At 62.8% G+C, this 56,605-nt stretch carries 56 protein-coding genes and 1 pseudogene (1 of these 57 cut by a window edge); 37 read left to right on the forward strand and 20 right to left on the reverse strand.

Annotation, left to right across the window (positions count from 1 at the left end):
* Nucleotides 1-563 (reverse strand): annotated as a pseudogene (locus J7I86_RS16765) (hypothetical protein); the annotation flags it as partial.
* Nucleotides 564-655: 92 nt separating this feature from the next.
* Entirely contained in the window at nt 656-1,288 is a 633-nt protein-coding gene (locus J7I86_RS16770; RefSeq protein ID WP_214821616.1) for a TetR/AcrR family transcriptional regulator, read from the reverse strand.
* Nucleotides 1,289-1,428: 140 nt separating this feature from the next.
* On the opposite strand from J7I86_RS16770, the gene J7I86_RS16775 reads away from it, so the two are divergent.
* From J7I86_RS16775 to J7I86_RS16805, 7 genes are read left to right on the forward strand one after another with little or no spacing between them, the layout of a single operon-like run.
* Complete coding sequence (locus tag J7I86_RS16775) at nt 1,429-3,039, forward strand: carboxyl transferase domain-containing protein (protein WP_214821617.1); 1,611 nt, start codon at nt 1,429-1,431, stop codon at nt 3,037-3,039.
* A gap of 2 nt (nt 3,040-3,041) precedes the next feature.
* Nucleotides 3,042-5,198 carry a biotin carboxylase N-terminal domain-containing protein gene (locus J7I86_RS16780; protein WP_214821618.1) on the forward strand — a complete coding sequence of 719 codons (2,157 nt, stop codon included), beginning with the start codon at nt 3,042-3,044 and terminating at the stop codon, nt 5,196-5,198.
* Nucleotides 5,195-6,358, forward strand: coding sequence for an acyl-CoA dehydrogenase family protein (locus tag J7I86_RS16785; protein ID WP_214821619.1), 1,164 nt, complete (start codon nt 5,195-5,197; stop codon nt 6,356-6,358). The genes J7I86_RS16780 and J7I86_RS16785 overlap by 4 nt, the downstream gene beginning before the upstream one ends.
* A 20-nt stretch (nt 6,359-6,378) precedes the next feature.
* Nucleotides 6,379-7,212, forward strand: a complete 834-nt coding sequence (locus J7I86_RS16790; protein ID WP_214821621.1) for a CoA transferase subunit A — start codon at nt 6,379-6,381, stop codon at nt 7,210-7,212.
* Nucleotides 7,209-7,961: a CoA transferase subunit B gene (locus J7I86_RS16795; protein WP_214821623.1), complete on the forward strand. Its 753-nt coding sequence runs from the start codon at nt 7,209-7,211 to the stop codon at nt 7,959-7,961. The genes J7I86_RS16790 and J7I86_RS16795 overlap by 4 nt, the downstream gene beginning before the upstream one ends.
* Nucleotides 7,958-8,440, forward strand: coding sequence for a MaoC family dehydratase (locus J7I86_RS16800; protein ID WP_214821625.1), 483 nt, complete (start codon nt 7,958-7,960; stop codon nt 8,438-8,440). The genes J7I86_RS16795 and J7I86_RS16800 overlap by 4 nt, the downstream gene beginning before the upstream one ends.
* Nucleotides 8,441-8,494: 54 nt before the next feature.
* The gene (locus tag J7I86_RS16805; RefSeq protein WP_214821627.1) at nt 8,495-9,334 is read left to right on the forward strand and encodes a CoA ester lyase; all 840 of its coding nucleotides are present in this window, start codon (nt 8,495-8,497) and stop codon (nt 9,332-9,334) included.
* An 85-nt stretch (nt 9,335-9,419) separates the two neighbouring features.
* On the opposite strand, the gene J7I86_RS16810 is transcribed toward J7I86_RS16805, so the two are convergent.
* From J7I86_RS16810 to J7I86_RS16835, 6 genes are read right to left on the reverse strand one after another with little or no spacing between them, the layout of a single operon-like run.
* Nucleotides 9,420-10,523 (reverse strand): Gfo/Idh/MocA family protein, encoded by a 1,104-nt coding sequence (locus tag J7I86_RS16810; protein WP_214821629.1) that lies wholly within the window; start codon nt 10,521-10,523, stop codon nt 9,420-9,422.
* On the reverse strand, nt 10,508-11,209 hold the full coding sequence (locus tag J7I86_RS16815) for a ThuA domain-containing protein (protein ID WP_214821630.1): 702 nt from the start codon (nt 11,207-11,209) through the stop codon (nt 10,508-10,510). The genes J7I86_RS16810 and J7I86_RS16815 overlap by 16 nt, the downstream gene beginning before the upstream one ends.
* A gap of 33 nt (nt 11,210-11,242) precedes the next feature.
* Nucleotides 11,243-12,472, reverse strand: a complete 1,230-nt coding sequence (locus tag J7I86_RS16820; RefSeq protein WP_214821631.1) for a Gfo/Idh/MocA family protein — start codon at nt 12,470-12,472, stop codon at nt 11,243-11,245.
* Between the two features lie 30 nt (nt 12,473-12,502).
* Nucleotides 12,503-13,402 (reverse strand): carbohydrate ABC transporter permease, encoded by a 900-nt coding sequence (locus J7I86_RS16825; RefSeq protein WP_214821632.1) that lies wholly within the window; start codon nt 13,400-13,402, stop codon nt 12,503-12,505.
* Nucleotides 13,402-14,340: a carbohydrate ABC transporter permease gene (locus J7I86_RS16830; protein WP_214821634.1), complete on the reverse strand. Its 939-nt coding sequence runs from the start codon at nt 14,338-14,340 to the stop codon at nt 13,402-13,404. The genes J7I86_RS16825 and J7I86_RS16830 overlap by 1 nt, the downstream gene beginning before the upstream one ends.
* Before the next feature lie 4 nt (nt 14,341-14,344).
* Nucleotides 14,345-15,664, reverse strand: coding sequence for an extracellular solute-binding protein (locus J7I86_RS16835; RefSeq protein ID WP_214821636.1), 1,320 nt, complete (start codon nt 15,662-15,664; stop codon nt 14,345-14,347).
* A gap of 305 nt (nt 15,665-15,969) precedes the next feature.
* On the opposite strand from J7I86_RS16835, the gene J7I86_RS16840 reads away from it, so the two are divergent.
* Nucleotides 15,970-17,010, forward strand: a complete 1,041-nt coding sequence (locus J7I86_RS16840) for a LacI family DNA-binding transcriptional regulator (protein ID WP_286179937.1) — start codon at nt 15,970-15,972, stop codon at nt 17,008-17,010.
* Here the strand turns inward: J7I86_RS16840 and J7I86_RS16845 are convergent.
* Complete coding sequence (locus tag J7I86_RS16845) at nt 16,981-18,441, reverse strand: lipase maturation factor family protein (RefSeq protein ID WP_214821781.1); 1,461 nt, start codon at nt 18,439-18,441, stop codon at nt 16,981-16,983. The two genes, J7I86_RS16840 and J7I86_RS16845, sit on opposite strands and share 30 nt — an antisense overlap.
* A 103-nt stretch (nt 18,442-18,544) precedes the next feature.
* On the opposite strand from J7I86_RS16845, the gene dxr reads away from it, so the two are divergent.
* The 5 genes from dxr (at nt 18,545) to J7I86_RS16870 (ending at nt 23,507) form a co-directional block, all read left to right on the forward strand.
* Entirely contained in the window at nt 18,545-19,729 is a 1,185-nt protein-coding gene (dxr, locus tag J7I86_RS16850; RefSeq protein WP_214821639.1) for a 1-deoxy-D-xylulose-5-phosphate reductoisomerase, read from the forward strand.
* Between the two features lie 32 nt (nt 19,730-19,761).
* Nucleotides 19,762-21,093, forward strand: a complete 1,332-nt coding sequence (locus J7I86_RS16855) for an RIP metalloprotease (RefSeq protein ID WP_214821641.1) — start codon at nt 19,762-19,764, stop codon at nt 21,091-21,093.
* Between the two features lie 64 nt (nt 21,094-21,157).
* A complete protein-coding gene (locus J7I86_RS16860; protein ID WP_214821644.1) occupies nt 21,158-21,451 on the forward strand; it encodes a YciI family protein in 294 nt (97 codons plus the stop codon).
* Between the two features lie 48 nt (nt 21,452-21,499).
* Complete coding sequence (gene ispG / locus J7I86_RS16865) at nt 21,500-22,666, forward strand: flavodoxin-dependent (E)-4-hydroxy-3-methylbut-2-enyl-diphosphate synthase (RefSeq protein ID WP_024820317.1); 1,167 nt, start codon at nt 21,500-21,502, stop codon at nt 22,664-22,666.
* The gene (locus tag J7I86_RS16870; protein WP_214821782.1) at nt 22,629-23,507 is read left to right on the forward strand and encodes a GNAT family N-acetyltransferase; all 879 of its coding nucleotides are present in this window, start codon (nt 22,629-22,631) and stop codon (nt 23,505-23,507) included. Before ispG ends, J7I86_RS16870 begins: the two co-directional genes overlap by 38 nt.
* A 34-nt stretch (nt 23,508-23,541) precedes the next feature.
* On the opposite strand, the gene J7I86_RS16875 is transcribed toward J7I86_RS16870, so the two are convergent.
* The 3 genes from J7I86_RS16875 to J7I86_RS16885 are packed head-to-tail and all read right to left on the reverse strand — an operon-like array spanning nt 23,542 to nt 25,651.
* Nucleotides 23,542-24,153: a TetR/AcrR family transcriptional regulator gene (locus J7I86_RS16875; protein ID WP_214821647.1), complete on the reverse strand. Its 612-nt coding sequence runs from the start codon at nt 24,151-24,153 to the stop codon at nt 23,542-23,544.
* Nucleotides 24,150-24,893 (reverse strand): ABC transporter permease, encoded by a 744-nt coding sequence (locus J7I86_RS16880; protein ID WP_214821649.1) that lies wholly within the window; start codon nt 24,891-24,893, stop codon nt 24,150-24,152. Before J7I86_RS16880 ends, J7I86_RS16875 begins: the two co-directional genes overlap by 4 nt.
* A gap of 8 nt (nt 24,894-24,901) precedes the next feature.
* Nucleotides 24,902-25,651, reverse strand: a complete 750-nt coding sequence (locus tag J7I86_RS16885; RefSeq protein WP_214821651.1) for an ABC transporter ATP-binding protein — start codon at nt 25,649-25,651, stop codon at nt 24,902-24,904.
* 514 nt (nt 25,652-26,165) lie between these two features.
* Here J7I86_RS16885 and J7I86_RS16890 point away from each other — a divergent pair.
* Together J7I86_RS16890 and J7I86_RS16895 are read left to right on the forward strand one after the other, a co-directional pair.
* Entirely contained in the window at nt 26,166-27,977 is a 1,812-nt protein-coding gene (locus J7I86_RS16890) for a proline--tRNA ligase (protein ID WP_214821653.1), read from the forward strand.
* Nucleotides 27,974-28,771: a TSUP family transporter gene (locus J7I86_RS16895; RefSeq protein WP_214821656.1), complete on the forward strand. Its 798-nt coding sequence runs from the start codon at nt 27,974-27,976 to the stop codon at nt 28,769-28,771. The genes J7I86_RS16890 and J7I86_RS16895 overlap by 4 nt, the downstream gene beginning before the upstream one ends.
* Nucleotides 28,772-28,785: 14 nt before the next feature.
* Here the strand turns inward: J7I86_RS16895 and J7I86_RS16900 are convergent, their stop codons facing one another.
* From J7I86_RS16900 to J7I86_RS16915, 4 genes are read right to left on the reverse strand one after another with little or no spacing between them, the layout of a single operon-like run.
* On the reverse strand, nt 28,786-29,562 hold the full coding sequence (locus J7I86_RS16900; protein ID WP_214821658.1) for an aspartate dehydrogenase domain-containing protein: 777 nt from the start codon (nt 29,560-29,562) through the stop codon (nt 28,786-28,788).
* Nucleotides 29,563-29,566: 4 nt separating this feature from the next.
* The gene (locus J7I86_RS16905; protein WP_309476747.1) at nt 29,567-30,589 is read right to left on the reverse strand and encodes an aminoglycoside phosphotransferase family protein; all 1,023 of its coding nucleotides are present in this window, start codon (nt 30,587-30,589) and stop codon (nt 29,567-29,569) included.
* A 34-nt stretch (nt 30,590-30,623) separates the two neighbouring features.
* A complete protein-coding gene (locus J7I86_RS16910; RefSeq protein WP_214821660.1) occupies nt 30,624-31,352 on the reverse strand; it encodes a VIT family protein in 729 nt (242 codons plus the stop codon).
* Nucleotides 31,353-31,403: 51 nt separating this feature from the next.
* On the reverse strand, nt 31,404-32,600 hold the full coding sequence (locus J7I86_RS16915) for a DUF4439 domain-containing protein (RefSeq protein ID WP_214821662.1): 1,197 nt from the start codon (nt 32,598-32,600) through the stop codon (nt 31,404-31,406).
* Between the two features lie 30 nt (nt 32,601-32,630).
* Here J7I86_RS16915 and rimP point away from each other — a divergent pair, with 30 nt between their 5' ends.
* Entirely contained in the window at nt 32,631-33,242 is a 612-nt protein-coding gene (gene rimP, locus J7I86_RS16920; protein ID WP_214821664.1) for a ribosome maturation factor RimP, read from the forward strand.
* Nucleotides 33,242-34,222, forward strand: a complete 981-nt coding sequence (gene nusA / locus J7I86_RS16925) for a transcription termination factor NusA (protein ID WP_214821666.1) — start codon at nt 33,242-33,244, stop codon at nt 34,220-34,222. Before rimP ends, nusA begins: the two co-directional genes overlap by 1 nt.
* Before the next feature lie 101 nt (nt 34,223-34,323).
* Here the strand turns inward: nusA and J7I86_RS23160 are convergent, their stop codons facing one another.
* On the reverse strand, nt 34,324-34,587 hold the full coding sequence (locus tag J7I86_RS23160; protein ID WP_309476753.1) for a hypothetical protein: 264 nt from the start codon (nt 34,585-34,587) through the stop codon (nt 34,324-34,326).
* On the opposite strand from J7I86_RS23160, the gene J7I86_RS16930 reads away from it, so the two are divergent.
* The 4 genes from J7I86_RS16930 to J7I86_RS16945 all read left to right on the forward strand — a co-directional run bounded on the left by J7I86_RS16930 (nt 34,507) and on the right by J7I86_RS16945 (nt 38,939).
* On the forward strand, nt 34,507-34,761 hold the full coding sequence (locus J7I86_RS16930) for a YlxR family protein (protein ID WP_309476750.1): 255 nt from the start codon (nt 34,507-34,509) through the stop codon (nt 34,759-34,761). The genes J7I86_RS23160 and J7I86_RS16930 overlap by 81 nt on opposite strands.
* Before the next feature lie 152 nt (nt 34,762-34,913).
* Nucleotides 34,914-37,799 (forward strand): translation initiation factor IF-2, encoded by a 2,886-nt coding sequence (gene infB / locus J7I86_RS16935; protein WP_214821670.1) that lies wholly within the window; start codon nt 34,914-34,916, stop codon nt 37,797-37,799.
* A 77-nt stretch (nt 37,800-37,876) separates the two neighbouring features.
* Nucleotides 37,877-38,380 carry a 30S ribosome-binding factor RbfA gene (gene rbfA, locus J7I86_RS16940; RefSeq protein ID WP_214821672.1) on the forward strand — a complete coding sequence of 168 codons (504 nt, stop codon included), beginning with the start codon at nt 37,877-37,879 and terminating at the stop codon, nt 38,378-38,380.
* A gap of 76 nt (nt 38,381-38,456) precedes the next feature.
* On the forward strand, nt 38,457-38,939 hold the full coding sequence (locus J7I86_RS16945; RefSeq protein ID WP_286179940.1) for a nucleoside deaminase: 483 nt from the start codon (nt 38,457-38,459) through the stop codon (nt 38,937-38,939).
* 24 nt (nt 38,940-38,963) lie between these two features.
* On the opposite strand, the gene J7I86_RS16950 is transcribed toward J7I86_RS16945, so the two are convergent.
* The gene (locus J7I86_RS16950) at nt 38,964-40,118 is read right to left on the reverse strand and encodes a pyridoxal phosphate-dependent aminotransferase (RefSeq protein WP_214821677.1); all 1,155 of its coding nucleotides are present in this window, start codon (nt 40,116-40,118) and stop codon (nt 38,964-38,966) included.
* 34 nt (nt 40,119-40,152) lie between these two features.
* Between J7I86_RS16950 and truB the strand changes: the two genes are divergently transcribed.
* From truB to J7I86_RS16990, 8 genes are all read left to right on the forward strand, one after another.
* The gene (gene truB / locus J7I86_RS16955; RefSeq protein ID WP_214821679.1) at nt 40,153-41,070 is read left to right on the forward strand and encodes a tRNA pseudouridine(55) synthase TruB; all 918 of its coding nucleotides are present in this window, start codon (nt 40,153-40,155) and stop codon (nt 41,068-41,070) included.
* Between the two features lie 2 nt (nt 41,071-41,072).
* Nucleotides 41,073-41,426 carry a hypothetical protein gene (locus J7I86_RS16960; RefSeq protein WP_214821681.1) on the forward strand — a complete coding sequence of 118 codons (354 nt, stop codon included), beginning with the start codon at nt 41,073-41,075 and terminating at the stop codon, nt 41,424-41,426.
* Nucleotides 41,427-41,446: 20 nt separating this feature from the next.
* Nucleotides 41,447-41,881, forward strand: coding sequence for a hypothetical protein (locus J7I86_RS16965; protein ID WP_309476748.1), 435 nt, complete (start codon nt 41,447-41,449; stop codon nt 41,879-41,881).
* Nucleotides 41,882-41,969: 88 nt separating this feature from the next.
* Nucleotides 41,970-42,992: a bifunctional riboflavin kinase/FAD synthetase gene (locus J7I86_RS16970; protein WP_214821685.1), complete on the forward strand. Its 1,023-nt coding sequence runs from the start codon at nt 41,970-41,972 to the stop codon at nt 42,990-42,992.
* Between the two features lie 120 nt (nt 42,993-43,112).
* Nucleotides 43,113-43,382 carry a 30S ribosomal protein S15 gene (rpsO, locus tag J7I86_RS16975; protein WP_017198030.1) on the forward strand — a complete coding sequence of 90 codons (270 nt, stop codon included), beginning with the start codon at nt 43,113-43,115 and terminating at the stop codon, nt 43,380-43,382.
* Between the two features lie 240 nt (nt 43,383-43,622).
* A complete protein-coding gene (locus tag J7I86_RS16980; protein ID WP_214821687.1) occupies nt 43,623-45,875 on the forward strand; it encodes a polyribonucleotide nucleotidyltransferase in 2,253 nt (750 codons plus the stop codon).
* Nucleotides 45,876-45,957: 82 nt separating this feature from the next.
* The gene (locus J7I86_RS16985; RefSeq protein ID WP_214821689.1) at nt 45,958-47,301 is read left to right on the forward strand and encodes a pitrilysin family protein; all 1,344 of its coding nucleotides are present in this window, start codon (nt 45,958-45,960) and stop codon (nt 47,299-47,301) included.
* A gap of 88 nt (nt 47,302-47,389) precedes the next feature.
* A complete protein-coding gene (locus J7I86_RS16990) occupies nt 47,390-47,851 on the forward strand; it encodes a DUF1579 family protein (protein ID WP_214821691.1) in 462 nt (153 codons plus the stop codon).
* A 3-nt stretch (nt 47,852-47,854) separates the two neighbouring features.
* On the opposite strand, the gene J7I86_RS16995 is transcribed toward J7I86_RS16990, so the two are convergent.
* Together J7I86_RS16995 and moaA are read right to left on the reverse strand one after the other, a co-directional pair.
* Nucleotides 47,855-48,121, reverse strand: coding sequence for a MoaD/ThiS family protein (locus J7I86_RS16995; RefSeq protein ID WP_214821693.1), 267 nt, complete (start codon nt 48,119-48,121; stop codon nt 47,855-47,857).
* Between the two features lie 4 nt (nt 48,122-48,125).
* Entirely contained in the window at nt 48,126-49,289 is a 1,164-nt protein-coding gene (gene moaA / locus J7I86_RS17000) for a GTP 3',8-cyclase MoaA (protein WP_214821695.1), read from the reverse strand.
* Nucleotides 49,290-49,438: 149 nt separating this feature from the next.
* Between moaA and J7I86_RS17005 the strand changes: the two genes are divergently transcribed.
* The 8 genes in view from J7I86_RS17005 to dapB are tightly spaced (at most 59 nt apart) and all read left to right on the forward strand, a layout consistent with a single transcriptional unit that may run on beyond the window.
* Nucleotides 49,439-50,284: a response regulator transcription factor gene (locus J7I86_RS17005; RefSeq protein ID WP_309476749.1), complete on the forward strand. Its 846-nt coding sequence runs from the start codon at nt 49,439-49,441 to the stop codon at nt 50,282-50,284.
* A complete protein-coding gene (locus tag J7I86_RS17010; protein ID WP_214821697.1) occupies nt 50,271-51,548 on the forward strand; it encodes a cell wall metabolism sensor histidine kinase WalK in 1,278 nt (425 codons plus the stop codon). Before J7I86_RS17005 ends, J7I86_RS17010 begins: the two co-directional genes overlap by 14 nt.
* Nucleotides 51,545-53,125: a molybdopterin-dependent oxidoreductase gene (locus tag J7I86_RS17015; protein WP_214821699.1), complete on the forward strand. Its 1,581-nt coding sequence runs from the start codon at nt 51,545-51,547 to the stop codon at nt 53,123-53,125. Before J7I86_RS17010 ends, J7I86_RS17015 begins: the two co-directional genes overlap by 4 nt.
* Nucleotides 53,126-53,184: 59 nt before the next feature.
* Nucleotides 53,185-54,411 carry a gephyrin-like molybdotransferase Glp gene (gene glp, locus J7I86_RS17020; RefSeq protein ID WP_214821787.1) on the forward strand — a complete coding sequence of 409 codons (1,227 nt, stop codon included), beginning with the start codon at nt 53,185-53,187 and terminating at the stop codon, nt 54,409-54,411.
* The gene (gene moaC, locus J7I86_RS17025; RefSeq protein WP_214821700.1) at nt 54,399-54,938 is read left to right on the forward strand and encodes a cyclic pyranopterin monophosphate synthase MoaC; all 540 of its coding nucleotides are present in this window, start codon (nt 54,399-54,401) and stop codon (nt 54,936-54,938) included. The genes glp and moaC overlap by 13 nt, the downstream gene beginning before the upstream one ends.
* Nucleotides 54,935-55,432 carry a molybdenum cofactor biosynthesis protein B gene (locus J7I86_RS17030; RefSeq protein ID WP_214821701.1) on the forward strand — a complete coding sequence of 166 codons (498 nt, stop codon included), beginning with the start codon at nt 54,935-54,937 and terminating at the stop codon, nt 55,430-55,432. Before moaC ends, J7I86_RS17030 begins: the two co-directional genes overlap by 4 nt.
* Nucleotides 55,422-55,877 carry a molybdenum cofactor biosynthesis protein MoaE gene (locus J7I86_RS17035; RefSeq protein ID WP_214821702.1) on the forward strand — a complete coding sequence of 152 codons (456 nt, stop codon included), beginning with the start codon at nt 55,422-55,424 and terminating at the stop codon, nt 55,875-55,877. The genes J7I86_RS17030 and J7I86_RS17035 overlap by 11 nt, the downstream gene beginning before the upstream one ends.
* Before the next feature lie 51 nt (nt 55,878-55,928).
* A protein-coding gene (dapB, locus tag J7I86_RS17040) for a 4-hydroxy-tetrahydrodipicolinate reductase (RefSeq protein ID WP_214821703.1) crosses the window boundary here: on the forward strand, nt 55,929-56,605 show its 5' portion. Its footprint extends 82 nt past the window's final position; only the first 677 of its 759 coding nucleotides appear in the window; its start codon is at nt 55,929-55,931; the stop codon falls past the right edge of the window.

A 56,605-nucleotide genomic window follows, 5' to 3' on the forward strand; every position in this document is an offset into this window, starting at 1 on the left:
AAATCAGCAGCCTCAACAAACCCCAACAACCGCACCCCACCGGCCGCGGACAAGCGTGCGGAGTCCAGAAGTGCAGCGGCGTCTTCAAGAAGTCCAGTCAGCTCCGATCCCGAAACCGCAACGGGTTCAGGACGCTGCGTGTGCGGACGTTGGATCGGCAGATCAGGATCCGGGCTAGATTCGGTCCATGCTTCCCGCCGTGGGCCGGACACCGATCCGGCATCGTTTTCCGAAGCGTCTACCCCCGGGCCGCCCGTGGTTCCGGTGTCTGTACCGTTGACCGGGCCAGTACCGTTGAGTCGCCCAGCGTCCTTGTGTTGCCTCTCGCCGTCGAACCGGCCAGCACCGTTGAGCTGCTTTGCACCGTTGAGCCGACCAGTACCGGTGGCCTGTCCAGCGCCGTGGAAATGTTCGATCACGGTGATGGGCGCCGTCGAATCCGCGCACCCGGCCTTGACCAAGTACGGCATGTTCGCAACTCGCTGTGACCGAACCGCAACCAGTGCAGCAACAGCAGGGGACGGTTCCGCCCATGATGCCATCAACTGCGCCAGTTTCTCCATGAATAAATCATTTCATTGGGGTCTGACATTTTTAGCGGGGCATTGAATGACGGCACAAACCTCGCGACAAAAAGAACGACGCAGACATGCATTCAGACGGAGGTCAGAGCCGCCAGAGCCATCTGTTCCAGGATGGGGCGGGCTGACTTCACGGCGATCTTCCTGCCGTGATGGCGCACTGAGTGGGGCGTGGAGTTGATCAAACCAAAGGCTGCGTGTGCATGGACCCGAAGTCCGGAAATATCCGCGCCGGTGTGGATCCGTGCCAAGACGTCCACCCACGTTTCGACGTAACTGCGCTGCAGGGACCTGACCTCTGCTTGGTCAGCTTCGCTGAGGCTGCCGAAGTCCCGGTCCTGGACCCGAATGACGTCAGGATTACTGAGGGCGAAGTCAACCTGGAACCGGATCAACCCTGTAAGAGCGGAAAGGGGGTCCTCTGATTCCGCTACCACTGATAATCCGCCGTCCAGCAGGTCCCGGCTGACGCTGAGGAGAAGTTCGCCGAGGACCGCTTGCTTGCCGGGAAAATGCCGGTAGACGGCGGGTCCGCTGACGCCTGCCGCTGCTCCGAGGTCTTCAAGGGACACTCGGGTGAAGCCATTCTCGGCAAACAGTCCGGCAGCGGCGGATAACAAAGCCAGCCTGCGGAGCTCCTTTGCTTGTCCGCGTTGTGTAGCGGCGGCTCGGGTGCCGTTGATGCTTGCTTCCTGACCTCCGGTCACGTTTTCCTCCTTGCGCCAAGGTGGGCCCAGCGCTTGTGCCACCGACTGTGCTGGACATCACAGTTAATAAAGACTAACCTAAATTTCAGTTACATGGCACTAACCGAAATGGCCTGTGGCCGGGAATGGAACAGGGGTCGATGGAGACAATTTCCAGCCTGACGGGAGCCACCGCCGGCACCTTTGAAGCTAACCAAAAGGCGCAGCTTTCCTTGGTGGAGGAATTGAGGGAGCGCTTGGCGACGGCAGCCCTGGGCGGTCCGGCCAAGTCCCGGGAGCGGCATATAGCCCGGGGGAAACTTCTGCCGCGGGAACGGATCGACTACTTGCTCGATGATGGCAGCCCGTTCCTTGAGATCGCGCCCTTGGCTGCCAACGGCATGTACAACGACGATTCACCGGGCGCCGGGGTTATCGCAGGCATTGGCCTGGTCCATGGCCGCCATGTTCTGGTGATCTCCAATGACGCCACGGTCAAGGGCGGCACTTACTATCCCATGACGGTGAAGAAACACCTCCGGGCTCAAGAGATCGCCTTGGAGAACAAGCTTCCCTGCATCTACCTTGTGGATTCCGGCGGAGCTTTCCTGCCCAAGCAGGACGAGGTCTTCCCGGACAAGGAGCACTTTGGCCGGATCTTCTACAACCAGGCCAAAATGTCCGCGGCCAAGATCCCGCAGATCGCCTCCGTCATGGGATCGTGCACGGCAGGCGGCGCCTACGTACCGGCCATGAGTGATGAGACGGTCATTGTCCGGAACCAGGGCACCATCTTCCTGGGCGGGCCGCCCCTGGTGAAAGCAGCCATCGGCGAGGTCGTCACCGCAGAGGAACTGGGCGGCGGCGACGTCCACTCAAGGATTTCCGGGGTCACGGACCACCTGGCCGAGAACGACCAGCACGCCCTGGAGATCGTTCGGGACATCGTGGCGACGTTGCCGAAGCCGGCGCAGCCGGCATGGGACGTGTCCGACGTCGTCCTGCCGCCCGTCGTCGACCCTTCAGGGATCTACGGCGTGGTTCCTACGGATGTCAATGCCCAGTACGACGTCCGGGAAGTCATTGCCAGGCTGGTTGATGGATCGGAATTCCACGAGTTCAAGAAGAACTACGGCACCACCCTGGTGACCGGGTTCGCGCACCTGCACGGCCATCCGGTGGGCATTGTGGCCAACAACGGTGTCCTCTTTAGCGAGTCGTCCTTGAAGGGCGCTCATTTCATCGAGCTCTGCGATCAGCGGGGCATTCCCCTGATCTTCCTGCAGAACCTCTCCGGTTTCATGGTGGGTAAGGACTACGAGCAGGGCGGCATCGCGAAGAACGGCGCCAAAATGGTCACGGCGGTGGCTACGGCCCGAGTGCCCAAGCTGACCGTGGTGATCGGTGGGTCCTTCGGCGCCGGCAACTACTCCATGTGTGGCCGGGCCTATTCGCCACGGTTCCTGTGGATGTGGCCGGCGGCCCGCATTTCCGTCATGGGCGGAAATCAGGCCTCCAGCGTCCTCGCAACGGTCAAAAGGGACCAGTACGAGGCAGCAAGCCAGGAATGGTCCGCCGAAGATGAGGAAGCCTTCAAAGCCCCCATCAAGCAGCAATACGAAGACCAAGGAAGTCCCTATTACTCCACTGCGCGGCTCTGGGACGACGGCATCATCGATCCCGCCGATACACGGCGTGTCCTGGGCATGGCCCTGGACGTCGTCTCCCGCCAACAACTGCCCGAGACCTCTTTCGGTCTCTTCAGGATGTGACCATGACCCTGCCAACTGTGACCACAGCATCGCCGACCCCGGCGGTGGAAGACCGAACCTTTGATGCAGTCCTTGTTGCCAATCGTGGCGAGATTGCCTGCCGCGTCATCCGGACCCTGAAGGACATGGGCATCCGCTCCGTTGCCGTCTACTCGGACGCCGACAAGAATGCCAAGCATGTGGCCCTCGCCGATACCGCCGTCGCCATCGGTGGTACTGCACCCGCCGAGAGCTACTTGAAGATCGACGCCATCATCGACGCGTGTCGTCGTAGCGGCGCGGAGGCAGTCCACCCGGGCTACGGCTTCCTGTCCGAGAACGTGGAGTTCGCCAAGGCGCTGGATGCGGCGGGCATCACTTTTATCGGACCCGGAATTGGTGCCATTGAGGTCATGGGCGACAAGATTCGTTCCAAGAACCACGTGATGGCTTACGACGTCCCCTGCGTTCCGGGCATCGCACAACCAGGACTTAGCGACCAGGAACTAATCCGGGCGGCATCGGGAGTTGGATTCCCCCTGCTGATCAAACCGTCCGCAGGCGGCGGCGGCAAAGGCATGCACGTGGTGGAAAAGCCGGAGGACATGGCCTCCACGCTCGTCACGGCGAGGCGCGTCGCAGCGTCTGCTTTTGGCGATGACACTCTGTTCCTTGAGCGTCTCATCCGGACCCCTCGCCACATCGAGGTCCAGGTCCTGGCGGACAACCACGGCAACGTGATCCACCTCGGCGAGCGCGAGTGTTCACTCCAGCGACGCCACCAGAAGGTCATCGAAGAAGCCCCGTCCGCGCTCTTCGAATCATTGCCCAACGGTGCTGAGGAGCGGGCCCGGATTGGCGAGGCGGCCTGTAATGCGGCCCGATCGGTCAACTACAGTGGCGCGGGAACCGTGGAGTTCCTGGTCTCCGACGAACACCCCGACGAGTTCTTCTTCATGGAGATGAATACACGGCTGCAGGTAGAGCACCCTGTCACCGAGATGGTTACGGGCATCGACCTCGTTGAATGGCAGGTGCGGATCGCCGCCGGTGAAGTTCTCACCGTGGCGCAGTCCGACGTCGTGCTTAAAGGTCATGCCGTGGAAGCGCGCGTCTACGCCGAAGTGCCCGAGCGGAACTTCATGCCGTCCATGGGGCGGATTGTGGCGCTCGCAGAGCAGGGTGCCCCCAATGCGAACGTCTCGGGGCAGCAACCGGCGCATGCGAAGGTGCGGATCGATTCTGCCATGCGGGACGATTTGGAGATTACCGGGGACTACGACCCCATGCTGGCCAAAGTCATCGCATGGGGTGAGGACAGGGGAGCGGCGCTGGACACGCTCGACGCTGCGCTGGGCCGCTACACGTTACTGGGCGTGGACACGAATGTGGAGTATCTGCGGTTGTTGATCAATGACCCCGAGGTCCGGGCCGGGCACCTCGATACTGGACTGATCGAGCGCAGGCTGCCGTCCATGACGTTCCGGCATGTTGGTTCCGTTGAATTTATCGCCGCAGCCCTCACACTCTGGCTCGAGCGGACAGGTTCTGCGCTCGCAGGCCACGCTTGGGAGGTTCCTGATGCTTGGCGCGTCGGCGGCCGCGGCGCGTGGACAGCCACCTTCGGTGTTCCAGGCCGTGGCATTGCCACGGTGTCAATTACCGAGGAGGACGGCACCGTGACGGCAAGGGTCGACGGCGGCAGTCCGGTCAACGTCAGGGTGGCGGATCGCCGTGATAACAGGATCGTGGTGGAGTTCGACGACGGCCCCGTCACCTTCGCGGTTGGCGCCGCACCGGGCGGACGCCACGGTGTCCACGAGCTTTTTGTGGGCAACGATGGATGGTCCTGCAGGCTTGAGGTCCTGAACCGGGCCGAGCGTCTGCGGCGGATGCTCGCTGGGATTCAGCGCGAAGAGGGGACAGCGGACCCGGAGGTGCGTTCACCGATGCCCGGAACGGTTGTCTCGGTGTCCGTAGCCGACGGAGACACGGTGGAGGAGGGTCAGGCGCTCCTTGCCGTCGAGGCCATGAAGATGGAGCACCAACTGGTGGCGGCCGTTGCCGGAACCGTCCATCTCACCAGCAAACCAGGCGACCTTGTCAAAGCCGACCAGGTGCTCGCCACCATTCATGTACACGTAGAGACCATCAGCACAGACGAGGAAGTCAAGCCATGAGCACCTTTGAACTAAATGAGGAGTACCAGGACCTGAGTGACTCCGTCCGCGAGTTTGCCGACGAAGTGGTGGCCCCCGTCTCCGCCAAGCACGACGAAGAGCACAGCTTCCCCTACGAGGTTGTTAAGCAGATGGGGGAGATGGGCTTGTTCGGCCTGCCGTTCCCCGAGGAGTTCGGCGGAATGGGTGGGGACTACTTCGCCCTTGCCTTGGCGTTGGAGCAGTTGGGCCGCGTTGACCAGTCGGTGGCCATCACCCTCGAAGCCGGGGTATCGCTGGGCGCCATGCCCGTGTATCGCTTCGGAACGGACGCGCAGAAAGAAGAGTGGCTGCCGCAGCTGGCGTCCGGACGTTCCTTGGCTGGTTTCGGCCTGACGGAACGCGAGGCAGGTTCGGATGCGGGTGGCACCAAGACCAGCGCCCATTTGGATAACGGTGAGTGGGTCATCAACGGCAACAAGGAGTTCATCACCAATTCCGGCACGGACATCACCACGCTGGTCACCGTCACGGCTGTCACGGGTCAAGAGGAGAACGAAGACGGCAGCATCAAGAAGGAAATCTCAACCATCCTGGTGCCCACTGACACGCCCGGATTCCGGGCGGAAAAGCCGTACAACAAGGTGGGCTGGAACGCGTCGGATACGCACCCGCTGACCTTGGATAACGTCCGCGTTCCCGAGGCAAACCTTCTGGGGGAGCGCGGCCGTGGTTATGCGAACTTCCTGTCCATCCTGGACGAGGGCCGCATCGCCATCGCCGCACTGGCAACGGGCGCCGCCCAGGGCTGTGTAGACCTGTCCGTGAAGTACGCCAAGGAGCGCAGCGCGTTCGGGCAGAACATCGGCAAGTATCAGGCCATCCAGTTCAAGATCGCGCGGATGCAGGCAAGAGCCCACACGGCCCGCCTCGCGTACTACGATGCCGCCTCAAGGATGCTGGCAGGCAGGCCGTTCAAGACCGAAGCGGCCATCGCTAAGATGATCGCAGGCGAGGCAGCCATGGACAACGCGCGGGACGCCACCCAGGTGTTTGGCGGCTATGGCTTCATCAACGAATTCACCGTGGCACGCCATTACCGTGACTCCAAGATCCTTGAAATCGGGGAGGGCACCACGGAGGTCCAGTTGATGCTCATCGCCCGCGAGCTGGGTCTGTAACCGTACGAAAAGGATCAAGAATGATTGACAAGGTTGTTGCCAGTGCCGCGGTAGCGGTGAAGGACATCCCGGACGGTGCCTCGCTGGCCGTCGGAGGTTTCGGTTTGTGCGGTATCCCTGTTTCGCTGATCGATGCCCTCCACCAGCAGGGCACTACTGATCTCGAGACGGTCAGCAACAACTGCGGCGTGGATGATTGGGGTCTTGGCATTCTCCTGAAGGATGGTCGTATCCGGCGGACCATCAGCTCTTACGTCGGCGAGAACAAAGAATTTGCCCGGCAGTACCTTTCTGGGGAGCTGGAAGTAGTCCTCACCCCCCAAGGCACGCTGGCCGAGAAGCTGCGCGCCGGAGGTGCAGGCATCCCGGCCTTCTACACTAAAGCCGGTGTGGGCACTCAGGTGTCCGAGGGCGGTCTTCCGCAGAAGTACGACGCCGACGGGAACGTTGCGATTGCATCCTCCCCTAAGGAGGTGCGTACTTTCAACGACGCGGACTACGTGCTGGAAGAGTCCCTGACACCGGACTTCGGCCTGGTCCATGCCTGGAAGGGTGACCGGCAGGGCAACCTCGTTTTCCACGCGACGGCAATGAACTTTAACCCCCTCTGTGCCATGGCGGCAAGAACCACCATTGCCGAAGTGGAGGAGCTGGTGGAGCCTGGCGAGTTGGACCCTGAGCACATCCACACGCCGGGGATCTTCGTTCAAAGGGTGGTGGTGGCAACGTCCAGCGAGAAGCGGATAGAAAAGCGGACGGTCGCTCTGACGCCCAATGCGGCAACAGACCAGGCAAAAACAGCCCAGTCAGGAACAAACCAGTCCGGAACAGACCAGGCAGGAGCGGAACGGTGACCGACAACTCGTACCACGATATCCCTCCCCGTCCCGAAGCCGTCCGGCACGAGTACCGTCGCGCCGACGTCGAACATCACGAAGCCAAAGGCTGGACCCGCAACGAGCTTGCCGCCCGAGTTGCTCAGGAGCTGGTCAACGGGCAGTACGTGAACCTGGGCATCGGCATGCCCACCCTGATCCCCAACTACATTCCCCACGGCGTGGAGGTCATTCTTCACTCCGAGAACGGGATCCTTGGCGTCGGCCCTTACCCGGCTGAGGACAAGGTTGATCCGGACCTGATCAACGCGGGCAAGGAGACAGTTACCACCAACGCCGGGGCTGCGTTCTTTGATTCGGCGGCGTCCTTCGGCATGATCCGCGGCGGGCATGTGGACGTGGCTGTCCTCGGAGCGATGGAAGTGGCGGCGAACGGGGACCTCGCAAACTGGATGATCCCCGGCAAGATGGTCAAGGGGATGGGCGGTGCGATGGACCTGGTATTCGGCGCCAAGAAAGTCATTGTCATGATGGAGCACGTGGACCGTAACGGCCGTCCGAAAATCGTCCAGGATTGCACCTTGCCTCTGACCGGCAAGGGGTGCGTGGACCGGATCATCACGGATTTGGCGGTCATTGATGTGGTCAAGGACGAAGGTGACCCTCGGTTGGTCCTCCGTGAGTTGGCCCCCAACGTCACTCTTGATGACGTGTTGGCCGCCACCGGTGCCGAACTGTTCGAAGAAGACCAGGAGCTCACCGTATGACGCGAGTTGTTGAGCAGCGCGGACTCTATTTCGACGAGCTCGAAGAGGGCGTGATTTATGCGCATAAGCCTGGCCGCACCGTCACCGAGACGGACAATGTCCTCTTCACCACCATGACCATGAACACCCAGGCGCTGCATTTGGACGCCGCATGGAGTTCCGGGCAGCCTTTCGGGCAGCGGCTCATGAACTCCATGTTCACCCTGTCCACCATGGTGGGGCAGTCCGTGACGCAGCTGACGCAGGGCACCATCATTGCGCAGCTCGGGCTGACTGATGTCACTTTTCCGCACCCGCTGTATCACGGCGATACCCTGTACACGGAGACAGTGATCACGGGAAAACGGCTCTCGTCCTCCCGCCCGGGTCAAGGCGTGGTGACCATGCAGCACACGGGCCGCAACCAGGACGGGGCAGTGGTGGCCTTGGCAACCCGGACCTGCCTGATGTGGACCAAGGAAGCGCACGCTGCGCAGTGAATCCCGGTTAACGTCGTCTCCAGTACTTTTCAGCACCCAGCAGCAAGGATCTCTATGCGCTCTTCCGATGTGACCCCCTTCACCATGGGGCCGGCCCTCCTGTTCTGCCCTGCAGACCGTCCGGAGCGTTTCGGAAAGGCGGCTGATCGTTCCGACGCCGTCATCCTGGACCTTGAAGATGCTGTGGCTCCGGCGGACAAGCCGGGAGCCCGTGCGGCGATTCTTGAGCAAATGGGCACCGGCGGGCTGGACCCCCAGCGCACCATCGTTCGGGTCAATCCCGTGGGGACGCCGGAGTTCGAACTCGATCTTGAAGCCCTGGCCAAGACGCCCTACCGCACGGTCATGCTTGCCAAGGCGGAGGGCGCGGAGCAGCTCACGGCTCTGGAGGGGTACCAGGTCATCGCGCTGTGTGAAACGGCGGCGGGCATCGTCAACGCCTCGGCCATCGCCGCCGAGCCGAACGTGGTGGGCCTGATGTGGGGTGCCGAGGACTTGTTGGCTTCCCTCGGTGGCCTTTCCAGCAGGAACGACGACGGCGGGTACCGGGCTGTCGCTCTTCACTCACGCTCCGCTGTGCTGCTCGCCGCTAAAGCCGCAGGCAAGGAAGCAATCGACTCCGTTTACGTGAACATCCCGGACCTTGAAGGTTTGGTGGCTGAGTCGCGGGACGCCGTGGCCAGCGGCTTCGGAGCGAAGGCCTGCATCCACCCAAACCAGGTAGCGGTAGTGCGGGAAGCCTACGCGCCCACCGATGAAGCCGTAGCCCAAGCCATGGAACTCCTGGAAGCGGCAGCATCTGCAGGGACTGGAGTGTTCCAGTTCAAGGGCAAGATGATTGACGGCCCCATCCTCAAGCATGCCCAAGCGACACTTCGCCGGGCCGGGCACTGACGACGAATCCGGCCCTTGTTCGTCCCCCGCACCGTAGAACGGTGTGCAGAGCGGACAAAGGCCGGATTCGTTGGGAAGCAGAGCGCTAGGCGCGCACCGGCGTCGACAGTTCTGTCAGTTCAACCGCGGCGGGCCGCGAGGCCGTGCTCTTGATGGCCACCACCTGCCCGCTCTTGGCCGATTCCAGCACTGATTCCATGATGTCCAAGGCATGGAAGGCCAACTGACCGCCGGCACGTGGTTCCTGTCCAGCGGGCGTGTCGGCAAGGTCGGCGATGCCAAAGCCACGGCCCGAGTCCACATAGCCGGCGGAGACCGGCAGCGTCTTCCACTCCGAGGCACCGAGGGTGAATAACTGCACGTCGCCGTCGAAATGATTGGGGTCAGGGACGATCAGCGAACCGGTTTCACCGTGGATCTCAATGTTGGGGCTCTTGGTCTTGACGGCGTCGAAGCTCATGAACAAGGTGGACAAGGCACCGGATGCATGGACCAGGACACCGCTGACGTGCGAGTCGATGTCCACCGGAACCACCTGTCCCTGTCGCGGGCCTGAGCCGATGGTCCGTTCGCTGCGGGTGTGGCTGGCAGCGCCGACCACCGAAACCACGGGTCCCAGCAGCGTAACCAGCGCAGAGACGTAGTACGGGCCCATGTCCAGGAGGGGTCCACCGCCAGGCTGGTAGTAGAAATCGGGGTTCGGGTGCCAGCGCTCGTGCCCTGGTGTGGCCATGGTGGCCGTCGCTGAAACAGGTGCGCCGATCAGTCCGTCGTCAATGGCCTTGCGTGCGGTTTGAATTCCGGTTCCCAACACTGTGTCCGGTGCGCAGCCCACAGAGACTCCTGCCGCAGCGGCAGCATCCAGCACCTGCCGAGCCTCGGCCGTGGTGGCAGCCAGCGGCTTTTCACCGTAGACGGACTTTCCGGCTGCGATGGCCCTCAGGGCAATGTCAGCGTGAGCGGCAGGGATGGTGAGGTTCAGGACAAGTTCCACGTCATCAGCGGCCAGGAGTTCATCCACCGTCAGTGCCCGGACGCCGTCGTAGGAGTCGGCAACCGCCTGCGCCCTCGCCGGATCAAGGTCCGCAACGGCCACCAGGTTGATGGAATCGAGCCGCCGGAAATTGCTCAGGTATTGGGCAATGATGGCGCCGCAGCCGATGATTCCTACATTTACCGGCTTGCCCACAGCATGCCCCTTTCAATGATGGTGCGGACGTTGCTGTCCTGAAGGATTTCCACGCGGTGGCCCGGGGTGCAGACGAAGATTTTGCCCTTGCCCCACTGGCGGGTCCAGATGGCTGGAGATACCACCTCGCGGTTCCACGGGTCCCACTCGCGCACTTTTTGGGTAGTGGTGGCCAGGACATCGATGTAGTCATCGGACAGGACCCAGTATTGTTCGGTGACGAGGTCGAAGTCGCCGATTCCCTGAGTGATGGGGTGCTCTGATGCGGCGGGCAGCATGTTGACGGTGTAGGGAACGTAGTTGTCTGACTGCTCACCGATTCGCTCGTCAGCGTGCTTGCCGGGGTGGCAGGCGAACTGGCCGCCGATCAGGTGCAGGTAGTCCGAGTTGTTGCGGTAGGAATCAGCGATCCCGCCATGCCAGCCAGCCAAGCCGGTGCCGTTTTCAACGGCAGCGCGCAGACCCTCGAACTCGTCTTTCTCGATGGTGGTCATGGTCATGCATTGCACGATCAGGTCCACGCCCGCCATGTAGTCGGGGTCGGCGTAAATCTTGGGGGATTCCTCCACCCGGACCTCGTAGCCGTTGTCCTTCAGGTAGGGGATGAACAGCTCTGTGGCTTCCACCGGCTGGTGTCCGTCCCAGCCGCCGCGAACCACCAGCGCTGTCTTATTGATGCTTGTCATGGTTTCCTTCGTTTCGGGGCGTATTTCAGTGGGTTACACGTTCTGCCAGCGGCTGGCATTCTCTGCGCTGTCTTCTACCGCGGCGAGCACCTTTTGCACCTGCAAAGCATCAGCGAACGACGGCGTGGGCTGCTCGCCTGCGCCGATGGCAGTGACGAGGTCCACCACCTGGTGCGTGAAGCCGTGCTCATAGCCGAGGCCGTGACCGGTGGGCCACCAGTTGGCGGTGTAGGGGTGGGACGGTTCGGTGACCATGATCTTGCGGAAACCGGCATCAGGTTCCAGCGCGGAATCGTAGAACTGCAGCGAGTTCATGTCTTCGAAGTCAAAGGCGATTGACCCCTTGGTGCCGTTGAGTTCCAGGCGCATGGCGTTCTTGCGTCCCAGGGCGAAACGGGTTGCTTCGAAGATGCCGATCGGCCCGGCAGGTGTCCCGCGGCCCGAACCGCCCGAGGCCGTGTCAGCACCGGCGTCGTGCTTGGCCTCGAACCGGGCGGTGAATAGCGCAGCGTCATCCACTGTCACCGGACCACGCGGACCATCTGCACCGCCGTTGCCACCCAGGCCCACAAAGTCACCGCCCACCGGGCGCTCCTTCACGAAGGTCTCCAGCAGTGCCGAGACCCCGGTGATGTTCAGCCCTGTGATCCACTGGGCGGCGTCGATGCTGTGCGCGCCGATGTCACCGAGTGAACCGGATCCGGATTTGGACTTGTCCAGTCGCCAGGTCAGCGGAGCATCGGCGTCACTGAGCCAGTCCTGAAGGTACTGTGCGCGGACGTGTCGGATCTCGCCCAGGCGGCCGTCGTCCACCATCCGTTTGGCCAGTGCCAAAGCAGGGGTGCGGCGATAACTGAAGCCACACATGGAGAGCACTCCCCGTTCGGCCGCCGCCTGGGCCACCAGTGTCATCTTTTCGGCTTCTTCCACCGAGTTGGCCAACGGCTTTTCGCAGAGGACATGTTTGCCGGCCTCGAGCGCTGCGATGGCTATTTCCGCGTGGGTGTTGCCGGGAGTGCAGATATCGATGAGGTCGATGTCGTCGCGTTCAATGAGACGCCGCCAATCGGTCTCGGTGGACGCCCAGCCGTATTTGCCGGCTGCTGCCCGCACACCTTCCTCGTTCCGGCCTGCGACGGCGGTCAGTTCCGGAGCCAGGGGAAGGTCAAAGAAGCGCGGTGCGGTCCGCCAGGCGTGCGAGTGGGCGGCGCCCATAAAGGCATAGCCCACCATGCCCACACGCAGGGGTTGAGTCTCTGTCATGGGAGGTCCCTTCTAATTGGTATTACAGGGCTACTTGCTGAAACCTGCGGTGAGGCCGCTGAGCAGCTGTCGGCGCGCCACGACGTAGATCACCAGCAACGGAAGCGTGGCCAGTACCACGGAGGCGAGCACCGCCGGGATGTTGACGCTGAATTCACCTTGGAAGGTCCACAGTGACAATGGCAGAACCCTGGTGTCGGGGCTTTGCGTGAGGATCAACGGGAACAGGAATCCGTTCCACACGTGGAGTGCGTTGTAGATGCCTACCGTGATCACTGCGGGCTTGGTCATGGGCAACGCCAAGCGCCACATCATGGCCCAATCAGAACAACCGTCCAGGCGCATCGATTCAAAGAGCTCGTTGGGAACATCCCGCATGAAGTTGGAGAGGATGAGCACCGATACGGGGATCGCGAACGCAATGGAGGGCAGGATCAGTGCCAACAAGGTGTCGTACATATGAGCCTTGGTGATCATCCAGTAGATGGGAATGATGGTTGCGTGCAGCGGAATGGCCAAGCCCAGGAGGAAGACGTTGTTGGTCCAGCTAAGGAACCTTCCCTTGCCGCGCACAATGGCGTAGGCGGCCATAAAGGCGACGAAGAGCGCCGGAACCACACTGCCAACGGTGACGATGAGGCTGTTGGTGAAGTACTTGGCAAAGTCGTTCTCCAGGACAAGCTTGTAGTTGTCCAGGGTCGGCTCTGACGGTGGCAGCATCGGGTTGGACGTGAAGAACCCCGCTTGGTTCTTCAGGCTGGTGATCACCACGTAGTACACCGGCACAATGATGATCGCCAGCCAGAGCCAGCCGCCCAGGCCGCCCAGGAAGTTCGGCCGCGAACGGCCAAGCTTGGGGGGCCGACGGCGGGTGGTTACCACTTGCGGCAACGCCGCCGGTGTTGTGGGCAGTTGTGTGGTGGAAGCCATTACGCACCTTCCAATTGGCTGGCGTTGCGGTTCTTTCCGCCGAGTCGTTGCAGAAACAGGGCCAAGGCCAGTCCGATGACAACGAGGATGACGCCCAAGGCGCTCGCCGCCCCCATATCGTTCGCTTTGAAGCCGGTGAGGTACATGTGCAGCGGCAGAAGCCTGGTGGAGTAGCCGGGTCCTCCGGCTGTCAGCACAAAGATCAAGTCGAAGTACGCCAAGGATCCCACCACCATGAGGGTGGAGGAGGTGATCATGGTGTATTTCAGCTGCGGCAACGTGATGTTGAAGAACTGCTGGACGCGGCCGGCGCCGTCAATTTGCGCAGCTTCGTACAGTGAGGCCGGAATCTGTCGAACGCCGCCTTGGTAGATCAGGGTGTGGAAGGGCACGAATTGCCAAGCAATCACGAAGACCACCACGAACAGCACCAGATCCGAGTTGCCCAACCAGTCCTGTGCAAGGAAGGGGAGCCCCAAGCCGGGGCCGAGGCCGAAGTTCGGATCCAGCAGCGCCTTGAAGGCGATGGCCACGGCTGCTGAAGAGAGGAGCAGCGGCACGAAGTAGAGGACGGCCAGTGCTGCGCGGTACTTCTGGCTGGCAGCTGTGAAGACGCCAAGCAGAAGGCTGATGGGTGCCTGGACAATGAAGGAGAAGAACATGATCTTGGCCGTCACCAACAAGGCGTTACCCGTGACGGGATCAGCCAGGACAGTGTTCCAGCTGGACAGTCCGTCCAGTTTGATCTCGCCCAGGCCGTCCCAACGGGTAAAGCTCAGGAACAGGACTCCCAGGAGCGGGAGGATGGCGAAGAGCATGAAGAATGCCAGGGCAGGGACGGCCAGCCACCCCGACGGACCTTTTTCCAGGGTCCGTCGGGTGCCCGTGGTGCGTCCGACGCCCAACTCCTGTTGCGGAGTGGTGGTAGTTGCCGACACCGTACTACTTCCCGATCGTCGCGTTCATAGTGGAAGCGAACTGCTCGGGAGTGATCTTCTTCAGGAAGATCTGGTCGAGGTTGGCCAGCATGGCGTCTCCTTGGGCGGGGCTCAGTGCCTGGTCCCAGGAAAGCGTGAAGTCCGGGGCGTCCTTGGCCATGCCATATACGTAGGTCAGGAAGTCCTTGTCAGGGGAAGCTGCGAGCTTGTCTTCAATCCCGGTGACCACAGGTACAGCTCCTGAGTTGATGAGGCTTTGGACGTTCTCATCGTTGAACATTCCGTCCTTCACGTATTCCAGGGCGGTTTTCTTCTGGTCTTCCGTGGCTTTGGAAGACACGGACCAGAAGTTGGACGGGTTTCCCACAACGTTTGCCGGGTCACCCTTGCCGCCTTCAACGGTGGGGAAGGGGGTGTAACCGAGCTTGCCGCTTGAAACGAAGTCTGCCGCGTCCTTCTTCATTCCCTGGTAGATCCAGCTGCCCTGCAGGATCATGGCGGCCTTGCCTGTGTACAAGAGGGCTTGGTCTGCGTTGCTGTCAGCGGCAATGGAGGAGAAGCCGTTGATGAAGCCGCCGGCGTCCACCAGTTCCTGGATCTTGGTCAGAGCCTCTATAACTGCGGGGTCGGACCAGGCGTCCGGCTTGTTGGCTGCGATGTTTGCGAAGACTTCCGGACCGCCGATCCGGTCCACAAGGTATTCAAGCCACATCAGGTCCGGCCACTTGGACTGGCCGCCCAGGGAAAAAGGTGCCACGCCGGCATCCTTGAACTTAGGCACCAGCGCCATCAACTCATCCCAGGTCTTGGGCGGTTCTGCGCCGATCTTTTCGAAGACTTCCTTGTTGAAGTAGAGCACCACGGGCTGCACCTTGTTGTTGGGGAGTGCATAGGTCTTGCCGTCGATTACGCCGCTTTCAAGGATGGAGGGAAGGTAGCGGCTTTGGACGTCAGGGTTTTCTTTGAGGAACCCGGTCAGGTCATCCACCTGGCCGGCATCGACGTAGGACTTCAGGACCCCGCCACCCCAGCCATACACGAGGGTGGGTCCTTGGCCGGCGCCGACGGCGGTGCGGACCTTTGTCTTGTAGGCGTCGTTGGCAAAGAAGTCGAGCTTGATGGCGGAGTCGGGGTGCGACTTGTTCCATGAGTCCACGGATGCTTGGAACACGGGCTGGTCACCACCGGTCAGTCCCCACATGGTTGCCGAGTCCGTCGAGGCTCCTGTTCCGGCCGGACCTGAGGACCCGCAGGCTACGAGTGAGATCGACAATGCGGCTGCAGAAACGGCCATTCCGGCGGTGCGCAACTTGAGATTATTCATGTGCAGTTTCCATTCGTCCTTCGGGCTCGACGCTGTTGCCCGGTTGTGCGTGTAAAAGCCGCACTTCGCGGTCTGAGGATCAACTTCGATGCCCAGCTCCAGCAACTTTTCGAAATGTTTCGGAAGTTCTTTCGGAAGTGCCAACCAAACTTAGCCGTGACCCGCGTCACCGTCAAGGCCGAATGCGGGTGAACTTCGGCGCTCTGGTCGTTCGGTTGACGTGATACCTCGCCCCCATGCACACTGTCAGCATCCGAAACTTTTCGAAAGCGGTAGCCGTGAGTCCAGAAGAACGACCCTCAAAAATGACCCTGTCCGCGGTCGCGCAGGAGGTAGGGGTGTCCGTGCCTACCGTGTCCAAAGTGGTCAACGGGCGCGAGGACGTGGCTCAGGGGACCCGTGCCCGGGTTCTGGCGGCCCTGCAGCGAACCGGGTACAAATCACCCTTCCAGCGCAAGGGCAACCCTGTCCAGCGGACCGTCGAAGCGGTGTTTGATTCTCTGAACTCGGCCTACAACATGGAAGTCCTCAAGGGAATCATGGAGCAGGCCAACGTCTCTGACATGGAAGTGATCCTCTCCGTGACCGGATTACAGGCAGCGCCGCCGCTGGGCCCGGAGGAACGTGCACAGCGCATGGTCGATGAAGGCCGCAGCGGCATGATCGTGGTGACCTCGGCGTTCGGGACAGCGCAACTCGAAGCCTTCCAGAGACGCCAAATCCCCATCGTGGTGATCGACCCCCTGAACCCGCCACCGGCTGATCTGTACAGCGTCGGCTCCAGCAACTGGGCTGGTGGGAAAGCCGCTGCTACGCACCTTCTGGGGCTCGGGCATCGACGCATTGCCTACATTGGGGGTCCTGCCACCGCCGAATGCAGCCAAGCCCGGCTCCACGGCTACATGGCCGCACTGATGGCAGAAGGGATCACCGTGGAACACGAATACGTTTCCGCTGGCCAGTTCCGGCCCGAGACCGGTGCAGCTGCCTTCAAATCCTTGGTGGCACTGGAAGATCCACCCACGGCAGTCTTCGCCGGAAGCGACAGCATCGCCATGGGCGTCCTGGCCGAGGCGCGCAGGCAGGACATTCGGATCCCCGAGGAAATGAGCCTCGTCGGGTTCGACGGAACCTACCAGGCCGAAGAATCCACGCCGCCCCTGACCTCGGTGAGCCAGCCCCTTCAAGAGATAGGGCGTTCTGCGTTGAACTTCATCCTTCGCCAGATGCAGGGTGAAGAGATCGACTCCCGACGCGTGGAGCTGGCAACCCATCTGGTGGTTCGTGAGTCCACGGCGCCGCCCCGGGAACCGGCCTCACCCGGTAAGTCGGCGTCCCGGCTTTAGATGCACCGGTGGGACAGCGTCATACAGCAGCACCCGCACCCAACGCTGTCCCGTCCCGCGGTACTCCTCACGGCTGGCGAAACGGTAAAGATAGCTCCGTGCACGCACCCAACGGGGGCGTTCGCCGTCGAACGGGTCCTGGCGAAGCAGCCCAAGCGCAGCTTTATCAGCCTCCAGCAGCCTGTCCAGGAACGCGTAAAACCAGTCCTCGTGGACAGTCCGCAGCGGCAAGAACCACATGAGCCAATCCAAGCGCAGATGGTACGGCGCCCACTGCCGGGGGAGCCGACGAACATCGCCGGGCTTGCCCTTGAATCCGTACTCCAACCATCGCTCATCCGGCGCCTGTGGATCCTCATCCATGGTGCCCTCAACCACGATCTCAATGCGCTGCTTTGTCACCGTCCCGAAAGCACCATAGGCATTGACCAAGCGCCAGCGGCTGAAACTGGCGTTCATCAGCTGCCGCTTGGAGAAGAGGTTCAGGAGCGGACGGTAGCTGAACACCACCAATAGAACGGTCACAAGCACGACGACGGCGAACCACCACACGGGGGTATCGGCACCCTGATGCCACTCCAACGGGATGAACGGAAAAGCAGCATGGACCACGGGGTCGCTCACGGCAGCGAAAGCCAGGACGATTGCCACCCAGTTCAGCCACGCGAAGTTTCCCGTACCCACCAACCACAGCTGCGTCGCGATGATGATGCCGGCAGCGATGCTGGCCAGCGGTTGGGGCGCGAAGAGGAAAAACGGCACCACCAGCTGCGCAAAATGGTTGCCGACCACTTCCACCTTGTGCAGCGGGAGCGGCAGGAGGTGCGCCTGCCTGCTAAGCGGCCCCGGCATCGGCTGAGTCTCATGGTGGTAGAACATCGCCGTCATGTCCCGCCACTCGTGGCCGCCGCGGATCTTGATCATGCCGGCACCGAACTCCAGCCGGAACACCAGCCACAGAATGAGAACCAGGATGGTGGCCGGTGGGGGAGTCTGGTCCGAACCGAGGAAGGCCACAGCGAAGCCGGCTTCGAGGAGAAGGATCTCCCAACCAAAACCGTAGAACGTCTGGCCCACGTTCACGATCGACATATAGAGGAACCACAGGGCAAGGAAAGCCAGCATGGGCAGCCATGGAGGGCCCGCTTGGGGGAGGCCGATGAGCAGCAGAATGGACACCCCGATGCCCGTCCAGCACACAGCCCGGAGCAGCGAGTCGGAGTAACGCCACCGGAACAGCGTAGGCCGGCCCAGCCGACGGGCCATATCCAGGAAAGCCGGTACCGGCAACAGCCCGCGCTCGCCGAGGAGTGCCGGGAACTGGTTCACCGTGGAGAGGAAGGCAACCGCGTACAGCGCGGCTGTGCCACGCTGCAAAACCTGCCGGGCAAATTCGTAATCCCTCGCATCGAACCAGGACAACCACTCCACCATTCCACGGTACGCACGGGAGGTGAATGGTCAAGCGGTGTCGACTTTCCACATACGCCCCCGTCCGTTCGCGGCCCCCGGCAGTGGCAGGGATACTTAAGTCATGCAACCGCGCAAGATCGTCATCCTCGGGTCCACCGGTTCCATCGGCACACAAGCGATTGACGTCGTCGATGCCGCACCACACCGTTTCGAAGTGGTGGCTCTGAGCGCGGGCGGAGGGAACCTTGAACTCATTGCCCAGCAGGCAGTGCACACCAGGGCACAAGCTGTGGGCATCGCCCAGGGAGATCCTGCAGCCCTTCGGCAACTGATTGACGCCGCGGCCGCCGAGGCCCGCGTAAGTAACTTCGCTCCGGAGATCTATTCCGGGCCGGACGCCTCCACCCGGATCGCAGCCATTGAGTGCGACGTCGTCCTCAACGGCATCACCGGTTCCATCGGGCTGGCACCTACCCTGGCTGCCCTTGGTACAGGAGCCACTCTGGCACTGGCCAACAAGGAATCGCTGATCGTTGGCGGCGCCTTGGTCAAAGCCGCCGCCGGTCCCGGCCAGATCGTCCCCGTTGACTCAGAGCACTCCGCCATTGCCCAGTGTCTTCGGTCGGGTACTGAACAGGAAGTTGAAAAGCTGATCCTGACAGCCTCCGGGGGACCCTTCCGTGGCCGCACGCGGGAGCAGCTTAACAACGTGACGCCGCAGGAGGCTCTGGCCCACCCCACTTGGGACATGGGCCTCATGGTTACCACAAACTCGGCCAGCCTCGTCAATAAGGGCCTGGAAGTCATTGAGGCACACCTGTTGTTCGATGTTCCCCTGGACAGGATCGATGTTGTGGTCCACCCGCAGTCGGTGGTGCACTCCATGGTCCAGTTCGTTGACGGCTCCATCATCGCCCAGGCATCACCGCCGGACATGCGCCTGCCGATCGCACTCGGGCTGGGTTGGCCGGACCGGGTTCCGCGTGCCGCCCAGGCATGCGACTGGACCCAGGCCACCAGTTGGACCTTCGAGCCCTTGGATAGCGCGGCATTTCCGGCCGTGGACCTCGCCAAGGACGCAGCCAAGCAGGGCAGCACCTTCCCCGCTGTGTTCAACGCTGCCAATGAGGAGGCGGTGGAGGCCTTCCACGCCGGGCGCATTCGCTTCACGGACATTGTGGATAACGTTGAGTCCGTCCTCAGCGAACATTCAGGCTCTTCCGAGCTAACGGTGGAGTCAGTGCTGGATGCTGAGAGGTGGGCACGCGCCCGAACCCTTGATCGTTTAGCCAGCAGCGCCCTGTAGCTCACAACTTTTACGGAAGCAGTCCCACCGGCATGAGTCCCGTCCTTCTTTTCATCCTCGGAGTCGTCTTCGTCGCGATCGGCGTAGCTGCCTCCATCGCGCTGCACGAGGTAGGTCACCTTGTCCCCGCCAAGCTGTTCAAAGTGCGCGTCACCAAGTACATGATTGGTTTTGGACCCACCCTGTGGTCCCGGAAGAAGGGTGAAACCGAGTACGGCTTCAAGGCGCTACCGTTGGGCGGATACGTGTCCATGATCGGTATGTATCCGCCGAACAAGGAAGACGGCGCCGTTAGGCCCTCCAGCACAGGCATGTTCCAGACCCTCGCCACTGAGGCGCGGTCCATGGCGCACGAGGACGTGGGGCCCGCCGACGAGAACCGCGTCTTCTACAAGCTCCCCGTCTGGAAGAAAATCATCGTCATGCTCGGCGGGCCCGCCATGAACATGCTGATCGGGTTGATACTGCTGGCCGTCCTGCTCATGGGCTTCGGCACAGCCCAGGCAACCACCACCATTGCGGACGTTTCCAAGTGCCAGGTTGCCGCAGGGGCAACCGTGGACCCCGATTCTGCCGATTGCAAACTGACCCCGGCCGCAGCCGCGGGCCTCCAGCCGAATGACACCATCACTTCCTTCGACGGGAAAGCCGTCACCAGCTGGGACGAACTCACCAGTTGGATCCGGGCCTCCGCCGGAAAAGACGTTCCCGTCACAGTGACGCGCAACGGATCCACCATGGAAACCACCGTGACGCCAGTACTGTCCTCGCGGCCAGTGGTCGGCGCCGACGGCAGGGCCGAACAAGACGCCAACGGGGTGCTGAAATACCAGGAGGTCGGATTCCTGGGTATCGGACCCCAAACCGCATTGGTTCCCCAACCGGCGTCGACCGTTCTGCCCATGGCCGGAGAGAACATCAAGCAGATCTCCGGTGTGATCTTCAACCTACCGGCCAGGGTGGCAGGGGTGGCGAAAGCAGCCTTCAGCGAAGAGCCCCGTGACCCCAACGGGCCCATCAGCGTGGTGGGTGTCGGCCGGGTCGCCGGCGAAGTAGCGGCAATGGAACAAGTACCCCTGCAGGCCCGGATCGGCACTTTGATCGGGTTGCTCGCAGGACTCAATTTCGCGCTGGCCATCTTCAACCTCATCCCGCTCCTGCCTTTGGACGGCGGGCATGTGGCCGGGGCGCTCTACGAAGGTGCGCGACGCCGGGTGGCCAAGCTGTTGGGCAAACCAGACCCGGGCGCGTTCGACATCGCCAAGCTGCTGCCAGTCACGTACGTCGTGGCAGCGCTGCTCATGGCCATGGGTGCGCTCTTGATCTACGCGGACATCGTGAAACCCGTGAACATTTTTGGCTGAGCAGTGAACATTCCTGGCAAAGGTGTGAGCATTCTTAGCTGAGCAGGCGGGATAGGCTAGCTCCATGACTGTTTTCGCTGTTGAGTACGTATACGTTGCCGACTCTGGCGCCCTCCGCGACGAAGCCCGCCCTGCACACCGTGCCTGGCTTGGTGACCTGGCCGAGGAAGGCAAACTGCTTGCCAGTGGTCCCTACGGTGACGGAGCCGGCGCTCTGCTGATCTTCAAGTCCGCCGACGAAGCCGAACTCAATGACCTCCTCAAGCAGGATCCGTTCGCTGAAGCCGGCGTCATCGCCGGCATCCGCACCACGGAATGGGCCCCCATCATCGGCGTCCTGGCTGCCTACGCGTCCTAGTCCGGACGTCCTCCACCACAACGATCCACCCCAACCCAAGGAGTCCACGTGACCTCGGTCAGCCTGGGAATGCCAGCAGCCCCACCCCCCGTCCTTGCCCCGCGCCGTAAGACGCGGCAGATCAAGGTTGGCTCAGTTGGCGTCGGTTCTGACTCGCCCATCAGCGTTCAGTCCATGACCACCACCCCCACCACGGATATCAACGCAACCCTCCAGCAGATCGCCGAACTGACGGCTTCCGGATGCGACATCGTGCGCGTTGCCTGCCCGTCTGCCGACGACGCCGAGGCACTGCCGATCATTGCCCGTAAGTCCCAGATTCCCGTGATCGCGGACATCCACTTCCAGCCGAAGTACGTCTTTGCCGCAATTGAAGCCGGCTGCGCTGCCGTCCGGGTGAATCCGGGCAACATCCGCAAGTTCGATGACCAGGTCAAGGAAATCGCTGCGGCTGCACGGGACCATGGAACGTCCATCCGGATCGGCGTCAACGCAGGCTCCCTTGAACCCGGCATCATGAAGAAGTACGGCAAGGCCACCCCTGAAGCCCTGGTTGAGTCCGCCGTCTGGGAAGCCTCCCTCTTCGAGGAGCACGGCTTCCACGACTTCAAGATCTCCGTCAAGCACAACGACCCCGTGATCATGGTGGCCGCATATGAGATGCTCGCCGAACAGGGCGACTGGCCCCTGCACCTTGGTGTGACAGAAGCCGGACCGGCATTCCAGGGCACCATCAAGTCGGCCACGGCTTTCGGTGCGCTTCTGTCCCGCGGCATTGGCGACACCATCCGCGTTTCCCTCTCCGCTCCTCCCGTCGAGGAAATCAAGGTGGGCAACCAGATCCTGCAGTCCTTGAACCTGCGCCCGCGCAAGCTCGAGATCGTCTCCTGCCCCTCCTGTGGCCGCGCCCAAGTGGACGTGTACACGCTGGCCGAACAGGTGACCGCAGGTTTGGAAGGCATGGAGATTCCGCTGCGCGTGGCAGTCATGGGTTGCGTCGTTAACGGGCCCGGCGAAGCGCGCGAAGCGGACCTCGGCGTGGCCTCCGGAAACGGCAAGGGCCAGATTTTCGTGAAGGGCGAAGTCATCAAGACTGTGCCTGAGAGCGAAATTGTTGAGACACTGATCGAAGAGGCCATGCGCATCGCCGAAGAGATGGGGGAGGCCGATGGCGAAGATGCTGTCAAGGGTAGCCCCGTGGTTAGCGTCTCGTAACGAGAACGGCTTGGGAGTCAGGGTGCTCGGCAGTGCCGACACCCTGGCTCTTCGCGCGCTTGCAAGTGAAGATGCTGTGGCGAACGTGTTCATCCTCGCCCATTTGGAAAGCACCGGTTCAGCAGGGCCCACCAGCGGTGGTGCCTGCATATTTGGAGTTTTCGACGGCCAGACGCTCCTCGGCGCGTGCTGGGCGGGTGCCAACCTGGTCCCGGTGCAACTCGATCCCGGCCTTGCAGGTTATGTGGCTACCGCTGCCCACGAGACAGGTCGCCGTTACGCGTCCATTTTTGGTCCGGCCGAGACGGTGATGGCCATCTACTCGCGCTTCGAACAACTGGGCCACGCTGCCCACGAAGTCCGTTCCCAGCAGCCGCTGCTGACCATCTCCGGGCCGCCGGTCATCGGCGCCAACCCCGCGCTGACCTTCGGCACCATGGCGGACTTCGATCGTATTCTGCCCGCCTGCGCCGCCATGTTTGAAGAAGAGGTGGGTTACTCTCCCTTCCTCGGAGGGCAGGAGTTTTACAGCAGGCGAGTCGCAGGGCTCATTCGGGAGGGCCACTCGCTGGTTCACATCGACGCCCACGGCACTGTGGTCTTCAAAGCCGAGCTGGGGGCGGTCACGCGGGACGTCACACAGGTCCAAGGCGTGTGGATGAACCCCGAGCTGCGGGGGCGCGGCCACAGCGGGGGTTACATGGCCGCCGTCGTAAACCTCTCGCGAACCTTCGCGCCCGTGACGAGCCTTTACGTCAATGACTACAACAGCAAAGCCCGGGCCACCTACGAGCGGGTGGGCTTCGAACAAGTGGGAACCTTCGCCACGATCCTGTTCTAGGCCGCGGAGTTCATCAAGTGGCCACAACGGCCGGCTACTGGGATGAGTCCAGGTTCCCCGTGAGGTAGCGCTGGATGGTGGGCGCAACCCAGCGGACCACGTCTTCCTGATCCGCCGAGGCCAGCGGCTCAAGCCGAATCACGTAGCGGACCAGCATCAGCCCCACCACCTGTGTTGCCACGAGATTGCCGCGATTGCGTACTTCTTCGACCGTCCCGGGCAGTCCTGCCATGATCCTGGACAGGATGGTGCGGTTCACCATTTCACGCATGAGTGCCGTCTTGGCCTTGGAGCCTATGGTTCCCCGGACGAAGGCCACGAGGCCGTGCTGGGCGGGGCTTTCCCACAACCGCAGTACGGCCCGGACGATTGCCTCTGCCCTCACTGCGGGGTCGAGGCTTTCGACGCCGGCAAGAACCTCTGCCGGGTCGGCGGGCAACTCTACGCTGGCGGCGAAGAGCTCATCCTTGCCCCCGAAAAAGTGGTGCACCATGGCCGGATCCACCGATGACTCCCGGGCTACCTGCCGCAAGCTGGTCCCTTCGAAACCTTGCTCGGCAAAGAGTTTCCGTGCAGCGGCGAGGATAGCTTCCCTCGAATGATCTCCGGCGCTTCGGCGGCCTCGGCGCGCTTGGGGGAGGCTCATCGGGTTTGTCGTCGGAGGGTCAGCGATGCCAGGACCAAAACTCCCACCACGATCCCGCCCATGATCAGGGCGTCTTGCCACATGGTGCCTGTGGCGTCGGCATTTCCTGCGATCTCCTTTAAGGCATCCACGGAGAACGTGAGCGGCAGAACACCGGAGATCGCTTCCAGGACCTCGTTCATGTCCTCCCGCGCCACGAACAAGCCGCACAACAGGATCTGCGGGACCACCACCACCGGCATGAACTGCACGGCTTGGAACTCGGTGCGGGCAAAGGCCGAGCACAGGAGTCCGAGGGCGACGCCCAGGACTGCGTTGATGACGGCAATCATCACCACGAAGCCGGGGCTTCCCTTGATGTCGAGGTCAAAAACCCAATAGGCAACAGCTGTCGCCACCAGGGACTGCAGGGCAGCCATGATGGAGAAGGCCAAGGCATAGCCGAACAGCAGGTCTGCCTTGTGGATGGGTGTGGTCAGGAGGCGTTCCAGGGTCCCGGACGTGCGCTCCCTCAGCATGGTGATGGAAGTGACCAGGAACATGACCACGAAGGGAAAGATGGCCAACATCATCAGGCCGACGCGGTCAAAGGTGCGGGGAAACCCTGGTGCAAGTGTTTCGTTCTCGTAGAGGAAATAAACGGCGGTCAGGAGCAACGCGGGCACCACGAGGATCAGTGCTACGCTCCGGTGGTCGTGTCGCAGCTGCCCCAAAACCCTCGTTGTGGTGGCAACTGTCATGCGGAAATTCATGACGTCACCTGGCGTTCTTCCTGGCCACGGTCGGCGGCTTTGATGATGGCTAGGAAAGCCCGCTCCAGATCATCGCTCCGCCCGCGTTCGGCCAGTTCCCCGGGAGTCAGTTGGGCCAGCAGCAGGCCCTCGCGCAGGAGCAGCAGCGAGGAACAATGGGATGCTTCCTCCATCACGTGGCTGGAGACCAGCAGGGTTGTTCCGGCCGCCGCCATGGCGGCGAAGCGCTCCCATAGCTCGGCCCTCAGCACCGGATCAAGTCCAACGGTGGGCTCGTCCAGCACCAACAGTCTCGGGTGTGCAACCAAGGCGCATGCCAGTGAGACCCGGCTGAATTGTCCGCCGGACAGGTCCGCTGCTTTGTGTCGGGCAAATGATCCAAGCCCGACGGCGGCAATCGCTTCCGCGGTATCCGCCGCCGTCGCGCCGTGCATGGCGCCGAAGTAGCGCACGTTCGCTTGGACGCTCAGGTCCCCGTAGACGCTGGCACCCTGGGTGACGTATCCGACGTCGTGCCTGAGCGGCGCGCTGCCGGCCGGGTGGCCCAGGACGGTGACGTTTCCCCGGGTGATTCGCTGTACGCCTACGATTGCCCGCATGAGTGTTGTCTTGCCGCTGCCGGAGGGGCCCAGGAGTCCTGTGATCCGGCCGGCATCAACTGCAAAGTCCAAACCATTGAGGATCTTGCTGCGGGAGCGGGCCACGTAAAGCCCTGTCGCCTCAATGGCTGCTGGAAGGGGCGTCATTCGGGCCTCCGGTTTAGGCTCCACTAATTCACCAGGTGATGAATTAAAAGTAAGGCCGGCGCACGGCAGGGTCAAGGGCCGCTGCCCCGGCACAGCAGGCAATCCTTGAAAATGTGTCTGCGATCACATAGGTTCTTTCCCAAGCCGTGTCGTTGGGGTGCGGGTGGTACAGGGGGAATCATGATCAAGACCTTGACGGGCGCCATCGGCGGCCAGGCCATCCGTGAGCTCGGCAGTGACCATTGCTTCCCAGCCGCAGGCGATCCCGTTCCGCTGGAGGGTACGGCGATCTAGTCCCCGGACAGAGCCTGCGGCCGGCCGGCCTCAGAGCCACGCCATCGCAGGATGACCAGCCGGTTGCGGCCAGGGGCTTCCATACGCGACGGCGTGGCTCTTCCATGTGCCCCGTTGTACTGGGACGCCAGCCTGGCCTGTTCAAGTGGCCGGGCAGTCTGCCGGTAGATTAGTAGACAGTTGTTTTTGCCACATCTGCCATAGAAACGGATACGTACCCGTGGTCCTTCGCCTTTCCCAGCTGTTCCTGCGCACCCTGCGTGAAGATCCCGTCGACGCTGAGGTCGCCAGCCACAAGCTCCTGGTCCGCGCCGGCTATATCCGCCGCGCCGCGCCCGGCATCTACACATGGCTGCCGCTGGGGCTGAGTGTCCTGCGCAAGGTGGAGGACATCATCCGCCAGGAAATGTCCGCCATCGGAGCCCAGGAAGTGCACTTCCCGGCGCTGCTTCCCCGCGAACCTTATGAGGCCACCAACCGCTGGACCGAATATGGCGAAGGCCTGTTCCGCCTCCAAGACCGTAAAGGCGCGGACTACCTCCTTGCTCCCACCCATGAGGAAATGTTCACGCTCCTGGTCAAGGACCTGTACTCCTCGTACAAGGACCTGCCGCTGAGTCTTTACCAGATCCAAAACAAGTACCGCGACGAAGCACGTCCGCGGGCAGGGCTCCTCCGTGGCCGCGAGTTCATCATGAAGGACTCCTACTCCTTCGACATCGATGACGCCGGCCTGGATGCAAGCTACGCCGCACACCGTGCGGCCTACCTGAAGATCTTTGAGCGCCTCGGCCTGAAAGTCATTCCTGTGGCAGCCACGGCCGGTGCCATGGGTGGGTCCAAGAGTGAGGAATTCCTGTTCCCCACCGAGATCGGCGAGGATACGTTCGTACGCTCGGCCGGTGGCTACTACGCCAACGTCGAAGCCGTGACCACCGTTGTCCCGGACGAGATCGACTTCAGCAACGCTCCGTCCGCCCAAGTCCTGGATACGCCGAACACTCCCACCATCGAGACCTTGGTTGCGGCGGCCAACCAGCTGGCTCCGCGCAGCGAGTCCGACGGCGGCGCGTGGACGGCCGCAGACACGCTCAAGAACGTTGTCCTCGCCGTTACGCTGCCCACAGGTGAGCGCCGGATCGTGGTTATCGGTGTTCCAGGCGACCGCGGAGTAGACCTCAAGCGCGTGGAAGCCAACATCGGTTCCCACCTGCCCATCGCCGGTGAAATCGGCCTTGAGGCTGCCAACGAGGAGGACCTCAAGAAGCTGCCGTGGCTGGTCAAGGGCTACATCGGACCCGGGCTGTCGCTGGACGAGCCTGTCCTGGGCCTTGAAGGGTCGTCCAAGGTTCTCTTCCTTGTGGATCCCCGCGTCGTCTCCGGCACCAGCTGGGTTACCGGGGCCAACGCAGATGGCAAGCACGTCTTCGGGCTGGTTGCAGGCCGCGACTTCTCGTGGGACGGCGTGATCGAGAGCACCGACGTGCGCGCGGGCGACCCCGCCCCGGACGGCTCAGGTCCCCTGGAAACTGCCCGGGGCATCGAAATGGGGCACATCTTCCAGCTGGGCCGCAAGTACGCTGAGGCACTGGACCTTAAGGTCCTGGACCAGAACGGTAAGCAGCAGGTTGTCACCATGGGCTCCTACGGCGTTGGCGTAACGCGTGCCGTCGCAGCCTTGGCTGAAGCAAACCACGACGACCGTGGCCTCGTGTGGCCGCGCTCCGTGGCTCCGGCAGATGTCCACGTCGTGGCAGTCGGCCGTGGCGATGAAATCTTCGAAGCCGCTGAAAGGCTTTCCGCTGAGCTTGAGGCCGCCGGCCTGGACGTCATTTTCGATGACCGCCCCAAGGTCTCTCCCGGCGTGAAGTTCGGCGATGCCGAACTCGTCGGCGTGCCAACCATCCTGGCCGTCGGCCGCGGACTGGTGGACGGAGTGGTTGAGATCAAGGACCGTCGCAGCGGCGAAGCCGAGAACATTTCGGTGGACAAAGCCGTGGATTACGTGGTCAACGCTGTACGAACCCGGTGATTTCCGGCTTCGAATCCATCCAGCTCACCACACTCGTCTTGATTGTGGTGGCTGGATTCGCAGCCGGCTGGGTTGACGCCGTAGTGGGAGGCGGGGGACTGATCCAGCTCCCCGCCCTGCTGCTGGTACCGGGCATCACTCCGGTCCAGGCCCTGGCCACGAACAAAATGGGATCCATCTTCGGGACAACCACCAGCGCGGTTACTTATTACCGCCATGTTGGGCCGGATCTGAAGACCGCAATCCCCATGGCGGTCATCGCACTGGCCGGGAGTTTCGGCGGAGCCATCCTTGCCGCCTCGCTTCCTGCCAGCGTTTTCAAACCGATCATTGTGGTGGCGTTGATCGCAGTCGCAGTGTTCACTGCCCTGCGCCCCAGCGCCGGTGAACTGACCGCGCTCCGCCACGATGGCCATAAGCACTACGTGGTGGCCTGCCTCATCGGTGCTGTCATTGGCTTCTATGATGGCCTGATCGGCCCCGGCACCGGCTCGTTCCTGGTGATCGCGCTCGTTTCGGCCATGGGCTATGCCTTCCTCGAAGCCAGCGCGAAGGCGAAGATCGTCAATATGGCCACCAACGCCGGCGCCTTGATCTTTTTCCTCCCTCACGGCTCACTGCTGTGGGGCGTGGGACTTGTCCTCGGGCTGGCAAACATGGCGGGCGGCTATCTGGGGGCCCGGACCGCGGTGGCAAGGGGCAGCAAGTTTGTGCGAATTGTCTTCCTGATTGTCGTGGCGGCGCTGATCATCAAACTTGGCACGGACGTCTGGAACGAGAACTTCGCAGGGTAGAGCCGCTGCAGGTGTCAGATGAAGCTGCCGTTGGCGTTGGCGAGCGTCCTCAAACCGCGGACGACGGCGTGCGGCACCAAAGCGCTCGACGCCGGGTTTCCACGCGAAGCCTCGTTCGTCACCCGGATGTTGAAGGTGCCCAGGGATGTCTCAGCCACCACGTGGTGGGACGTCTGCTTGGCTGCAGGGTCCGCGATCAACACTGCTTCCACAACATCCCAAGTGCCGGCAGCGAGGGCCAACGCGGAGACCACGTTGGTGGATTTGGGGAAGGCCTTGATGAAATCGGCCGGTCCGCCCCGCAGGAGCTCCACTGGCTGGGTAGAAGCGAGAATCCTGTCCTTCGTTTCACCATCCATCCATGACTGGATCAAAGCAGCAGGAAGTTTTCGCGATTCCATAGTAATGCTGTGAATGGTGCCGCCCGCGCAGGCAGCCGTGATCGCATCCAGTCCACCCAACGCCCCGGTTGTCAGGAGCGTCCGGCCGGGACCGTCGTCGAGTAGCGTTTGCCGTAGGGAGTCATCACACAAGGCACCGATCGAGGTGACCAGCAGGTCCTTTCCGGCCGAAACAATCCGGGGACCGAACTCGGCAACGGCTGCAACGCCGGCGCACTCCACCACCACGTCAGCGATATCCAGGGCCTCATCAAAACTGAAACCTGTCCCTGCATCACCGTGGGGAACCACGCCGGTGAGTTCCACTCCAGGGGCGGCCCCGGCGTCGAGCAGTTCCGCCACCCGCGACCCAATGGCGCCCGAACCAATCAGTGCAACTTTCAGGACCACGGTGTCAGGCCGCTTCGCCGGGGTCGGGGAGATCGTGCGCCCGAGGCAGGGCCTCCAGTGTGCTGCCGGCCAGGGTGCTGGCGACCCACAGGGAGCGGGCAAGGTCACCGGCGTGCCGTGGTTTCGCGGCGTACCACAAGGCGTTCTGCACCTCCCGGGCGATGCTCCATTGCCGGGCAACTTCAGGATCCAATCCAGCCGCACGGCTGAAGTCATGGCACCGCTCCAGTAGGCCGGCCTCCGGATCCGTCCGCGGAAGATCGTGGATGCGGTTCCACAGGAGCGGGGCGACGGCGAACTCAGCCTCGCCAATCTGCGGTTGCGGATCAATGGCCAGATAGCCGCCGCGGCCGGACAATCCGTCAGCATCCGTGGTGGCAAGAATATTCATGAAGTGCAGGTCCGTGTGGACCAAGACATCCGTGCCGGAGCGGCGCCCTACGGCCCCGCGCGTCTGGCACACCTCCAGGGCCGCTTCCAGCAACCATCTGGGGAAGGGACGGTCCAAGCGGTCCCATTCGGCAGGCAGTTCATCGCTCCATCGCTCGGCGGTGGCAGCAACATGGTCCAAAGCCCGCCATTCGCTCCGTTCGTCGGGCTGGATCGAGAGCTTGCGCGTGATGTTCCCCCACGCGTCCCTGGCTTCGTCCAGCGGAGCGTCCTGGAGCCAGCGGGAGGCGTCCAAGCGTTCGAGCAGCATGGAGCAGCTTGCATCATCCGCGGCGAGGAGACGGACCGCACCGTGACCGTTCCACAGAGCCAGTGCATAGCGTTCCACCAGTGCTTCTTCGTGGGGGAAAGCGATCTTCAAGGCTGCGGGCGTGCCTCCCTGAACAACGGGAACCACCAAGGCTCCATGGCCATTCCACGGCTCCTCGCCCGGCACAAGGTCTACTGAGAGCTCCCAACGGTCCAAAGCCTCAGAGATGAGCCCGGGGAGGCTTGCCAGCCAATCCCTGCCCGCCGAGTCGCGGTTGTACCGGGCGTGGAGGTCGCCCGGGATGGGAATCATCGCGTGAAGGTTCACGCCAACAGCCTAACTCCGCGTCGTCATGCGCCCCTTAGAAAACGCCGCTGGCCCCCAAGAGCGTTCCGATCGAGAACGTGGCAGCCAGCGCCAAGGCCCCGCCGAGCACTACCCGGGCCGCTGCCCGGAAGCGGGAAGCACCGCCGATCCAAGCACCAACAGCGCCGGTGATCGCCAAGGCCAGCAGGACTGCGATGAACGTCAGGGGAACCCGCATACCGGGCGGAGGCAGCAGGATGGCCAGCATGGGGAGAGCCGCTCCCAATGTGAAGGCTATGGCCGAAGCCAAAGCTGCGTTCCAAGGGCTGACGATGTCATCTTCATGGATATTGAGCTCGGCCGAGAGGTGGGCGGCCAAGGCGTCGTGTTCGGTCAGCTCCTCCGCCACTGTCCGGGCGGTCTTGGCGCTGAGCCCCTTGGACTCGTAGATGGCGGCCAACTCCCGGAGTTCATCTTCGGGTTGCTCCGCCAGCTCACGTTTTTCCTTTTCGATCAGCGCTTTTTGGGTGTCGCTTTGGCTGCTGACCGACACGTACTCGCCCAAAGCCATGGAGATGGCGCCACCCACCAGGCCAGCGGCGCCCGCTGAGAGAATCACTCCGGTGTTGGTGGTGGCACCTGCCACGCCCACCACAATCGCAGCGACGGACACGATGCCATCATTGGCGCCCAGGACGCCGGCACGCAACCAGTTCAAGCGATGGGCCAGATCGTCCCGGTGGGGTTCATTCTCGTGTGTGGTGGCAGTTTCTGCGGAAGCCATGCATCAAGCCAAGCACCGGCCGGCTTTCCTGACCAGCATGGCTAGGCTGGCCTATCCGCCGTGGGAAGCGGGCGTTGAATTGGTGGCGGGCGTGGTGGGCGTCGGCAGCGAAGGCAATTCACCGGCGTCGAGAATGAGTCCCGGCAACGCAGGCAACGGTGCCCCCCATCCGGTGCTCCTGCGGGCAGCTGCCAGCAGGTTGTCCATGGCCCACCTCCGTGTTTCGTCTGTGGACAAGGCAACCAGGTCACCGAATCGAGGCAGCGAGGCAAGTTCAAGGGAACCAAGGAAGGCGGCCGGATCCTGGTTGAACTGTTCGGGCAGCCGGTAACCCGCTTCGCTCGTGGGTGCGTCTGCGCAGTTGGCACTGATGACTGATTCTGCCTGCCGGAGCAGAGCCTCATGAACTTCCAAGTGCTTGGCAGCGGCCGCCGTCTTCGTCCCATCCAGCCTCTTCAGTGCCACCTGGTAGACGTAGATCGCTTCCCGCTGCGAGCGAACCACCGCAGCCAGGGCGGTGTCGGTGGTAGCAGAAGTCGGCTCTGGAGTGGGGCTGGCTGAGGGGCATGAGGCCGCCAAAGGTGTTGCCGCCGGAGCCTTGGTTTCCGACGCCGTTGTCTGCTCCTGCAGCGGCAGCAGCCACTCTGCAGCAAGCTTTTCGGCCTGAAGCACCTGTGCGGATCCGACGGCGGCAAGCAGGCGGGCGATCCCGCCGTCGGCCTCGCGGGCGTCATCCAGGCGCTTCCACCCACTGCCGGCCAACCGGGTCAGGAAGGTGGCGCGGCTGCTTTGCGTTGCAGCGGTGTCCGGGCGGTCGGACGGAGCGGTGCTGGATGGGACGGTGCTGGATGGGACGCCGCTCGAGGGGGTGGCGTTGGGGTCAAACAGGGCCTGCGCATGGGTTGTCAGCAAAGTCACAGCGTTGCCAAGCACCGGCGTTCCGGCCTCAGGAGCCGCCGCCTCCGCCAGCGTGGTGGCAGATTGCCTTAGCGACAGGGTGTCTTCCAATGCCGTCCGGCGCGCGGTTTCGGAGAACGACACGGCCGGGGGAGTGCCGGAATCACGCGGAATAAGAACCATTCCGGTGCCTGCAACAAGCAGTGTCACCACGGCAACCAGCAAAACCCGGCCCCAGGGTGGTGTTCGTCGTTTTTCGCTTGTCTCCGCATTCACAACAGACCATGGTGTCACGTGGACGGGGAAGTCCGTGCACCATGTTCCCGGGAAAATCGTTAGGCTAGTAGTCACAACAACATCTATCGGGAGGCGGCGGGCAACGTGAGTGACTCGGAAGCCACGACTTCAACAGACCGTTCTGAATCGAACTCAACGGCCACCATCCACAACCCGGAAGAGAGCAGGCTTAGGGCGCTGCTTGAACCGGCTGTCCTTGCCAACAGGCTCTACCTCGAGGATGTTTCCATCCACGTTGCCGGTTCACACCGCACGGTCCACGTCGTCGTGGACCTTCCCCAGGAAGAGACCGGAGGCGTCAGCCTTGACGCCATCGCGGAGGTCTCACGCGGACTGTCGGATATTTTGGACAACGATCCCCATGACGACGGCCGCCCCTACGACCTCGAGGTTTCGTCCCCGGGAGTAGGCCGCCCCCTGACCGAACCGCGCCATTGGCAGCGCGCCCGAGGCCGCATGGTCAGGGTCAACGTCATCCAGGGCGATAACCTTCTGGGCCGTATTGCCTCTGTGGGGGACGACGCTGTGACGCTCATCCCCGAGCATGAGGTCAAGAAGGGCATGAAGCCCAAGCAGGGCGAACCCATCACTATTCCTTTCGACAGGATCCGCCAAGGAAAAGTCGAGATTGAATTCAGCCACCTCCACGAGGCTGCGCTGGAAGACGAGCACAACGGACCTTCCGAGGAGGCCTAATGGATATTGACATGAGCGCACTGAGACTCCTGGAGCGTGAGCGTGAAATCCCGCTGGATCTCCTGATTCCCACCATCGAGCAAGCACTGCTGGTGGCGTACCACAAGACGCCCGGAGCCTTCGAAAAGGCCCGCGCAGAGTTGGACCGCAAGAGCGGTCACGTGACCATTTGGGCTACGGAAATCGACGACGACGGCGAGCCCATCGGCGAGTTCGAGGACACTCCGGCCGGTTTCGGCCGCATCGCTGCCAGCACTGCCCGCCAGATCATCCTGCAGCGCCTTCGCGATGTGGAAGATGACAACGTGCTGGGCGAATTCAAGGGCCGTGAAGGCGAGCTTGTGGCCGGCATGATCCAGCAGGGCAACAACCCGCACATGATCCAGGTGAACCTTGGATCCGTGGAAGCATTGCTGCCGCCGCCCGAGCAGGTACCGGGTGAGAAGTACCTCCACGGAAGCCGCTTGCGTGCTTTTGTGGTGGACGTACACCGCGGCGCCAAGGGCCCGTCCATCACCTTGTCCCGTTCGCATCCGGGCCTGGTCCGCAAGCTGTTCGAAATGGAAGTTCCGGAGATTGCGGATCACTCTGTGGAGATCGTGGCACTGGCCCGCGAAGCCGGTCACCGTACCAAGATCGCGGTCAAGGCCAACACTGCCGGCGTCAACGCAAAGGGTGCGTGCATCGGTGAAATGGGCTCCCGTGTACGGGCAGTCATGACTGAACTCAACGACGAAAAGATCGACATCGTTGACTTCAGCGAAGACCCTGCGACCTTCATCGCAAACTCGTTGTCGCCGTCGCGAGTGAATTCGGTCACTATCACGGACGAAGCTACCCGCTCGGCCCGTGTAGTGGTGCCCGATTACCAGCTTTCATTGGCGATCGGCAAAGAGGGCCAGAATGCGCGGCTTGCAGCCAAGCTGACCGGCTGGCGCATCGATATCATCTCGGACGCCGCCCCGACTAAGACTGACTAGCGGTAAAGCCAGCGGCCTGTGTCACCGGTTCTACGCCGCGCTGGTGGCCTACCTGGTTTCGGGAGACCGGGGCCGGGGGGCTAGACTAGTTGGAACCGGGCTTACGTCCGGTATCCGCGCGCTTTGGCGTGTCTCAGCTGCATGCGCAGGACCGGGGCCCGTCGGGTGCCAGTAGCGTAAGGCAGGTTGGACACGTCGTGGCTGAACTGCTTGAACATGGCCATGGGCCTGTTCGCACGTGCATCGGATGCCGGAAGCAAGGCTCCCGGTCCGAGCTTGTCCGGCTGGTCGCCCAGGGCAGCGGTTCTCCCGCTGTACTTGTGGATGAACGACGCCGGATGGCCGGCCGGGGTGCGTGGCTGCACCCCAGCGAAAAGTGCTTGGCATTGGCAATCAAGCGGCGAGCTTTTGGAAGGGCCCTCGCGGGCGCCTCCGATGCAGACGCCGTGGAACGATACCTGATGTCCGGTACGCCACTTGCGGAGGTCCAGGCCGCCGCAGGAAAACCGTCCAAACCTGAAAGCGGGTCAGAAAACTGATGGAAACCCGATGAGTTCCCAGCGATGAGTGCGTAACGATGACAACTTTGTTGCGCTCTGCAATGGGCCTTTCAATCGCGCAAGCGACGAGGGCCCGCAGTAAGAAGTAGACGGTTCGTGCCTGGCTCGGTGCGGACCGAGACAGGAGAAATGTGGCCAAGGTCCGCGTACATGAGCTCGCCAAAGAGCTCGGTATTACTTCCAAAGATGCAGTAACCAAACTGCAGGAATTGGGCGAATTCGTTCGCTCCGCCTCTTCAACAATTGAGGCCCCCGTCGTGAAGAAGCTTCGCGACGCCTACCCGGGTGCCGGCGCCGCCAAGGCCGCCGCCCCCGCAGCAGCTCCGGCGGCCAACCGCCCCGCAGCATCCCGTCCGGCCGCTCCGGCACCGGGACCTGCAGCTCCGAAGGCCCCGGCCCCGGCACCTGCAGCCCCCGCTCCGGCAGCTCCGGCCGCCGCTTCCCAGGCAGCGCCGGCGGCGCCGTCAGCACCTGCCCCGGCGGCCCCCGCAGCTCCTGCTGCGTCCACGCCGGTTTCGGCCAAGCCCGGTGCCCGTCCTGCCCCCAAGGCAGAGACTCCGGCTCCGGCACGCCAAGGTGGCCAGGCTCCGCGTCCCGGCGGTCCCCGTCCGGGCAACAACCCGTTTGCTACGTCCCAGGGCATGCCCCGGGGCCGTGGTGGCGACGGAGATCGTCCGCCGCGTCCGGGTAACAACCCGTTTGCACCGTCCCAGGGCATGCCCCGAGGCGAACGCCGCAACGACGGCGAACGCCCCGGCGGTCCCCGTCCCGCGGCCGGCGCAGGCGGACCCCGTCCCGCAGCTGGTACCGGTGCACCCCGTCCGGGCGCACCGCGTCCCGGTGCACCCCGTCCGGGCGCACCGCGTCCCGCCGGTGGTCCCGGTGCCGGAAACCGTCCTACTCCGGGCATGATGCCCAACCGCACTGAGCGTCCGGCTCCCGGTGGCGCAGGCCGTCCGGGTGGCGCAGGCCGTCCCGGTGGCGGCCCCGGTCGTCCCGGTGGCGCACCTGGTGCAGGTACCGGTGGCGGAGCTCCCGCCGGCGGTGGCTTTGGCAAGGGTGGCCGCGGTCGCGGTGGCACCCAGGGTGCCTTCGGTAAGGGCGGCGCCGGTCGTGGCAAGCAGCGCAAGTCGAAGCGTGCAAAGCGCCAGGAACTGGAGCAGATGAGTGCTCCGTCGCTGGGCGGCGTATCGGTACCCCGCGGCGATGGCGAGACCATCATCCGCCTGCGTCGTGGCTCGTCCATCACGGACTTTGCCGAGAAGATCGATGCGAACCCCGCTTCGCTGGTAACCGTGCTGTTCCACCTCGGTGAGATGGCAACGGCTACGCAGTCCCTCGACGAAGACACCTTTGGCCTGCTTGGCGCCGAACTCGGCTACAAGCTCCAGGTTGTTTCCCCTGAGGATGAAGAGCGCGAGCTGCTGGATCAGTTCGACATCAACATCCAGGATGAACTCGACGCCGAAGGCGACGACGTTCTCGAGGCACGCGCACCGGTTGTTACCGTCATGGGTCACGTTGACCACGGTAAGACCCGCCTTTTGGATGCCATCCGCAACTCGAACGTTGTTGCCGGCGAGCACGGTGGCATTACCCAGCACATCGGTGCTTACCAGATCAGCCACGTCCACGAGGGCACGGCCCGCGACATCACCTTCATTGACACCCCCGGTCACGAGGCCTTCACGGCCATGCGTGCACGTGGTGCCAAGGTCACCGATATCGCGATCCTGGTTGTTGCAGCCGACGACGGCGTCATGCCGCAGACGGTGGAAGCACTCAACCACGCCCAGGCAGCCAACGTGCCGATCGTCGTCGCAGTGAACAAGATCGACAAGGAAGGCGCCAACCCTGACAAGGTCAAGGGCCAGCTGACCGAGTACGGCCTGGTTCCGGAAGAATACGGTGGCGACACCATGTTCGTTGAGGTCTCTGCACGCCAGAACCTCAACATCGACGAACTGATCGACGCCGTCCTGCTGACGGCCGATGCCGCACTGGATCTGCGCGCCAACCCGGACAAGGACGCTCGAGGCATTGCCATCGAAGCGAACCTGGATAAGGGCCGCGGTGCTGTTGCTACCGTCCTGGTCCAGTCCGGAACCTTGGCAGTGGGCGACACAATCGTGGCCGGTACGGCTCACGGCCGCGTCCGCGCCATGTTCGACGAGAACGGCGAGGCACTTGATGTCGCCCTGCCGTCCCGCCCGGTTCAGGTCCTCGGCCTGTCCAACGTGCCGCGTGCAGGTGACACCTTCCTGGTGACCCCTGACGAGCGTACGGCCCGCCAGATCGCTGAGAAGCGTGAAGCTGCCGACCGCAACGCCGCACTGGCCAAGCGTCGCAAGCGCATCAGCCTGGAAGACTTCGACCAGGCCGTTGCCGAAGGCAAGATCGACACCCTCAACCTCATCCTCAAGGGTGACGTGTCCGGTGCTGTGGAAGCCCTCGAAGACGCTCTTCTCAAGATCGATGTCGGAGACGACGACGTTCAGCTTCGTGTCATCCACCGCGGTGTGGGTGCCATCACGCAGAACGACGTCAACCTCGCCACGGTGGACAACGCCATCATCATTGGCTTCAACGTCAAGCCGGCCGAGCGTGTTGCTGAACTGGCCGACCGTGAAGGCGTGGACATGCGCTTCTACTCGGTTATCTACGCAGCAATCGATGACATCGAGATGGCTCTCAAGGGCATGCTCAAGCCGGAATACGAAGAAGTCCAGCTCGGTACTGCCGAGGTTCGCGAAGTCTTCCGTTCTTCCAAGTTCGGAAACATCGCAGGCTCGATCGTCCGCACGGGCATCATCCGCCGTAACACCAAGGCACGTGTCAGCCGCGACGGCAAGGTCATCGGTGACAACCTCACCGTTGAGACGCTCAAGCGCTTCAAGGATGACGCCACCGAAGTCCGCACGGACTTCGAGTGTGGTATCGGTCTTGGCTCCTTCAATGACATCACTGAAGGCGACATCATCGAGACCTTCGAAATGCGCGAAAAGCCGCGCAGCTAGGTTCCGTACGGAACGGGTCCGTCGGGTAACCCCGGCGGACCCGTTCCGTTCCCTTTTCTACTTTCCAGGAGGAAGTCATGGCTGATCCCGCACGCGCTGCCAAGCTGGCACAGCGGATAAAGGTGGTTGTTGCTGAGGCCCTCGGACGCCGGATCAAGGATCCGCGCGTCGAGTCCATCACGGTCACCGACGCCCGCGTCACCAACGACCTTCAGCACGCCACCATCTATTACACCGTTCTTGGTGACGATGTAGCCCAAGCAGATGCCGCCAGGGCACTGGAGAAGGCCAAAGGTGTGCTGAGGCAGGAAGTGGGCCGCAACATCACTGTTCGCCTCACTCCCACCCTCGAGTTCGTGGCCGACCAGATTCCGGTCAATGCCTCCAACCTTGAGGAATTGCTCCGTGAAGCCAAGCGGCGCGACGCAGAAGTAGCCGCTCTGGCTGCCAGCGCCAAGCACGCAGGCGAAGCAGACCCCTATAAGGGCGATTCGCCGGAGGACATCGACGAGGACGACTTCGACGAAGAGGACACCGACCTCTCCGGCGACAACGAGCTCGACGAAGACGCCAACCGCTAGGTTCTTGTCACGGAAAATGCCCCTAAGAAGACTTCTTAGGGGCATTTGCTGTACCCGACTCGCTATGATCGGGAGCATGTCGGCGCACAGTGCTCAGCAACGTGATGAATATCTGAACCTGGCTATCCAGCTGGCCGTTCAGAACGTTTCCGACGGCGGCGGCCCTTTCGGCGCCGTGGTGGTCACCCCGGACGGCGATGTCCATGAGGGAGTGAACCGGGTAACGCGGGACCACGATCCCACGGCGCATGCCGAAGTGGTGGCCATACGTCGCGCCGCTGCGGCAACCAGGAGTTTCGACCTCACGGGTTCCGTTCTCTACGCCAGCTGCGAGCCATGCCCGCTCTGCTTGTCCGCCACGCTCTGGGCCAGGATCGGGGGTGTCTATTTCGCGGCTGACCGGCACGGTGCGGCCAGGGCCGGCTTCGACGACGCCGTATTTTATGAGTATTTCGCAGGCACCAGGCCGGAACTGCTGCCCGTGGAACATGCCGCGCTGGTCGCGTCAGACGAGCCGTTCGAGGCTTGGCGGAACCACGTGCACCGGACAGCGTACTGACCGCCCTTACTCAAGGAAGCGAAACTAGACCTTGGCAGGGAGGCGGCTGACGCCGTCGAGCAGGTCTTGTTGGGCTCCGCAGAGCGCGATCCTGATCCAGCCTTCGCCGATCGACCCGAATGCCGTACCTGGAGCGAAAGAAACGCCGGACTCTGCCAGGAAAGCCCGCACCCACGCCCTGACATCCCCGCCGCTCACATGCGAGACATCTGCCCACAGGTAGAACGCTCCCTGGGCGTCCAGGAAGGGGATGCCTCTTTCCCTCAGCACCGCTGATGCTGCGTCCCGGTTGCTTCGATAGTGGTTGCGCGCCCGGGAAACATAGTCCTGCGGTCCTGTCAGGGCAGCCAAGGCGGTGTACTGCGAAGGAGACGCCACGCAGGACACGATCGATTCCATCACGTTGTTCATCTTCCGCTCCAAGCCTGGCGGGCAGATCAGTGCTCCGATCCGGAGGCCAGTCAGCCCGTAGGTCTTGGACAGCGTCAGGGAAGTGAAGACCCGGGCTTCACCGGGCACATCGCTGTCAAAACGGGCAGGACTGACATGGGGAACGTCAAAAGTGAAGGCTTCATAGCACTCGTCCGAGATGATCCAGAGGTCGTGGCGGACAGCCAGCTCCACCAGCTGCCGCGTGGTTTCCTCGCTGATCACCGCACCCAGGGGATTGGACGGAGAGTTCAGCATGATGACCCGTGTCCTTGGCGTGATGAGGGCCTCGATGTCCTCAAGGTGCGGCTGGAAGGAGTTCTGCGGATACAGCGGGTACTGCACCGGCACGGCGTGCAGCAACCGGCTGGTCATCGCGAAGGTGGGGTAGCCGGGATCGGGAATGAGGATCTCATCGCCGGGGGCGAGGAGAAGGCTCATGGCGAAGTGCAATCCCTGCTGGGCACCGTCCACCACGTAGACCCGATCCGCAGCGATATTGACGCCCTGTTGCTCCCGGAAGCGGGCCGCGAAGGCTTCGCGGAGGGCAGGAATCCCGGCGTTGGGTGTGTAGTTGGTCTCATCCCTGGCCAGGCAGTCGATGCCGGCGTCCAGGATGTGCCGGGGGAGGGCAAAGCCCGGTTCTCCGATGCTGAGGACGATCGCTCCGGGGGTGGACCAAGCGGCTTCGGTGATCTCACGGATCTGGTTTACGGGGACGTCGCGGACGTGTGCAGCAAGCTCAGGCATGGGAGCCATCCTAGCCACCCATATACTGGTAAGCGTGCTTTCTGGACTGGTAATCGTTGACAAACCGCAGGGATGGACCAGCCATGATGTGGTTGGCCGGATGCGGCGGCTGGCCGGTACCCGGAAAGTGGGGCATGCGGGAACGCTGGATCCCATGGCAACGGGCGTTCTGGTGTTGGGTATCAACAAGGCGACGCGTCTGCTGACCTACATCGTGGGCACCTCCAAGACGTATACGGCCACCATCCGGCTGGGCGAAACCACCATCACCGACGACGCCGAGGGCGAGGTCACGGAAGCCCGCAACGCAGCGGACATTACCGACGACGCCGTAGCCGACGGTGTCGCCGCTCTCACCGGGCCCATTCAGCAGGTCCCCAGCAGCGTGAGCGCCATCAAAGTCAACGGCGAACGCTCCTACGCTCGCGTCCGCTCGGGCGAGGAAGTCAAGCTCGCGGCCCGCCCGGTCACTATCCACCGCTTTGATATCCACTCCATCACCAGGATCGACGGCGGCAGGGTAGTTGACGTCGACGTCACCGTGGAGTGTTCCTCCGGCACGTACATCAGGGCGTTGGCCCGGGACCTCGGCAACGCCCTGGACGTCGGGGGACACCTCACAGCCCTGCGAAGGACCCAGGTAGGCCCGTACTCCCTAGAGCAGGCCCGCACCTTGGAGGAGTTGGCGGAAGAGCTCGAGGTTCTGGACATGTCCCTCGCGGCACGCGCGTTGATGCCCAACCGGGAGCTGAGCGAGGAAGAGACCACCGAGATCTCCTTCGGACGCCGCATCGCTGCCGGACCGGGAGCGGGAAGCCCGGACGCCGCCACGGCAGAGAAGCCCGCCGCAGCGTTCGCGCCGTCGGGAGAGCTGGTGGCACTGCTGGCAGATACCGGCAACTTCGCCAAACCCGTGCTGGTCTTCGCCCCGGGAACCGGGCAGGCAAAATAGCCATGGACGGATATTTTTACGCCATCCTCATCGTCGGATTGGTGTCCACCATCATGTGCATCGTGGCCGGCTTGATGAAGAAAGCCCCGAACGACCCCACCATCTTCTCGGTTCTGGCCGTTGAGCTGGTACTGGTGGTGTATTTGGTGGGCTCGATCGTCCGGGTGGCCATGGGCGAGCAAATGGCCGGTGAAGCCTGGGAGTTCTGGGGCTACCTCATTGTTGCCATGATGATTCCCTTGGGAGCCGTCTACTGGGCCATCCTTGAACGAACCCGCTGGAGTAACTTCGTCCTGGCGGCGGTGGGCGTTACGGCGCTGGTGATGGCCGCCCGCATGAATCAGATCTGGTACTGACCTTGAAAGAAGAACACAACGTGACTGGAACCGAGACCAACCCGGCTAACGGGCAGCCGCAGCAGAAGGACACCCGGAACACCGGGCCCGGACGCCTGCTGATCGCGGTCTACGCCATTTTTGCGTTGTCCGCCACAGCACGTGCCGGCTACCAGATCGCCACCAAGTTCGCCGAAGCTCCCTTGGCGCACATCCTGTCGGCTTTCGCCGCCCTGGTCTATATTGTGGCCACCGTTTCCCTGGCGAAGCCCGGCCGGACCTGGTTCAACGTTTCTTTGGCCGCTGTTCTCACTGAGCTTGTGGGTGTGCTGGTGGTGGGAGCGATCAGCCTCTTTGATCCGGTTGCTTTCCCTCACGACACCGTGTGGTCGCTGTTCGGACGTGGCTACGGCTTCGTCCCGCTGGTCCTGCCGATCCTTGGTCTTCTGTGGCTCAACAAACGCCGACCGTCCTGAGTCAAACACCCTAGCGGGTAACCTTAGAATGTTCCGGCGCCGGGAGGTTGCCGGGCCGAACGAACATCTGCAGTAAAAGGCGAGGTTGATGGTCCACATCTGGAACGATCCCACCGAAGTCCCCAAGGACTTCGGACCTACTGTCGTCACCATCGGGAACTTTGACGGTGTCCATCGGGGCCATCAGCACGTTCTGGCGCAATTGACCAATGCGGCCAAGCGGCAGAACATCCCGTCGGTTGCGGTGACCTTTGATCCCCATCCCGCCCAGGTGCACCGGCCGGATTCGGCTCCGGAGCTGATCATGGGGCTCCAGGACAAACTGGAGGCACTGGGCCACACCGGGGTGGATGCCGTGCTGGTGATGAAGTACACCCTTGACCTCGCCGCGATGACGCCGCTGGAGTTTGTCCGTGAAATCCTCCTTGACGGACTTCATGCCGCACACCTCGTTGTTGGACATGACCTCCGCTTCGGTGCCGGCAATGCAGGCGACGTCGTCACCATGCAGGAGTTGGGCGATCAGCTCGGCTTTGGGGTGACCGTTGTCAATGAGTACGGTGCCGGAGGCTTCCCGGTCCACGACGACGGCGATACCGACCGCCGCTGTTCTTCCACTTGGGTGCGGGAAGCCTTGAGCGAAGGCGACGTGACTACTGCCGCTGCAGTGTTGGGCCGACCCCACCGCATGCGCGGGGAAGTGGTGCACGGAGCTGCCCGAGGGCGCGACCTCGGATTCCCTACGGCAAACCTTTCCCATGATTCCACCGGTTACGTGCCGGCGGATGGCATCTATGCGGGGTGGCTGATCGACCAAGCCGGAACGCGGTGGCCCGCCGCCATTTCCGTTGGTTCCAACCCCACGTTTGATGGCGTCAGCCGGCAGGTGGAGGCGCACGTGATCGATCGCCCCGAAGAGAACGTGGAAGACTTCAACCTCTACGGGCAGAACGTCGCCGTCGAATTTACGCAGCGCCTGCGTGGCATGGTGGCCTACCGGGGGCCGGAGGCTTTGGTTGAACAAATGTGCCTCGATGTAGCCCAGGCGCACGAGCTGTTGACCCGGCGCCAGGGGCATTTCGACAACACTGCTGACGTGCCGGTAAACTGATAACTGGATCCGGCTGCAGTCCGTGGCGGCTGGACCTGTTTTTGTGTGCGGCAACGTACCAAAGGCAACCCGGCAGCGAGGCGCTGCACCGGGAGGCACGGCACAACTCTAGGAGTTCACGTGGCACTTGACGCCGCTGTAAAGCAGTCCATCATCAAGGAATACGCAACCTCTGAAGGCGACACCGGTTCGCCCGAGGTTCAGGTTGCAGTCCTGACTCAGCGGATCAAGGATCTGACTGAGCACATGAAGGAGCACAAGCACGACTTCCACACCCAGCGCGGTCTGCTGGCCATGGTTGGTCGTCGCAAGCGCATGCTTTCCTACCTGAAGAACACTGACATCGCCCGCTACCGTGCGCTCATCGAGCGTCTCGGCCTGCGCCGCTAGTCTGCCTTTAGGGGCGGCCCGCTCCTTTCCGGAACGGGCCGCCTTCTTCACCAACAACTAAAAACAGGAATCAACCGCATCGCGCATTCGCGGTCCTCGGTAGTGATTCCCGGGAGAGAAATCGGCGACGATTTGCCCGTGGATCTCGATCGATGACCGGGTGTAGTACAGGCCAGGAAAAAAGAAGAGGCCTGGGTTGACGCGGCGGACTTCCGCTAACAGAAACGGAGGTGACTCTCTATGGAGGGTCCCGAAATCCAGTTCTCCGAAGCCATTATTGACAACGGTCGTTTCGGCAAGCGAGTCATTCGCTTCGAAACCGGCCGCCTTGCCAAGCAGGCAGCTGGCGCGTCCATGGTTTACATCGACGAAGACACCGCACTGCTCTCGGCAACCACCGCAGGCAAGCAGCCGCGCGAAGGTTTCGACTTCTTCCCGCTGACAGTTGACGTTGAAGAGCGTATGTACGCTGCCGGCCGTATCCCGGGTTCGTTCTTCCGCCGCGAAGGCCGTCCCTCCACGGAAGCCATCCTGGCTTGCCGTCTGATGGACCGCCCGCTGCGCCCCGCCTTCGTGAAGGGCCTGCGCAACGAGGTCCAGATCGTGGTAACCGTTCTGGCCATCAACCCCGATGAGCTCTACGACGTCGTCGCCATCAACGCGTCCTCGATGTCCACGCAGCTTTCCGGCCTCCCGTTCTCCGGCCCGATCGGTGGCGTCCGCGTTGCCCTCATCGCCGACGAACAGGGTTCGCAGTGGGTGGCTTTCCCCAAGCACTCCCAGCTTGAAAACGCCGTTTTCAACATGGTGGTAGCCGGCCGTATCACCGGCGATGACGTCGCCATCATGATGGTCGAAGCCGAGGCCACGGACAATTCCTGGAACCTCATCAAGGAACAGGGTGCCACGGCTCCCACCGAAGAAGTTGTCTCCGAAGGCCTCGAGGCTGCCAAGCCGTTCATCAAGGCACTTTGTGAAGCACAGGCAGACTTGGCAGCTCGCGCCGCCAAGCCCACTGTCGAGTTCCCGGTGTTCCTGGACTACCAGGACGACGTCTACGCCGCTGTTGAAGCTGCCGCTGCCGACAAGCTCGCTGCCGTCTTCCAGATCGCTGATAAGCAGGATCGCGACAACGCCTCCGACGAACTCAAGGACGAAGTCCTGGGCGCACTTGCCGGTAACTTCGAAGGCCGCGAAAAGGAACTCTCTGCAGCGTTCCGCTCGGTCACCAAGCAGGTTGTGCGCCAGCGCATCCTGAAGGACCAGATCCGCATCGACGGCCGTGGCCTGACGGACATCCGCCAGCTCACCGCCGAGGTAGAGGTTCTTCCCCGCGTGCACGGTTCCGCCATCTTCGAGCGCGGCGAGACCCAGATCATGGGTGTCACCACGCTGAACATGCTCAAGATGGAGCAGCAGATCGACTCGTTGTCGCCGGTAACGCGCAAGCGCTACATGCACAACTACAACTTCCCGCCGTACTCCACCGGTGAGACCGGCCGCGTCGGCTCCCCGAAGCGCCGCGAAATCGGCCACGGTGCCCTCGCTGAGCGCGCCTTGGTTCCGGTTCTGCCCACCCGTGAAGAGTTCCCGTACGCCATCCGCCAGGTATCCGAGGCGCTCAGCTCCAACGGCTCCACGTCCATGGGTTCGGTCTGCGCTTCGACCCTTTCCATGCTCAACGCCGGTGTGCCGCTGAAGGCCGCTGTTGCCGGTATTGCCATGGGCTTGGTTTCCGACCAGGTTGACGGCCAGACCCGCTACGCAGCGCTGACAGACATCCTCGGCGCCGAAGACGCGTTCGGCGACATGGACTTCAAGGTTGCCGGTACGTCCGAGTTCGTCACGGCCATCCAGCTGGATACCAAGCTCGACGGCATCCCGGCTTCAGTGCTGGCAGCAGCCCTGAAGCAGGCCCGCGAAGCCCGCCTCCACATCCTCGAGGTCATCAACGCAGCGATCGACACCCCGGACGAGCTCTCCGAGTTCGCACCGCGCGTCATCGCGGTCAAGATCCCCGTAGACAAGATCGGCGAGGTCATCGGCCCCAAGGGCAAGATGATCAACCAGATCCAGGAAGACACGGGCGCGGACATCTCCATTGAAGATGACGGCACGGTCTACATCGGCGCCACCAACGGTCCGTCTGCAGACGCAGCACGTTCGGCCATCAACGCCATCGCCAACCCGCAGGTACCGGAAATCGGCGAGCGCTACCTGGGTACGGTCGTCAAGACCACCACCTTCGGTGCCTTCGTTTCCCTCACCCCGGGCAAGGACGGCCTGCTGCACATCTCCGAGCTCCGCAAGCTGGCCAACGGCAAGCGCGTGGACAACGTTGATGACGTCGTTTCCGTGGGCCAGAAGGTTCAGGTTGAGATCACCAAGATCGATGACCGCGGAAAGCTTTCCCTCTCCCCGGTTGTTGCCGAGGAAGAAGGAGCAGCCTCAGAGGACGCTCCGGCCGAGGCCGCTGAAGAGTCCGCAGAGTAGTCTGTAAGCAGTACACCCCGGCAGGGCCGGTGGGCTTGAAAGAGCTCCACCGGCCCTTCCGGCCTTAACCTGAAAGGCCTTAATGACTGTAGTACCCTTGCCGCTGGAGCAGACCCTTCCCGGTGGCGAATTGATCCATGGTGCTGAGGGCGGTTCCGTCGTTAGGCGCTCCGTCCTTCCCGGCGGCGTACGTGTCCTGACCGAGGCAATGCCCGGCCAGCGTTCGGCCACCATAGGGTTCTGGGTGGCAGTGGGCTCGCGCGATGAAGCGGACGGCCAGCACGGTTCCACACACTTTCTTGAGCACCTGCTGTTCAAGGGCACCAAAAGGCGTACAGCTTTGGAGATTGCGTCCGCCTTCGACGAAGTGGGTGGCGAATCCAACGCTGCCACAGCCAAGGAAAGCACCTGCTACTTCGCCCGGGTTCTGGACACGGACCTTCCCATGGCCATTGATGTCATCGCTGACATGATCACCGGCGCGGTCCTGGATCCTACCGAATTGGAGCAGGAACGCGACGTCATCCTTGAGGAAATCGCCATGGACAGCGACGACCCCACGGACGTCGCCCATGAAAAGTTCGTGGCAGCCGTCCTCGGCAACCACCCGCTGGCGCGCCCCATCGGGGGAACACCGGATGCCATCAAAGCCGTGGCAAGGGACTCGGTGTGGGCGCACTATCAGCGCTACTACCGCCCGGAGGAACTGGTCATCACCGCAGCAGGCGGACTGGATCACGACGTCGTCTGCCAGCTCGTCCTGGATGCACTGGAGGCTGCCGGATGGCAGCTCGATGCCGATGCCGCGCCAGTAAACCGCCGGGGTACTGAACGGGCCGTCATCACAGGCACGTCCGGACTGCATGTGGTCAAGCGGCCGGTGGAGCAGGCAAACATCATCGTGGGTTGCCCGACGATCGTGGCCACCGATGACCGCAGGTTTGTCATGAGCGTGCTCAACGCCGTTTTGGGCGGTGGCATGTCCTCACGCCTGTTCCAGGAAATTCGTGAGAAGCGCGGCTTGGTGTACTCCACGTACTCTTTCACCGCCGCGTATGCTGACGCCGGTTACTTCGGTATGTACGCCGGCTGCACCCCTTCCAAGGTGCGCCAGGTGTTGGAACTCCTGGGCCTTGAGCTGGATAAGCTCGCCAAGGAAGGCATCACCGACGAAGAGCTTCGGAAGGCCGTAGGCCAGTTGAGCGGCGGGATTGTCCTCGCGCTTGAGGACACAGGCTCGCGGATGTCGCGGCTTGGCCGGGCGGAATTGGTGTCCGGGGAGTTCCAGGACATCGACGAGACGCTGTCCCGCATCAAGGCCGTCACGGTGGAGGATGTCCAGGATCTCGCCCGTGAACTCGCCGCGGCGCCCCGCACCATCACCGTTGTTGGTCCGTTTGAAGAAACCGAGACCTTCGGCCTCTAGGTTCGCCTCTGGAATCTCTGGACTCCCGCACTGTACACAGGGCAGCATGATCACACGATCATGTTGCCCTGACTACATTGGAGACCGGATGGATCTGCCCTCAAGCGGCCGTGCCTCGGAGATGCTGCGGGATTTCATTGGTCATTGGCGGGGCATCACGGAGATCGCTGCGTCACCATGGGGAACCGCGCGGACTGCTGAGGCCGAAGCGGTGTTTACCAAGGCCGCGGGAGGATATGCCGTGGTTCAGAGCTACAGGCACCGGGAAGCCGACGGCACGCACTTTGAAGGTCATGGAATGTTCACCGTTGACCGGGACCACGGCGACACGCTGTGGTACTACGTGGACAGCATGGGGCGTCCGCCGTCCAGCCCGGTTCGCGGGACATGGCATGCGGGAACGTTGACTCTGGACCGGAAAACTGCCGACGGCGTGGCCAGGCATACGTTCCGGGTGGAGGATGGGGTACTGGTGCACACCGCGGACCTGAGGCTCGAAGGAACGGCCGGGTACAGCCCGTTGTTGAAAAGCGTCTTCCGTAAGGCCTAGGTTTCAGCCCCCGGCGAAGGGAGGCAGGACGTCAATCACGTCATCATTTCCCAGGGGAACCGTGCGGTCCCTCACAGCCACCTCGTTGCGGAGGAAACTGCTGCGCGCCACGATCCTGGCGAGCGTCGGGGTGCCCTCGGGAGGCAGTGGGCGTTCGACGGCGAGGGCGGCTTCCAGCAGCCCCTCAAGGCTGGTGCCTTCCGGAAGGGCGTGAAGTTCTTCTTCCACCCCGGCGGCTGCGCGCGCGGCAGCGAAGTAACGGACAAGCAAGGGTTCAGCCTCCGATTGCGCTCATGCTGCGGTCCGGCTGGACGAAGTCCGCTGCGCCGAGACCGGTGTGATCCATGCCGTGGGCCTTGGGCTTGACCCACATGGCATCTTGCCAACGCGATGCCAGTTGGTCGTCCGTGGCACCTTCACGAAGGAGGCCCAGAAGATCGAATTCTTCGCGGGAGAAAAGGCAGCTCATGATCTTGCCCTCCGCCGTGATGCGGGTACGGCGACAATCGGAGCAGAACGGCTCCGTGACCGAGGCGATGATGCCGACTGTACCGAGGACAGGGCCGGTGGCTTCGCCCGTTGCCGTGTCGCGGCGTCGTACTTCAAACCGTTCGGCCGGTGCGCCGTCCCGCTCGCGGGGGTCCGTGCCCAGCATAAAGTCGCGGGAGAGCAGTTCACGGATCTCGGCGGCCGTGATCATGTTCCGCCGGGTCCAGCCGTGGTCTGCGTCCAAGGGCATTTGCTCTATGAAGCGAAGCTCGTAGCCGCGGCCCAGGGCCCACTCCAGAAGATCCGGCGATTCGGCGTCGTTGATGCCGCGCATCAGCACGGCGTTCAGTTTCACCGGGCCCAAGCCGGCTGCCCAAGCGGCGTCCACGCCGGCAAGGACACGGTCCAGGAAAGGGCGTCGGGTGAGTTTGGTGAAGGTTTCCTCGTGAAGGGAATCGAGGGAAACGTTGATCCGGGTGAGACCCGCGGCTTTCAATGCTGCCGCTTTTTTATCCAGTCCCACCCCGTTGGTGGTCATTGAGATGGGGAGATCCGGGTGATCAGCCCGGATACCGGCAATGATGTCTACCAAGTCGGCGCGGACCAAAGGCTCACCGCCGGTGAGCCGGAGTTCCCGTACGCCCAGGGCGTTGACGCCGATGCGGACTATACGGACTATTTCGTCCTTGGTCATCACGGCCTGTTTCGAGAGCCATTCCAGCCCTTCGGCAGGCATGCAGTAGGTGCAGCGCAGGTTGCACTTGTCCGTCAGGGACAGGCGCATATCCGTTGCGCGCCGGCCATAGCGGTCCCACAGCCCGGCGGGCGTGCCTGCGGGACGTGGGGGCGGAACCGCCACGCCGCTTGCAGCGCTGCCCGCGGCGCTGCTTTCCGTGCTGCCCGCGGCGCTGCCCGAAGGCGGCATCGGCATGCCTAGCTGAACACTCATAAATTCAGGCTACGCCACCATGGCTAGATCAGTGACACCGATTACAGTCATACAGTTCTTGTCTCCACAGTTCTTACGGATTCCATACACTTGCGCTGTGGAAGCGCGGATCGGGTGCTGAGCATCGTCCGCAAACCTATGCTGAAAGCGTGACCACAAATTTGGCGTCCTCAGCGGAACCAGGAAATCGTCGGATCCTCTTGGTAGAGGATGAAAAGACCATTGCCGACGTCGTCCGTGACTACCTCCTGAAGGCGGGATTCCAGGTAGACATGGCGGGGGACGGCTTCACCGCCCTCGAACTTGCAGCCTCGCGGCAACCAGATCTGGTGATCCTGGACCGCATGCTCCCCGGACTGGATGGTGTGGAGGTCTGCCGCAGACTCCGACAAAGCATGAGCGTGCCGGTCATCATGGTCACGGCGCTGGGAACTGAGGATGACCGGATTCTGGGCTTGGAAATGGGAGCGGACGACTACGTCACCAAACCTTTTTCCCCACGGGAACTGGTCCTTCGGGTGAAGTCGGTACTGCGTCGGAGTATCAAGGAGTTCACGCCGGAACCGCCCGTGGAAGCTGCAGGACTCGAACTTGATCCGGCGTCACGGACAGTGACGCTCCGCGGAGTTCCTCTAGCGTTGACCGCCCGTGAGTTCGACCTCCTGGCTTTCCTGATGCGAAGGCCCCACCAGGTCTTCAGCCGGGAAGACCTTATCAAGGCGGTGTGGGGCTGGGATTTCGGTGATTTGTCCACGGTGACGGTCCACGTCCGGCGCTTGCGGGAGAAGATCGAAGCCAACCCCACCAAACCCGAACTGCTCAAGACCGTTTGGGGCGTTGGCTACCGCTTCGACGCCAAGCAGCCTGAGACCGAAACTTTGCGCCCGGACGGAACTGAGCTCGACGTTACAGAGCCCGACGTTTTAGAGCCCGACGTTTTAGAGCCGGACGTTTCAGAGCCGGACAGAACAGTGGGTGACCATGGAAGGCAGTGAGCTGTGGACCATCCTGGCATGGGTGTTGTTCTGGGCCGTGCTCATCGGGGCCGCCACGTGGGTTCTTCTCCGGCTGCTTCGACGGGCCTCGGTACTCACCCAGATCTGCCTGGTAGTGGTGGCCACGGTGGCTGTGCTGGTGGCGGGAATGGTCAGTGCGTTCAACGCGATGTTCATCTCCGCGAGGGACCTGGAAGTCATGTGGTACATCCTGGCGACCGCCTCAGCTGTTGCCGTTGCGTTGTCCCTCATGCTCGGCGCCGGGGTCTCACGGAACGCAGCTCACCTGGTAGATGCTGCCCGACGGCTTGGGCGTGGCGAAACCCTGGAACACCACGTTGCAGAGGGGCGGGTGGGCGCTCCGGCCATGACGTCCGAACTCGCTGAACTGGCCCAGGAACTTGAGGCCAGCAGCCGCAGCCTGACCGAATCCCGGCGGCGGGAAGCCGCCATTGAGACTGCCCGGCGAGAGCTGGTGTCGTGGATATCCCATGACCTCCGTACACCGTTGGCCAGCATGCGCGCCATGACCGAAGCCCTTGAAGACGGTATGGCATCAGATGTGCAGGGCTACTACCGGAAGATCATCGGGCAGACAGAACAGATGACAGCCATGGTCAACGACCTCTTGGAGCTGTCAAAAATCCAGGCCGGCACTCTCAGCCTGCTGGCTGAACCGCTGGACCTCTACGATCTCGTCAGCGACGCGATTTCCGACCTCGCGCCGCTGGCCGCCAAACGTGGCATCAGGCTCGACGGCGGCGGGGACCGGGAGTGCATGGCCGTGGCCGACGGGCCAAGCCTCGCCCGTGCGGTGCGGAACATACTGCTCAACGCCATCATTTACAGCAGGCCGGACAGCGACGTCCACATTAGCGTCGGACGGGGCATCCTTGGACCGGACGGCGTTGGAGCAGATGGCGGAAACGCTGTGATCGCCGTTGAAGACCATTGCGGCGGCATCCCGGAAGAAGACCTTCCGCACGTGTTTGAAACGGGCTGGCAGAAAGACCCCGCCCGCCGCCCCACCGAAGCCCTGCAAGGCAGCTACAGCGGCGCCGGCATCGGCCTCAGCATGGTGGCGGGAATCGTCAAAGCACACGGGGGATCGGTGACCGTGGACAACGTCGACGGCGGATGTCGCTTTGCGCTGTCGCTTCCGGCAGGGGCGTCCTCCCCGGAACCGCTGACGTCCTCCAGGACATCAGGGACTCCACTTCATCAACGCATCGCCAATGATCACCGCCTTGGAGGCATCTCATGAGTACGCTCGCACCCGCTAACACCAAGCAGCGACGCCCCATGGGCAAGCCAGCTTTGTGGGCTGCTGCCGCTGGCGTGGCAGCCGGTGCTGCCGGGATCGCGGCAGGAGAACTGACGGCCGGTCTCCTGAGCCCGCTGGTTTCTCCTGTTACCGCCCTTGGCGGCGCGGTGATCGATGCCGTGCCGCCAGGAGTCAAAGACCTGGCAGTGCAGTTGTTCGGCACCGCAGACAAGATCGTGCTGGTGGCCTGCATCGTGGCCGTGGCAGGAATCCTGGCAGCGCTCGCTGGCCTCCTGGAACGTCGTCGGACCGGCTGGGGTCTGGCACTCGCTGGACTGGCGGGCGCGGCAGGACTGACCGCCGTCGTGACCCGGGCCCAATCGAGTCCCCAAGCGGCCCTTGCACCGATCGTGGCCGCAATTGTCACCATGGTGTTGCTGCGTACGCTCGTGCGACGACTCGCAACCTGGGCTCCGTCGCAAGAAGCTCATGGGCCCGAGCAGGCGCCACTGGCTCGGCGAAGCTTCCTGAACGCCTTGGCCGGGACCTCGCTTGCTGCCGTCGTGGCCGGAACGGTGACCACTGTCCTCACCAGGGCCACAGCCGTCGCCTCCGGTTTTCGGGGCTCCATGACACTCCCGGAACCAGCCACGCCGGCACAAACCATCCCGGCAGGTGCATCCCTGTCCCTGGATGGCATCAGTCCCTTGGTCACCCCGAATGCCGACTTCTACAGGATAGATACCGCATTGACGGTGCCGGCCATTGACCCCCCTGCCTGGAAACTGAAGGTCACCGGCATGGTGGAACGCGAGGTGGAAATCGACTTTGCCACCCTATTGGCCAAGCCCATGACCGAACGCCACATCACCATCGCCTGCGTATCCAACAACGTAGGTGGCGACCTTATCGGCAACGCTCTCTGGTTGGGCTGGCCTGTCCGCGAACTGCTGGCCATGGCAGGACCCAAAGTCGGCGCGGACATGGTCCTGTCCACCAGCAACGACGGCTGGACGGCCAGCACTCCCTTGGAGGCCCTCACGGATGACCGTGACGCGCTCCTGGCAGTGGGCATGAACGGTGAGCCGCTCCCGCTCGAACATGGATTCCCTGTGCGGATGATCGTGCCGGGACTCTACGGCTTCGTCTCAGCCACCAAGTGGTTAACGGAACTGAAAGTCACCCGCTTCGCCGACGACACCGCGTACTGGACGCCGCGTGGCTGGAGCGATCACGGACCCATCAAGACGCAATCACGCATCGATGTGCCCCGCAGCGGCCGAAGCGTCCAAGCGGGCAAAGTGCAGTTCGGCGGTGTGGCCTGGGCCCAGCACAGGGGCATCACCCGCGTAGAGCTCCGCGTTAATCGGGGAGCATGGCAGCAGGCCACGCTGGCAAGCGCGATCTCCACCGATACTTGGTATCAGTGGCAGTTTGGCATCGATCTGACCCCGGGCGACTACGAAGTGCAGGTCCGGGCCACCGATTCCACAGGCGAACCACAGACCGAGGGCAAGGCACCAGTAGCTCCGGACGGCGCCACCGGGTACCACACCATCAACGTCAAAGTCAGCTGAGGCCCTAGTCTGGGTACGTCCGGAGAAACCACCGGAAGCCAGCGTGTCCACACAGGAGGATATCCGTGCCCAGATCTGTTGCAGCCCACCGCCAGGCAGTGGTGGAACTGTTGACCGGCGTCCTTGCGGGCAGGGGTAACATCACCCTGCCACTGCTGGAAGCGCTGGGTAAGGCGCTCGCCGTGGACGTCTACGCGCCACTTTCCTTGCCTCCGTTCGCTAACTCCCAAATGGACGGATTCGCCGTCCGCTCAGAAGACATCCCCGACGGCGGCGCGGAGCTCCGGGTCACGGAGCCGGTTCCGGCAGGTTCCGCGCCGGCCGCACTTAAGCCCGGCTTCGCCGCCCCCATCATGACCGGAGCGATGATCCCCGAGGGGGCCGACGCCGTCGTGCCCATTGAAAAGGCAACTCCGAACGCTTTCCCGGCCCCTGCCGCAGGGGAAGCTGTTGTGGAGCTGCCTCCGCTGGCTCCCGGCACCTACGTCCGGGACAGCGGCAGTGACATCGGGGAGGGGACCCTGGCGCTGGCCGCCGGCACCCTGATGGGACCTGCTCAATTGGGCTTGTTGGCTGCCTTGGGCCTGACAACCGTTGACGTCCGCCGGACGTGCCGCGTCCTCCTGGTCACCACCGGAGATGAGGTAGTGGAGCCGGGGGCCGAGCTCACAACCGGCAAGATCTTCGATTCCAACGGAACACTGCTCGAAGCGTCCATGCGACAAGCAGGCCTCGAGGTGGTTCGCGCCGGGATTTCCGACGACGACCCCTCCAAGCTGCTGGAGGTTCTCCGCCGCCACACCGGGCCGGGGGACAGCTGCGTAGATCTCATCGTCACTACCGGGGGAGTGAGCAAGGGCGCCTACGAAGTCGTCAGGCAAGCCATGGCGGATCAGCCCGTGGATTTCCTCCCGGTGGCCATGCAGCCCGGTGGCCCACAAGGGTTGGGCACCTTTGAGGGCGTCCCCTTCCTTGGCTTTCCCGGGAACCCGGTCAGCTGCCTGGTTTCCTTTGAGATGTTTCTCCGGCCGGCCCTTTCGCAGGTACTGGGAACCCCCGCACCGAGGCCGGTGCTGAGGGCACGCTTGGCCGAACCGCTGACGTCCCCCGAAAGCAAGCACCAGGTCCGTCGGGGGACTGTGGACGCGGATGGCAGGGTCCGAATGGAAGGTGGCGCGGGTTCCCACCTGGTCCATGCCTTGGCCCGGGCAAACGCATTGGTGCAGATTCCCGACGACGTCACGGAACTCGCCGAAGGGGACGAAGTGGAAGTATGGATGCTGTGAATGAAACCTCCGGGACCACAGAACCCGCCACAGGCTTGACCCATCTCAGGCAGGACGGCACCGCGCAGATGGTGGACGTCTCCCAAAAAGCCGTCACTACCCGCGAAGCCACTGCCACGGCCACTGTCCACAGCACGGCCAAGGTGCTGGCACTCCTGGGTGCAGGCGAGCTACCCAAGGGTGATGCCCTTGCCGTGGCGCGCGTTGCAGGGATCATGGCGGCGAAGAAGACGCCAGATCTGATTCCGCTGTGTCATCCATTGCCGATCTCCAAAGTCACCGTGGACTTTGAGCTGGGCACCGACTCGGTCGGTATCCTGGCAACCGTCAAGACCAAAGGAGTGACCGGCGTCGAAATGGAAGCCCTGACGGCTGCCTCGGTGGCGGCCTTGAGTGTCTACGACATGATCAAAGCCGTGGACAAGCATGCAGTGCTGACCGATATCCGTGTGCTGGCCAAGAGCGGCGGAAAAAGCGGCGACTGGGACCTCGCCGGACAGTCAACCAAAGGGGGGGCCGGCGCGTGAGTGCGTGCGAGCCGAACGTGCCGCGAAAGGCCGGCGTCGTTATTGCTTCAACCCGCGCAGCTGCGGGAGTTTACGCCGACGAAACGGGCCCGATCATCCTCGATTGGCTCAACGAACACGGGTTCGATACCTTCCCCACCATGGTGGTGCCGGACGGTGAGCCGGTTGGCGCTGCCCTGAGGGCCCTCCTGACACAGGAGCCAGCTGTGGTGATCACCAGCGGAGGAACGGGTCTTAGCCCGGATGACCGCACACCCGAAATGACAATTGCGCTCCTCGAGCGCGAGATTCCGGGCATCATGGAGGGTATCCGGCGTGCTGGCGCGGTCAAAACCCCCATGGCCATGCTGAGCCGTGGCCACGCCGGAACAGCAGGAAGAACTTTTATCATCAACCTGCCCGGATCCCCGAAAGGCGTTATGGACGGGTTGGCTGTCCTGGACCCTGTGATCGGGCACCTCTGTGAGCAATTGGAAGGAAACCATGGGCACTGAAACAAACTTTGAAGTGGTCAGCGCTGTTCTCAGCGCCGCGCCCATCTCCGTGGAACAAGCCATCAGCGCGGTGGAATCGGATACTGCGGGAGCGGTCGTCAGCTTCAGCGGCGTTGTCCGAAATCACGACGACGGCAAGGCTGTGGACCGGTTGAGCTACAGCGCGCATCCCACAGCGCATCAGGTGATGGCAGAGGTCGTGGCGCGGCTGGTGGCCGAGCACTCCGGAGAAGCTGCACAGCCGGTTCGGATCTGGGCTGCCCACAGGATCGGCATGCTGGAGATCGGGGACCCTGCACTGGTGTGTGCGGTGGCTGCTGCCCACCGGGGTCAGGCGTTCGCCGTGTGTTCCGAGCTGGTGGACCGGGTCAAAGAGCAGGTCCCCATTTGGAAGGAACAGTTCTTCACGGACGGCACTGTGGAATGGGTCGGCGCGGGGGAGTAGGCCGGAGTAACGGTTCCTGCCGGGCTCCGGCCCGGCGGTAGGGTTAACGGCATGACCGAACAACTTGCTGTTGCAGTGCTGGGTGCCCATGGGCGTATGGGAATGGAATCCGTTAAGGCTGTTGACGCAGCCGAAGACATGAAGCTGGTGGCCGCTTTGGGCCGCGGCGATTCCTTGGAGAAACTGCTCGACGCCGGTGCACAGTACGTTGTTGACCTAACCGTTCCGGACACCACCGAGACCAACGTCCGGTTCGCCGTTGAGCACGGCATCCACGCCGTAGTAGGTACCACCGGGTGGAATGCCCAACGCCTTGAATCTTTGCGCAGCCTCCTGGAACAGAAGCCGGCCACCGGCGTTCTGATTGCCCCGAACTTCGCCCTTGGGTCCGTGCTCGCATCCGCCTTCGCGGCCAAGGCTTCGCAGTACTTCGAGTCCGTGGAAATCATCGAATTGCACCACCCCAATAAAGTTGATGCCCCATCCGGCACCGCCGTGCGTACGGCGCAACTGATCGCTGAAGCGCGCCAGGAAGCCGGCGTCCCGGCAAGCCCGGACGCCACCGAAACATCCTTGGATGGCGCCCGGGGCTGTGATGTGGACGGTATCCGTGTCCACAGTGTGCGCCTACGCGGCCTGGTGGCCCATCAGGAAGTGCTTTTCGGCGGTCCCGGTGAGCAGCTGACATTGCGGCACGACTCCTTTGACCGTGCCTCCTTCATGCCGGG

The organism is Arthrobacter sp. ISL-95 (assembly GCF_018613695.1).
GTDB lineage: Bacteria > Actinomycetota > Actinomycetes > Actinomycetales > Micrococcaceae > Arthrobacter.

What these genes read in the sequence shown, in the direction of transcription:
- dxr (WP_214821639.1), top strand. Translation starts at nt 18,545, where the DNA reads ATGCAACCGCGCAAGATCGTCATCCTCGGGTCCACCGGTTCCATCGGC.
- J7I86_RS17010 (WP_214821697.1), top strand. Translation starts at nt 50,271, where the DNA reads ATGGAAGGCAGTGAGCTGTGGACCATCCTGGCATGGGTGTTGTTCTGG.
- J7I86_RS16785 (WP_214821619.1), top strand. Translation starts at nt 5,195, where the DNA reads ATGAGCACCTTTGAACTAAATGAGGAGTACCAGGACCTGAGTGACTCC.
- J7I86_RS16950 (WP_214821677.1), bottom strand. Translation starts at nt 40,118, where the DNA reads ATGCCTGAGCTTGCTGCACACGTCCGCGACGTCCCCGTAAACCAGATC.
- J7I86_RS16985 (WP_214821689.1), top strand. Translation starts at nt 45,958, where the DNA reads ATGACTGTAGTACCCTTGCCGCTGGAGCAGACCCTTCCCGGTGGCGAA.
- J7I86_RS16980 (WP_214821687.1), top strand. Translation starts at nt 43,623, where the DNA reads ATGGAGGGTCCCGAAATCCAGTTCTCCGAAGCCATTATTGACAACGGT.
- J7I86_RS16990 (WP_214821691.1), top strand. Translation starts at nt 47,390, where the DNA reads ATGGATCTGCCCTCAAGCGGCCGTGCCTCGGAGATGCTGCGGGATTTC.
- J7I86_RS16880 (WP_214821649.1), bottom strand. Translation starts at nt 24,893, where the DNA reads ATGACAGTTGCCACCACAACGAGGGTTTTGGGGCAGCTGCGACACGAC.
- J7I86_RS16835 (WP_214821636.1), bottom strand. Translation starts at nt 15,664, where the DNA reads ATGAATAATCTCAAGTTGCGCACCGCCGGAATGGCCGTTTCTGCAGCC.
- J7I86_RS16945 (WP_286179940.1), top strand. Translation starts at nt 38,457, where the DNA reads ATGTCGGCGCACAGTGCTCAGCAACGTGATGAATATCTGAACCTGGCT.
- J7I86_RS16840 (WP_286179937.1), top strand. Translation starts at nt 15,970, where the DNA reads ATGACCCTGTCCGCGGTCGCGCAGGAGGTAGGGGTGTCCGTGCCTACC.
- J7I86_RS16815 (WP_214821630.1), bottom strand. Translation starts at nt 11,209, where the DNA reads ATGACAAGCATCAATAAGACAGCGCTGGTGGTTCGCGGCGGCTGGGAC.
- nusA (WP_214821666.1), top strand. Translation starts at nt 33,242, where the DNA reads ATGGATATTGACATGAGCGCACTGAGACTCCTGGAGCGTGAGCGTGAA.
- J7I86_RS16875 (WP_214821647.1), bottom strand. Translation starts at nt 24,153, where the DNA reads ATGAGCCTCCCCCAAGCGCGCCGAGGCCGCCGAAGCGCCGGAGATCAT.
- J7I86_RS16910 (WP_214821660.1), bottom strand. Translation starts at nt 31,352, where the DNA reads ATGGCTTCCGCAGAAACTGCCACCACACACGAGAATGAACCCCACCGG.
- J7I86_RS16775 (WP_214821617.1), top strand. Translation starts at nt 1,429, where the DNA reads ATGGAGACAATTTCCAGCCTGACGGGAGCCACCGCCGGCACCTTTGAA.
- J7I86_RS16820 (WP_214821631.1), bottom strand. Translation starts at nt 12,472, where the DNA reads ATGACAGAGACTCAACCCCTGCGTGTGGGCATGGTGGGCTATGCCTTT.
- J7I86_RS16800 (WP_214821625.1), top strand. Translation starts at nt 7,958, where the DNA reads ATGACGCGAGTTGTTGAGCAGCGCGGACTCTATTTCGACGAGCTCGAA.
- J7I86_RS16885 (WP_214821651.1), bottom strand. Translation starts at nt 25,651, where the DNA reads ATGACGCCCCTTCCAGCAGCCATTGAGGCGACAGGGCTTTACGTGGCC.
- moaC (WP_214821700.1), top strand. Translation starts at nt 54,399, where the DNA reads ATGGATGCTGTGAATGAAACCTCCGGGACCACAGAACCCGCCACAGGC.
- J7I86_RS16970 (WP_214821685.1), top strand. Translation starts at nt 41,970, where the DNA reads ATGGTCCACATCTGGAACGATCCCACCGAAGTCCCCAAGGACTTCGGA.
- rbfA (WP_214821672.1), top strand. Translation starts at nt 37,877, where the DNA reads ATGGCTGATCCCGCACGCGCTGCCAAGCTGGCACAGCGGATAAAGGTG.
- J7I86_RS16870 (WP_214821782.1), top strand. Translation starts at nt 22,629, where the DNA reads ATGCTGTCAAGGGTAGCCCCGTGGTTAGCGTCTCGTAACGAGAACGGC.
- J7I86_RS16805 (WP_214821627.1), top strand. Translation starts at nt 8,495, where the DNA reads ATGCGCTCTTCCGATGTGACCCCCTTCACCATGGGGCCGGCCCTCCTG.
- J7I86_RS16790 (WP_214821621.1), top strand. Translation starts at nt 6,379, where the DNA reads ATGATTGACAAGGTTGTTGCCAGTGCCGCGGTAGCGGTGAAGGACATC.
- J7I86_RS16855 (WP_214821641.1), top strand. Translation starts at nt 19,762, where the DNA reads ATGAGTCCCGTCCTTCTTTTCATCCTCGGAGTCGTCTTCGTCGCGATC.
- J7I86_RS16860 (WP_214821644.1), top strand. Translation starts at nt 21,158, where the DNA reads ATGACTGTTTTCGCTGTTGAGTACGTATACGTTGCCGACTCTGGCGCC.
- J7I86_RS17035 (WP_214821702.1), top strand. Translation starts at nt 55,422, where the DNA reads ATGGGCACTGAAACAAACTTTGAAGTGGTCAGCGCTGTTCTCAGCGCC.
- J7I86_RS16825 (WP_214821632.1), bottom strand. Translation starts at nt 13,402, where the DNA reads ATGGCTTCCACCACACAACTGCCCACAACACCGGCGGCGTTGCCGCAA.
- J7I86_RS16780 (WP_214821618.1), top strand. Translation starts at nt 3,042, where the DNA reads ATGACCCTGCCAACTGTGACCACAGCATCGCCGACCCCGGCGGTGGAA.
- moaA (WP_214821695.1), bottom strand. Translation starts at nt 49,289, where the DNA reads ATGAGTGTTCAGCTAGGCATGCCGATGCCGCCTTCGGGCAGCGCCGCG.
- J7I86_RS17015 (WP_214821699.1), top strand. Translation starts at nt 51,545, where the DNA reads ATGAGTACGCTCGCACCCGCTAACACCAAGCAGCGACGCCCCATGGGC.
- J7I86_RS16960 (WP_214821681.1), top strand. Translation starts at nt 41,073, where the DNA reads ATGGACGGATATTTTTACGCCATCCTCATCGTCGGATTGGTGTCCACC.